Origin of the sequence: Streptomyces sp. NPDC052101, assembly GCF_040680235.1 — a bacterium.
GTDB lineage: Bacteria > Actinomycetota > Actinomycetes > Streptomycetales > Streptomycetaceae > Streptomyces.
The window spans coordinates 178,920-233,796 of record NZ_JBFAWH010000008.1; the positions used below are offsets into that span (position 1 = coordinate 178,920).

The following is a 54,877-nucleotide window of genomic DNA, read 5'->3' on the forward strand; positions in this document are numbered from 1 at the left end:
CGGCGGCACCGGCCGCGCCCGGCAGTCCGAGGACCGCCCCGCTCGCCGCTCCGAACACCGCCGCGCCGAGGATCGCCCGCCGTGCGGTGCCCTGCGTCTTCTCGTTCACCTGGTCGCTGCCCATCAGCGCCTCCTGCCCATTCGTACTTCAGTCCGGGCCGATCGTAGGGGCGTTGACGTGTCCGGAGAGAGTCCTGGGCCGGAACGTGTGGGTGCTGCCGGCTGTCCTGTGGGGGCCGGAGTGATGTTGCGCGCGATCTTCGTCACATCGCCGCAGGACGGTCACAGCCCGTCTCCGGGGCGTCACCGCAGGTAAACCCGTGTCAACTCTTCGTAAGACCTCGGTGAACCGGCCCTCCCCGATGTGCGTCTTCCCAGGAGCCCCGAGTAATGTCCTCACCTGCACAGACTCATATCGCCCCCCTGACATCGGAGGACCCGTTGTCCCGCTTCGCGCTCATCAAGGCAGTGCTCGGACCGATCATGCGCCTGATGTTCCGCCCACAGGTGGAGGGCGTGGAGCACATCCCGGGGGACGGCCCGGTCATCCTGGCGGGCAATCACCTCACCTTCATCGACTCGATCGTGCTGCCGGTCGTCACCAAGCGGCAGGTGTTCTTCATCGGCAAGGACGAGTACGTCACCGGCAAGGGCTTCAAGGGCCGCCTGATGGCCTGGTTCTTCACCGGCGTCGGCATGATCCCGGTGGACCGGGACGGCGCGAGCGGTGGTGTGGCGGCGCTGATGACCGGCCGGCGGATCCTGGAGGAGGGGAAGATCTTCGGGATCTACCCCGAGGGCACGCGATCGCCCGACGGACGGCTGTACCGGGGGCGCACCGGTATCGCGCGGCTGACGCTGATGACCGGTGCGCCGGTTGTCCCCTTCGCCATGATCGGCACGGACAAGCTGCAGCCGGGGGGCAGCGGTATCCCGCGGCCCGGTCGGGTGACCGTTCGGTTCGGCGAGGCCATGGAGTTCTCGCGGTACGACGGGATGGACCGGGACCGGTATGTGCTGCGCGCCGTCACCGACTCGGTGATGGCCGAGGTCATGCGGCTGTCCGGGCAGGAGTACGTGGACATGTATGCGACCAAGGCAAAAGCAGCCTAGCGCCGCTGGCAGTTCGGCCGGTTTTCGGGTGCGGGTGCGTAGGGGCTGGTCGCGCAGTTCCCCGCGCCCCTAGGAAGTTTCACTCCCCTGCGCTTTCCAGTTTCTGGCCCCTCAGCAGGAACCACGCCGCCACCGCCGTTGCCAGCAGGACCGCTGCTCCCGCGCCGGAGGCCAGGTGGAGGCCGTGGACGAAGGATTCCCGGGCCGCGTCGAGCATCTGCTGGGCCGTGTGCGGGGGCAGGTGGGTGGAGGCCTCGACGGCCGCGCCCAGTGATTCGTGGGCCTGGGGCGGGGTGCCCGCCGGACCCGTGAAGTCACGGTAGACGCCCGTCACGATCGAGCCCAGCAGGGCGATGCCGAGGGCCGCGCCCAGTTCGTACGCCGTCTCGGAGACCGCCGAGGCGGCGCCCGCCTGTTCCTTGGGCACGCTGGAGAGGATGACGTCGGCCGTCACCGTGAAGGAGAAGCCGGCGCCGATGCCGACGACCAGCAGTGCCGCGCCGAGGGCCGGGTAGCCCGTGGACGCGCCCAACGTGGTCAGCACGGCCAGGGCGAGGCCCACCGCGGCGAGGCCGCCGGAGACCACGGCCCGTACCGAGAAGCGGCGGGCGGCGCGGCCCGCCATCAGGCCGGACACCACCGCGCCGACAGCGGCGGGCAGTTCGGCAAGGCCCGCCTCGAACGGGCGCCTGCCCTGGACGAGTTGCAGGTACTGGGAGAGGAAGAACACCAGGCCGGACAGGCCGAGCACGGTCAGCAGGTCGGCGAGGACCGCTCCGCTGAAGCCGCGGCGCCTGAACAGCCGCATGTCCAGCAGCGGGGTCGGCATGGTGAGCTGACGGTGGACGAAGCCGTAGAGCGCGGCGGCGCCCAGCAGGCCGGCGGCGAGCGTGGGACCGGTGACGCCGTGCGTGGCCGCCTCCTTGACCGCGTATACGACGCCGATCATGCCGACCAGCGACAGGACGACGCTGATCAGGTCCCAGGGGCCGGGGTTCGGGTTGCGGGACTCGGGCAGCGTGCGGATGCCGACGAGGACCAGGACCGCCATCACCGGCAGGTTGATGAGGAAGACCGAGCCCCACCAGAAGTGTTCGAGGAGGAAGCCGCCCGCGATCGGGCCGACGGCCGTACCGGCGGAGGCCGTCGCGCCCCAGATGCCGACGGCGAGGCTGCGCTCGCGCGGGTCGTGGAAGAGGTTGCGGATCAGGGCGAGGGTGGCGGGCATCAGGGTCGCGCCCGCGACACCGAGCAGCGCCCGCGCCAGGATCATCAGTTCGGGAGTCGTCGCATAGGCGTTGAGCACGGATATCGCGCCGAACGCCGTGGCACCTCCGAGCAGGATCCGCTTGCGGCCGATGCGGTCGCCGAGGCTGCCCATGGAGACCAGCAGACCGGCGATGACGAACGAGTAGACGTCGCCGATCCACAGGAGCTGGGTGCCGGAGGGGTTCAGGTCTTCGCTGATGTAGGGGGTCGCCAGGCCGAGGACGGTGGCGTCGACGGCCACCAGCAGCACGGCCAGGACGAGGACGGAGAGCGCGAGCCAGCGGCCCGGGCGCGTCACCGCCTCCGTCGTCGCGGCCGGCCGCAGGGTGCTGGTCATGATTCCTCTCTTCGTACAGCGCCGCCGAGCAGCAGCTCGGCGACCATCGTCGGGAAGTCCCGGCCGGCCACACGGCCGTCCAGGGTGGCCCAGGCGCACGAGGCGATCAGGCCGTACAGCGCCTCGGTGAGCCAGACCGGTGTGAGGTCGATACGGAACTCGCCCGCCTGCTGGCCGCGTTGGAACACGGCGCCGATCCGGGTGTCCAGGCGCAGCCATCCGTCGTTCTGCCGCTCGCCCTCCCACAGCTGGCTCTCGCCGTACAGGAAGGCGAGCAGGCCCGCCGCGGACTGGATCTCGCGCACCAGCCTGCGTACCGCCTCGCTCGCGGGCCCTTCGTCCAGCCGGGCCCGGTCCACGGCTGCTTCGCACTCCTCGATGCCGAGCGCCTCCAGCGCCCGTACGAGCGCGTCGCGCCCGGCGAAGTGGCGGTGCAGCGTGGCCCGGCTGATCCCTGCGGCCTTGGCGACCTCGTCCATGGTCGCGGTGGATTTACGGGTCAGCAGGGCGGCCGCGCTGCGCAGCACCTGGTCACGGTCGAGAGCCATGAGACAAGGATAGGGCACGTGAGACACTATTGTCTCATTACAGGCATGCGTGAGTCATCAGTGCTGGTCAGCGTGGGTGCGACGTCAGTGCCAGGGCAGCCGGCCGCGCCGCTCCCAGTAGGCGCGGGGATCCTCGGCGAGCGTGGCGAGGCGGGTCAGCTGGTCCGCGTCGAGATCGACGGCCGGGGCGTGGAGGTTGGAGGCGAGCTGGCTGACGGTCGCGGCGCCGGAGAGGACGACACCGGCCCAGGGCTGGCGCAGGATCCAGGCGAGGGCCACGGCGTCGCAACCGAGGGAGGTCTCCTCGGCGACGGCCTTCAGCGCCGGTGGGGCGTGCGGCGCGGCGAGGCCGCCGTTGGCCATGCCCTCCTTGACGATCACGGTCAGGCCGGCGTCGTGCGCCTCGGCGAGGGCGGGGCCTGCCGAGGTCTCCAGCACGTTGTACGTCGACTGGACGGTACGGAAGAGGGGCTCGCCGTCGACCGTGATCGCGAGGGCGGCGCGGACGGCGTCGGCCTGGGCGGGGCCGCTGGTGGAGAAGCCGAGGGTCAGGCCCTGGGCGGCGGCCTCGGCGAGCCGGGCGTGCAGGTCCTTGTCGGTGAGGGCCGGGCTGTCCGGGGTCACCGAGTGGATCTGGTAGAGGTCGAGCCGGTCGCCGAGCAGCGCGTCCGTCTCGGCGCGCTGCCGCTCGTACGCGGCGAGGCTGTGGTCCTTGACCTCGTGCGTCTCGGCGTCCGCCGACCAGTCGGCGGTGTAGGTGTAGCCCCATTTGCTGCCGATGACCACGTCGTCGATGTCGGGGCGGGTGTTCAACCAGTCCGCGAGAAACTCCTCGGACCGGCCGTAGGAGCGGGCTGCGTCGAAGTAGCGGACGCCCTGGGCGTAGGCGGCGTCGAGGAGCTCGTGGGTACGGCTGCGGAGGGTGTCGACGCTGCGGTTCTCTCCGAGGTCTTCCTCGCGGCCGAGGTTGATGTAGCCGGGGCGGCCGACGGCGGCCAGGCCGAGGCCGATGTGGCAGGTCGGGGTGGTTGCTGAGGCCAGTCGGGCGAAGGGCATCGCGGGTTCCGTTCGGTCGGCTCCGGTACGGCTTCCGACCAACGTAACCCGCGACGACACTCCGTTCGGGGAGCCGGGGCGCCTGAGAACTCGAGACTTGCCGTGGTTCGGCGAGTGCCGGTTGTCTGTGGCTTGTCGCGCAGTTCCCCGCGCCCCTTTCGGGGCGCTGCCCCTCAGCTCTTCTTCTTTGCGGCCGCCCATTCGTGCTGGGTCACCACGTCCGCCTTCACCTCTGCCAGCTGTACGGCGACCGCGCTCGGCGCCGTGCCGCCACGGCCGTCGCGGGAGGCCAGGGCGCCGGGCACGTGGAGAACGCCGCGCACCTCCGGAGTGAGATGCGCCGAGATCTTCGCGAACTGCTCGTCCGTGAGGTCGTCCAGCTCCTTGCCCTCGGCCTCGGCGACCTTCACGCACTCCCCCGCGACCTCGTGCGCCACGCGGAACGGCACGCCCTGCTTGACCAGCCACTCGGCGATGTCGGTGGCGAGCGAGAAGCCGGCCGGGGCCAGCTCCTCCATGCGCTCGCGGTGGACGGTGAGGGTGGCGATCATGCCGGTGAAGGCGGGCAGCAGCACCTCCAGCTGGTCGCAGGAGTCGAAGACCGGCTCCTTGTCCTCCTGGAGGTCGCGGTTGTAGGCCAGGGGCAGGGCCTTGAGGGTGGCGAGGAGACCCGTCAGATTGCCGATCAGACGGCCCGACTTGCCTCGTGCCAGCTCCGCGATGTCGGGGTTCTTCTTCTGCGGCATGATCGACGAGCCGGTGGAGAACGCGTCGTGCAGGGTCACGAAGGAGAACTCCTTCGTGTTCCAGATGATGATCTCCTCGGCGATCCGGGAGAGGTTCACACCGATCATCGCCGTGATGAAGGCGAACTCCGCCACGAAGTCACGGGAGGCCGTGCCGTCGATGGAGTTGCCGACGCTGCCGTGCTCGAAGCCGAGGTCCTGCGCGACGGCCTCCGGGTCCAGGCCCAGGGAGGAGCCGGCGAGGGCACCGGAGCCGTACGGCGACACCGCCGTCCGCTCGTCCCACTGGCGCAGCCGCTCGGCGTCCCGGGACAGGGGCTGGACATGGGCGAGGACATGGTGGGCGAAGAGCACCGGCTGGGCGTGCTGGAGGTGGGTACGGCCGGGCATCGCCACGTCCGGGTGGGCCTCGGCGAGACCGATCAGGGCGTCCTGGAGGTCGGCGATCAGGCCGCCGATCGTACGGGCGTGATCCCTGAGGTACATCCGGAAGAGGGTCGCCACCTGGTCGTTCCTCGACCGGCCCGCGCGCAGCTTGCCGCCGAGGTCGGGGCCGAGGCGCTCCAGCAGGCCGCGTTCCAGGGCGGTGTGCACGTCCTCGTCGGCGATGGTGCCCACGAAGGCGCCGGACGCGACGTCGGCCTCCAGCTGGTCGAGCCCGGCGAGCATGCGGGTCAGCTCGTCCTCGGTGAGCAGCCCCGCCTTGTGCAGGACGCGCGCGTGGGCACGCGAGCCGGCGATGTCGTACGGCGCGAGGCGCCAGTCGAAGTGGACGGACGCGGACAGCTTCGCCAGGGCTTCGGCGGGACCGTCGGCGAAACGGCCGCCCCAGAGCCGAACGTCACCGCTGTTGCTGCTCACTTGCACTGCTCCTAGAGAAGTGGGTCGGTCGAGGTGTGCGTCAGGCTATGCCTGCAGATCGCGCCGTGCCGCGATCTTCGACGACAGGCTGTAGATGTCGATGAAGCCCTTGGCGGCGGACTGGTCGAAGGTGTCGCCGGTGTCATAGGTGGCGAGGTCGAAGTCGTACAGGGACGACTCGGAGCGCCGGCCGGTGACGACCGCGCGGCCGCCGTGCAGGGTCATCCGGATGTCGCCGGTCACGTGCCGGCTGGCCTCGTCGATGAAGCCGTCCAGGGCGCGCTTGAGCGGGGAGAACCACTGGCCGTCGTAGACCAGTTCGCCCCAGCGCTGCTCGACCTGCCGCTTGTAGCGGGCGAGTTCGCGCTCGACGGTGACGTTCTCCAGCTCCTGGTGGGCGGTGATCAGGGCGATGGCGCCCGGAGCCTCGTACACCTCGCGGGACTTGATGCCGACGAGCCGGTCCTCGACCATGTCGATCCGGCCGATGCCCTGGGCGCCGGCGCGCTCGTTGAGCTGCTGGATCGCCTGCAGGACGGTGACGGGCCTGCCGTCGATCGCGACCGGGACGCCCTCCTTGAAGGTGATGATCACCTCGTCGGGCTCGCGCGGGACGGCCGGGTCGGCGGTGTAGTCGTAGACGTCCTCGATCGGGGCGTTCCAGATGTCCTCCAGGAAGCCCGTCTCGACGGCGCGTCCGAAGACGTTCTGGTCGATGGAGTACGGGGACTTCTTGGTGGTGGCGATCGGGAGCTGCTTCTCCTCGCAGAAGGCGATCGCCTTGTCCCGGGTCATCGCGTAGTCGCGGACCGGGGCGATGCACTTCAGGCCGGGGGCGAGGGCGACGATGCCGGCCTCGAAGCGGACCTGGTCGTTGCCCTTGCCGGTGCAGCCGTGGGCGACCGTGGTGGCGCCGTGCTTCTGGGCGGCGGCGACGAGGTGCTTGACGATCGTCGGCCGGGACAGGGCCGAGACCAGCGGGTAGCGGTCCATGTAGAGGGCGTTGGCCTTGATCGCCGGGAGGCAGTACTCGTCGGCGAACTCGTCCTTGGCGTCGGCGACCTCGGCCTCGACGGCACCGCAGGCGAGGGCGCGCTTGCGGATGACGTCCAGGTCCTCGCCGCCCTGGCCGACGTCCACCGCGACGGCGATGACCTCGGCGCCCGTCTCCTCGGCGATCCAGCCGATGGCGACGGAGGTGTCCAGACCGCCCGAATAGGCGAGTACGACGCGCTCGGTCACGGGTTTCTCCTCACACTGCACTTGCTGGCATGCATGAGTATGCAGAACTCTGCATGATTCGTCAATCGAGGTGTGCGATGAACGGATGAAACCGCTTTCCCGTACTTCTCCCCGAACGCAGGCGCCGCGTTGCTCAGACGTCGATCCGACCCAAGTGAGGCATCCGTATGTCCAGGGCTCTCCCGAAGTACAACAAGCGCCGTGTGGCGGTCGTCGGCGGCGCTGCCGCCGTGGTGCTGTCCGGAGCGGTGATCGCCGGCTCGGCCCTCGCCGGAACCCCCGCCGGGAGCGGCGGTGCCGCGCAGGCCCGCACGCTGGCGAGCCCCGGCACGATCTCCTGCCCGGACGTGGCCTCCAGGCTCCCCGCCGTCCCGGCCTCCGCCAAGGCCGAGGTCGACCGCAACCTCACCCTCCTGCAGACCCAGATCCAGGAAGCCAACAAACGCTTGCAGAACACCGTCGGCCAAGGCGGACCCAACTTCGTCAACAACGCCATCCTCGGACCCCTCATGGACAAGCGGATCTCCACCATCGACCGCATCGCCATCGCCATCGGCCGCACCTCCACCAAGCCACAAGGCCTGGACGCCCTGGCCGCCTGCGCCCTGAACGCGGGCGGGAGCGCGGCGGGCGGTGCCGCCACACCGAGCGCGGCCGCGACCGGGCGGTCGGGCGCAGGCGGTGCGACGGCCGGCGGGAGCACCGGCAGGAAGACCGGAGGGAACGCCGGCGGCAACACCGGGGCGGGCACGATCTCCTGCCCGGACGTGGCCTCCAGGCTCCCCGCCGTCCCGGCCTCCGCCAAGGCCGAGGTCGACCGCAACCTCACCCTCCTGCAGACCCAGATCCAGGAAGCCGACAAACGCTTGCAGAACACCGTCGGCCAAGGCGGACCCAACTTCGTCAACAACGCCATCCTCGGACCCCTCAAGGACAAGCGGATCTCCACCATCGACCGCATCGCCATCGCCATCGGCCGCACCTCCACCAGGCCACAAGGCCTGGACGCCCTGGCCGCCTGCACGCTCACCAAGTGAGATAGCCGGCAACCGTGGCCGCCCCGACGGGTGCCGACCGGGGCGGCCACGGCAATTCGTTAGACAAGCGAAGGAGTTTCGTCGATAATCGTTAGACATGGGAAAGACTTATGAACGCATCGACGGCAGGCTCCGGACGTTCATCGAGGAGCAGCCCCTCTTCTTCACCGCGACCGCGCCGCTGTCCGGCGACGGCACGGTCAACCTCTCCCCCAAGGGCCTCACGGGCTCCTTCGCCGTACTCGACGAACGGACCGTGGCCTACCTCGACTTCGCCGGGTCCAACGCCGAGACCATCGCCCACCTCAGGGAGAACGGGCGGATCACCCTGATGTGGTGCGCCTTCCAGGGCCCGCCGAACATCGTGCGCGTGCACGGCCGGGGCGAGCCCGTCTTCCGGGACGACCCGCGCTTCGAGGAGCTGCTCGTCCACTTCCCGGAGATCGACCCGAGCCTGCACGGACTGCGAGCGATCATCGTCGTGCACGCGGAACTGGTCCGGGACAGCTGCGGGTACGCCGTCCCCTACATGGCGTACGAAGACGACCGTGAGCTGCACGGCAAGCGTTTCGCGCGGGAGGACGACGCCTCGCTGAGCGCGTACTTCGAGAAGAAGGAGCACATCGCGACGAGCCTGGACGGACTACCCGGGCTGCCGTTGCCGCTCCCGCCGTCTACCGTCTGAGCCATGCGCCCCGGTGTCGTGCTCACCCTCGTGTCCGCGTCCTCGCTCGCCCTGCTCGGGCTCACACCGGGCCGTGCGTGCGCGCCGCCGCCCGCGTACCTGGCGGACACCGGCGGCGGCACCCAGCTGATCCTCGCTCAGGCGCCGCGCACCGACTCGACGTCGGGGACCCTCACCTGGTGGGACCTGCGGCACGGACAGTGGGTGCGGGCCGGTTCCGCCCCGGCGCGGTTCGGGGCGAACGGTCTGGTGGAGGGGGTGAAGCGGAAGCAGGGGACGAACACGACACCGACCGGGCTGTACGGCCTTCCCTTCGGCTTCGGGATCAAGGCGGCGCCGGACGGGACGAGCGTCAAGTACCGTCCGGTGAAGGGGAGTTCATGGTGGTGCGAGGACAATGAGGCACGGTCGTACAACCGCTGGGCCGAACCGCTGCCGGGCGACTGCCGGGCGTCCGAGTCGGAGCATCTGATCTCCTACACGGCTCAGTACGCCTACGCGCTTGTCATCGGGTTCAACTACGACCGGCCGGTCCGGGGGCGCGGCGCCGGGATCTTTCTGCATGTCAACGGGCGCGGGGCCACGGCCGGGTGTGTGTCGGTGCCGGAGCGTGCGATGCGGCGGATTCTTCAGTGGGCCGAGCCGGGGAAGCGGCCGCACATGGCCATCGGGACGGTTGACGGACCTACGGCTCTTGCCCGGTACTGAAGTACTGCGCGCCCACGCGGCGGAGCCGCACATCGACACGGCCTCGCGCCCCTTCAGGTAGGCAGCCGGACCGTGAACGTCGTGGAGCCCGGTCTGCTCTCCAGCCCCACGCTCCCCCCGTGTGCCTCCGCCACCGCCGCCACGATCGACAGGCCCAGGCCCGCTCCGCCGCCGGAGGCGTCCGGGCGGCGGCGGTGGTCGGCCCGCGTGAAGCGTTCGAAGACGCCCGGCTGGACGTCCTCCGGGACGCCCGGGCCGTCGTCGTGGACCGAGAGGATCGCCGCGCCGGGCTCCGGCTCCAGGGTCACCGTCACCTTGGTGCCGACGGGCGTGTGCAAACGCGCGTTGGCCAACAGGTTGGCCAACACCTGTTGGAGGCGGTGGGCGTCGCCCGGCACCGTCACCGGGTCCTCGGGCAGGTCCAGGGTCCAGCGGTGGTCGGGGCCGGTGGCCCGGGCGTCGGTGACCGCGTCCAGCACCAGATGGGTCAGGTCGACCGGGTGCCGCTCCAAGGGGCGGCCGGCGTCGAGGCGGGCCAGCAGGAGGAGGTCGTCCACCATCTCGCCCATGCGGACGGACTCGGCCTTGATGCGCTCCAGAGCCCGGGTGACCTCCGGCGGCACCGGGCCGGGGTGGAGCAGGGCCAGTTCGGCGTGGCCGCGGACCGAGGCGACCGGGGTGCGCAGTTCGTGGCTGGCGTCGGCGGCGAAGCGGCGCAGCCGCTCCTCGCTGGCGTGGCGCTTGGTCAGGGCGTCCTCGACATGCCGCAGCATGCGGTTGAACGCCGCCGCCACCCGGCCGACCTCGCTGCGCGGATCGCTGTCCGGGGCACGCGGCGGCAGAGCCACCTCGCCGCTGGCCAGGGGCAGCTCGCTGACCCGGGTGGCGGTGGCGGCGACTCTGCTCAGCGGGCGCAGCGACCAGCGGACCCACACCGCCCCGGCCACGCCGGCGACGGTCAGGGCCAGCCCGAAGACGATCACGGCGACCAGTTCGAGGCGCGTCACGGCGGACCGCACCGGCTCCGTCGGCAGCCCCGTGACCAGCACGTCGCCGTCCCTGCCGCGCCACGCCATCAGGCGGTAGTCCCGCACGTGCGACAGGCACACGCTGTGGCCCGCGCCGTCCGCCGGAAGCCCGGCCAGGGCCGCGCGGTCCGCGGCGGTCAGGGTGACGGCGGGATCCTGCCGGTCGCTGGCGGGCACCACGGCCGCGCTGGTGACCTGGCCGTTCAGCAGGCGGGCGCCGAACGTCCCGGCGGCCTGGCGGCGGGTGTCGCCGTGCTCGTCGCCATCGTGGTCCGACGGTTTGTAGGTGCCGTGCTCCAAGCTCTGCGGGAAGGCCGGGCCGGCCTGCTGGAGCTGCTGGTCGAGCCGACGGGTGAGAAAGCCGTTCAGCTCGACGACGGCCGCCACGCCGACCGCGGCACAGCTGATCGCGAGCAGCACGACCAGACCGGCGATGAGCCGGGCGCGCAGCGTGCGGGGGCGGGGCAGCCGCCCAAGGAGCGTCACCTGCTCACCGGTTTCAGCACATAGCCCGACCCGCGCACCGTGTGGATCATGGGCTCGCGGCCCGCGTCGATCTTCTTGCGCAGGTAGGAGATGTACAGCTCCACGACATGGGCGCGGCCACCGAAGTCGTAGGACCACACCCGGTCGAGGATCTGCGCCTTGCTGAGGACGCGGCGCGGGTTGCGCATGAGGAAGCGGAGCAGCTCGAACTCGGTGGGTGAGAGTTCGATCAGCTCACCGGCCCGGGTGACCTCGCGGGCCTCCTCGTCCATCGCCAGGTCGCCCACGGTCAGCCGCGGCCCCTCCTCCAGCTGCCGGGCCATGCCCGCCCGGCGCAGCAGACCGCGCAGCCGGGCCACGACCTCCTCCAGGCTGAAGGGCTTGGTGACATAGTCGTCGCCGCCCGCCGTGATGCCCGCGATCCGGTCCTCGACGGCGTCCCGGGCCGTGAGGAAGAGCACACAGACGTCCGGCTTCACCTCGTGCAGCCGGCGCAGTACGGCGAAGCCGTCGGTGTCCGGGAGCATCACGTCCAGGACGACGGCGTCGGGCAGCAGCTCGCGCGCGCCGGCCACGGCCGCGGCGCCGTCGCCGGCCGCGCGCACCTCCCAGCCCTCGTAGCGCAGGGCGCCGGTGAGCACCTCCGCGAGGTCGGGGTCGTCGTCCACGACGAGGACGCGCAGCGGGGTGCCGTCGGGTCGGGTGAGGGCCGGGCGGCCGGAGCGGGTGGTGTTCATCGCGCCTACCAGCATCACCCCTGCGGACGGGTGGGACGTGCCGCCTGCGCTCTGAGTTTTCTGTGAGTGCGCTCACCGGCCTGCTGAACGCCGGATGAGGACCGCCTCTGAGTCCGCTCTCAAAGCGCCTGGTCAGCGGGTCGTTCAGAGGTGGCTGAGAACTTCGGCCCGCACAGTGGCCTGGCACGACGGACGAAGGGACGGCGACTGATGACGACCGTGGACGCACGGCGGGCGGCCCCGCCCGTGCCCGTGACCGCACGGCGCTCCCCTGCGGGGCCGGTGCTGGCCGTGCTGTGGGCCGGGGCGGCGGCCGTGCTCGCGCTGTGGTGGGCGGACACCGGGTCCGTGGTCGGTACGGCCGGCCGGCTGACCGGCGCCGGGCGGATCGCCGGGCTGCTGTGCGGGTACGCCTGCGCGGTGCTCGTCGGCCTGATGGCGCGGGTGCCGCTGCTGGAGCGGCGGATCGGTTCGGACCGGGTGGCGCGCTGGCACGCGATGGCCGGCCGGTACACGGTGTGCCTGCTCATCGCGCACATCGTGCTGATCCTCGCCGGGTACGCCGCCCAGGACCAGGCCTCGCTCCGGCACGAGGCGGTGACCGTCGTGCTGGACTACCCGGACATGCTCAAGGCCACCGCCGGCACACTGATCCTCTTCGCGGTCGGCATCACCTCGGCCCGGGCCGTGCGCCGCCGCACGAGCCACGAGTTCTGGTACTACGTCCACCTGCTGACGTACGCGGCCGTCTTCCTGGCCTTCTTCCACCAGCTGACGCTCGGGAACGAGTTCAACGGCAAGCCGGTCGCGACCGCCCTCTGGTATGCGCTGTACCTGGGCGTCGCGGCCCTGGTGCTGTGGTTCCGGATCCTCGCCCCGGTCCGGCTCAACCGGCGCCACCGGCTGCGCGTGGAGTCGGTGCACCGGGAGGCGCCGGGGGTGTACTCGGTCGTCGTGCGCGGGCGGTACCTGGACGAACTCGGGGCGCGTCCGGGGCAGTTCTTCCGCTGGCGGTTCCTCGGCGAGGGCATGGGCTGGACGTCCACGCCGTACTCCCTGTCGGCGCCGGCACGCCCGGACGCCCTGCGGATCACGGTCAAGGCGCTCGGCGACCACAGCGCGGCCGTGGCGCTGCTCAGGCCCGGTACCCGGGTGTGGGCGGAGGGCCCGTACGGCGCGCTGACCGCCGACCGGGCCACCGCGCACCGCACCCTGCTCATCGCGGCCGGTGTCGGCGTCACCCCGCTGCGGGCGCTGTTCGAGACGCTGCCCGGGGAGGTGACCCTCCTGTACCGAGCGCGGCGTTCCGAGGACCTGGCGCTCGGCCAGGAGCTGGAGGCGATCGCCCGGTGGCGCGGCGCGCAGGTGCTGTACGCGCTGAACGGACCGGGCGGGGAGCGCCCGGACATCTCGGCGCGGGCGCTGCGCGCGACCTTCCCCGGGCTGCCCGGCCACGACGTCTACATCTGCGGGCCGCACGGCTTCGCGCGGGACGTGTACGAGGCGCTGCGGTCGGCCGGGGTGCCGGACCGCCGGATCCACCACGAGTCGTTCGAGCTGTGAGGCCCCTGAAGTGCACGCGTTGAAGAAGAACCGCCCGCTGCGCCGGATCGTGCTGGCGAGCGCCGCCACCGTCTCCGGGATGGTGCTGCTGCTGTCGCTGAAGCCGCACACGACTCCCGCACTGGCCACCGCCGACACCAAGTCACCTTCCGCGTCGAGCAGTTCGGCTCCGTCCAGCGGCTCCACGGCGGGTACGAAGACCGTCAGCAGGACCGTCACCGGGGACACCGTGCAGACCCGCTGGGGCCCGGTCCAGGTGCGGGTGACGGTCAGGAGCGGCAAGCTCACGGACGTCACGGCCGTGCGGTATCCGCAGGACAACCCGCGCGACCAGGAGATCAACAGCTATGCGCTGCCCCAGCTGCGGCGCGAGGCGCTGGCGGCGCAGAGCGCGCGGATAGACATGGTGTCGGGCGCCACGTACACCAGCACCGGCTACCGGCAGTCCCTCCAGTCCGCGCTGGACTCGGCGGGGCTCTGAACACTCAGCGCATGCGGCACGTATCTCTGGGCCAAGGGCCGAGTCCCGACGGAGGAACCGTGACCACCACGCTCGCAGGCGGACGTGCCGCCCGCCGACAGACGATGCGCCGCATCCGCCCGCGCCGCAGCCCGGCCGTACCGCTGCTGCTCGCCGTCTGGGCGGGCGCGGCGGCCGTGCTGTGGCTCTGGTGGCACAACACACCATCCATCGCCGACAACACCGGCAGGATCCTCAACGCGGGCCGGATCACGGGCCTGCTGGCCGGCTATCTGATGGCGCTGGTCGTGCTGCAGATGGCGCGGGTGCCGGCGCTGGAGCGGCGGGTCGGCTCGGACCGGGTGGCCCGCTGGCACGCGATGAGCGGCCGGTACACGCTCTGCCTGATCGTGGCGCATGTCTTCCTCACCATGTGGGGGTACGCGCTGCAGGCGGGCAAGTCGCTCGGCGACATCGTGCAGCAGACCATCGACTCCGTCGACCAGCTGCCCGATGTGGGCAAGGCGGCGATCGGCACGGGTCTGTTCGTGCTGATCGGGCTGACGTCGATCGGCGGGATCCGCCGCCGGATGCCGTACGACACCTGGTACCACGTGCATCTGATGACGTACGCGGCGGTGTTCCTGACGTTCTGGCACCAGATCACCACCGGCAACGACTTCGCGGTCGAGCCGGCCGCCAAGACCTTCTGGTACGGCCTGTACGGCGTGGTCACCGCGCTGGTGATCTGGTACCGGATCCTCACCCCGATCCGGCTGAACCTCAAGCACCGGATGCGGGTGGAGGCGGTGATCGAGGAGACGCCGGGCATCGTGTCGGTGCTGATCGGCGGGCGGCGGCTGCACCGGATGGGCGCGGAGGCGGGCCAGTTCTTCCGCTGGCGGTTCCTCGCGCCCGGGATGCGGTTCAGCTCGCATCCGTACTCGCTGTCGGCGGCGCCCCGCCCGGACATGCTGCGGATCACGGTGAAGGCGATCGGCGACCACAGCGCCCGGCTGCGGGAGCTGACGCCCGGCACCCGGGTGTGGGCGGAGGGCCCGTACGGGGCGATGACCGCGCAGCGCCGCAGCCGGGGCAAGGTGCTGCTGGTCGCGGGCGGGGTAGGCATCACGCCGATGCGGGCGCTGTTCGAGACGCTGCCCGGCGCGGCCGGTGACATCACGCTGCTGTACCGGGCCAACAGCACCCAGGACCTGGCGCTGTGGGACGAGCTGGCGAAGATCGCCGACGAGCGGGGCGCCCGGCTGATGTACGCGGTGAACAGCCCGGAGGGCGAGCGGCCGGACATCTCCGCCGAGAACCTCCAGCGGAAGATCCCGGACATCGACCGGCACGACGTCTTCATGTGCGGCCCGGCCGGGTTCGCCCAGTCGGTGTACGAGGCACTGCGCGGCGCGGGAGTGCCCGCCCGCCGTATCCATCACGAGTCGTTCGAGATGTGAGCGGGAGCAACGAAGAGATGCGGAAGAGCCATCCCATTCGACGGGTCGTGCTGGCCACGGCCGCGACCGTGTCCGGTGTCGTGCTGCTGCTGTCGCTGAAGCCGGCGTCCGATCCGGCCGCGGCGTCGGCGGCGGGCGCCGCGCCGCAGGCGACGGCGGCGCAGCAGTCACCGCAGGGCGGCGCGCAGGCGGCCGGTGCGGCGGGCGGCACGGTGACCGGTGACGCGACGCAGACGCAGTACGGGACCGTGCAGGTACGGCTGACCGTGGCGGGCGGCAGGATCACCAAGTCGGAGGCGGTCCAGGCGCCCAAGGGCGGACTCAGCGACCAGAAGACGGCGCTGGCCGTCCCCAAGCTCAACCAGGAGGCCGTGGCCGCGCAGAGCGCGCGGATCGACGCGGTGTCCGGGGCGACGTACACGAGCACCGGCTACAAGAAGTCGCTGCAGTCGGCCCTGGACAAGGTCAAGGCGTCGGCCGGCTCCTCCGGCGGGTCCTCCCGCGGCTCCTCGTCGCCGGGTGCGGCGCAGGCCCGTACGGTGACCGGGAAGGTCGCGCAGACCCAGTACGGTCCGGTCCAGGTGCGGATCACGGTCGCCGGCGGCAGGATCACCAAGTCGGAGGCGGTCCAGGCGCCCAAGGGCGGACTCAGCGACCAGAAGACGGCACTGGCCGTCCCCAAGCTCAACCAGGAGGCGGTCGCGGCCGGCAGCGCGGGCATCGACGCCGTCTCCGGTGCCACCTACACCAGCACCGGCTACAAGCAGTCCCTCCAGTCGGCGCTGGACCAGGCCGGTGGCTGACGCGGTGACGGAGTCGGCGAAAGCTCCCGCCGCGGTACGTCATGCGGAGGAGGTCATGGGGACCGTCTTCTCCTTCGACGTCCGCGGCGGGGAACCCCGTGCGGTACGAGAGGCCCTGGCCGAGGCGGTCGCCGCACTGCACGAGGCGGACGCGGTGTTCAGCACCTACCGCGAGGACAGCGAGGTCGCGCGGCTGGCGCGGGGCGAGCTGACCGTGTCCGGGTGTTCGCCCGAGGTGGCCGAGGTGCTGGATCTCGCGGCGGAGGCGGAACGGGTCAGCGAGGGCTGGTTCAGCAGCCGCTATCGGGGCTCGCTGGATCCCACCGGCATCGTCAAGGGCTGGGCCGCCGAGCGGGCGGCGCGGCGGCTGGCGGAGGTGGCCGGGGTGCGTGGGGTGAGCGTCAACGGGGGCGGGGACGTCCAGTTGCTCGGCTCGCCGGAGCCGCAGCGGCCGTGGCGGGTGGGGGTGGCCGATCCGCTGCGGCCGGGCGGGCTGGCGGCGGTGATCTCGGCGGCTGGGGTGGCCGAACTGTCGGTGGCGACCTCGGGCACGGCCGAGCGGGGTGCGCACATCGTGGATCCGCGGACGGGGAAGTCGGCGGTGACGGATCTGGTCGCCGTGACGGTGGTGGGGCCACGGCTGACGTGGGTGGACTGCTGGGCCACGGCGGCGTTCGCGATGGGGTCGCGGGCCGGGCTGGCGTGGCTGGAGTCACTGCCGGACGTGGAGGGCCTGCTGATCACGGCGGGCGACGAGGTGCGGTGCACCGGGGGGTTGGCGGCGAGGCTGGGCTGACGGCGACCTGTGCGCCCGTCCTTCTCGGGCGACTTTTTTCGCAGGACAGCCATCCGTTTCCCGCCCCGGGACGTATCCCGTGTACAGCGAGTCCAGGGAGGAACCCCATGGCCATCTTCAGCAGTCTCCTGCCCGCCATGCGCCGTGACCATGAGAGGGACACCTCGCGTCACGACCACGGCCACCGGCACGACCACCACAGTCACCGCCACGACCACCGTCACGGCCACAGCCACCGCCACGACCACGGCGACCGCCACGACCACGACGACCACTGAGATCGCACACCAGGCCGAGCGGACCGGTGACCGCAGGACCCGGTCCGCCCCGCCGCTCCCCGAGGAACGCGTCCCATGGTCTTCGTCCTGCGGCGTCTGCTGTCGGTGGGCGACGCCTCCGACGGTGTCGTCGCGGCCGCGCCCGCCGTCTCGCCACGTGAGGTGTTCCGGCGGTTCTGGCCGTACACGCGCGGCGGCCGCCGCTGGCTCATCCCTGTTCTCCTCCTCAGCCTGACCGGACCGGCGGTCGACGCCACGGAGATCTGGCTCCTCAAGATCGTCGTGGATGGTGTGCTCGTCCCCCGCGACCTGCGGCCGCTGCTGTGGATCGCACCGACCTATCTGGGCCTCATCGTCTGCTCCGGGGTGCTGGGCTTCGCCGACGAGGTGACGTCCACCTGGGTCGGCGAGCGCTTCCTGCTCTCGCTGCGCTCCGACGTCTTCCGGCACGTCCAGGGGCTGTCACTCGGCTTCTTCGAACGCAGGCGGCTCGGGGACGTGCTGTCCCGGATCACCGGGGACGTCGACGCGGTCGAGACGTTTCTGCTCTCGGGCGTGGCGGATGTCCTCTACTACGTCGTCCAACTGGGCGTCTTCCTCGGCCTGTTGCTCTTCCTGCGCTGGGACCTGACCCTGCTCGCCCTCGTCATCGTGCCACCGTTCTGGGCCGCCGCACGGCACTTCGCGCGACTGACCAAGGAGGCTTCGCGGGAGCGCAGGCGGCGCAGCGGCTCGCTCACCGCGATCGCCGAGGAGGCGCTCGGGAACGTCGCCCTGGTGCAGGCGTACAACCGGCAGGGGTGGGAGGAGGCCCGGTTCGAGCGGGAGAACGTAGGCAGGTTCCGGGCGGCGATGACCTCGGTGCGGATCCGGGCCGTCTACCGGCCCGTCGTCGAGATCATCGAGGTGACCGGCGGGCTCGCGGTCCTGGGCCTCGGCACCTGGAAGCTGGCCCAGGGGCAGCTCACGCTGGGCGGGCTGCTGGTCTTCCTGGCGCTGATCGGCAAGCTCTACGGCCCGGTCCACGGCCTGTCCGGGCTGGGCACCACCTTCTACGCGGCCGCCGCCTCGGCCGAGCGCATCATCGAGTTGCTGGACCAGCGCCCGCAGGTCGTCGAGGTCCCGGGCGCCCGGCGCAGCGGCCGCATACGGGGCGAGGTGGAGTTCGACGGCGTCTGGTTCCGCTATCCGGGCGCCTCCTCCTGGGCGCTGTCGGACGTGTCCTTCCACGTCGACCCGGGCGAGACGCTGGCGCTGGTCGGTGCCAGCGGGGCCGGCAAGTCCACGGTCGCCAAGCTCCAGCTGCGCTTCTACGACCCCGGCCGGGGAGCGGTCCGGCTCGACGGCACCGATCTGCGGCGGCTACGGCTGGCCGACGTACGGGAGAGCGTCGCGGTGGTGCTGCAGGAGACACTCGTCTTCCGCGGCACCGTGCGGGAGAACATCGCCTACGGCCGGCCGGGGGCGAGCGAGGCGGACATCGTCGCGGCGGCGCGGGCCGCGGACGCCGATGAGTTCATCGAGCGGCTCCCGGAGGGCTACGACACCCTGGTCGGCCAGCGCGGCCGCACCCTGTCCGGCGGGCAGTGCCAGCGCCTGGCGATCGCCCGCGCGATGATCAGGGACGCGCCCGTGCTCCTGCTGGACGAGCCGACCACCGGGCTCGATGTGCGCTCGGGCCGGCGGATCATGGATCCGCTGCGCCGGCTCATGGCCGGGCGGACGACCGTCGTCATCTCCCACCATCTGCTGACCGTCCGCGACGCCACCCGGATCGTGGTGCTCGACCACGGCCGGGTCGTGGAACACGGCGCCCACGACGACCTGGTGCGCGGTCAGGGGGCGTACGCCCGGCTGCACCGGCTGAGCGCGGGCACGGTGCTGTCATGACCGGTCCCGTGCCGGGGAGCAGCGGTCCCGAGCCCCTCGCGCCGGGCACGCGGCCGGCGCCCGGGTACGCGATCCTCGGGCATCTGGCCCGCACCGGCTGGCTCGACGTGTACGACGCGTGGAGCGAGGAGCGGGCCTGCCGGTGTGTGATCAAGGTGGTGCGATCGGATCTGCGGGGCGACACGGGGCTCGGCGCGCGGCTGCTGCGGGAGGGCCGGTGGCTGCGGGAGTTCAGCCATCCGCACCTGGTCCGCGGGTACGAGACCGTGGAGTCGCCCGAGCCGCTCGTCGTCCTGGAGACGCTGACCGGGGAGACGCTGTCCCACCTCGTGCAGCGGCTGCGGCGCCGGCCGGCCGCCGCCGATGTGGCGCTGCTCGGCGTGCAGTTGTGTTCCGCGGCGCACTATCTGCACGGCCGCGGTCTGCTGCACCTGGACCTGAAGCCGTCCAACGTGGTGGTGGAGCGCGGTCATGCCAAGGTGCTGGATCTGAGCTTGGCGCGGCCGCCCGGACCGGCGCCCGCCGGGGTGGGCACATGCTGCTACCTCGCTCCGGAACAGGCCCGTGGCGGTCCGCTCACGGCCGCCGCCGACGTGTGGGGCATCGGCATCACGCTGTACGAGGTCGCATGCGGTGACCTCCCGTTCGAATGCGGGGAGACCACGGACCGGACAGGCGACGGCAGCAGCGGCACCGGCGACCACTGTCCGCAGACCGAGGAGACGGCCCCGCCCATCGCATCCCGCAGGCGGCTGCCACCCGCACTCGCCGCCGCCGTCGACACCTGCCTGCACCCCGACCCGGCTTCACGCCCCACGGTCACCGCACTGGCCGCGGCCCTGCAGGCGACCCTGCCACCGCACCCCTGAGAAGCCCTGCCGCGGCGCCCGCAGGGCCGGTCCGGTCGCGGATCACTCTCTCGGCTCGACGACGTGGCCCTTCTGCAGATGGGCGGTGGCGAGGACGGTGCCGTCGGGTGTGGTCAGCCGGGCACCGGAGAGGGTGGAGAGGTCGCCGGGGGCGGCAACGCCCCACTCGCCGTGTCCGCCGGTCAGGGGGAAGTCGCCGACGCGCACGGTCGTGCCGTCGGCGTGCTCCAGGAGGCAGGTGACCTTGCCGGTGTACGAGGCATGGGAGCCCGAGAGATCGACGGACACGAAGATCCAGCCGGGGGTTCCGGGGTGGGCGTAGACCTCGCCGACGGTAGCGCCGCCGTTCGCGGTCGAGGTCATGTCCCCGATCAGCATGGGCTCGGACCCCGCGGCGGGCGCGGACGCGGCGAGGATCTCCTCGACGGCGGTGCCGATCCCCCAGCCGGCGAACCCGACGGCGACGGTGAGCGCGGTGGCGACGGCCGCGAGCCGCAGCCGGGCCCGCCGGGCACGTCCGCGCAGGCGCTGGGAGGCGCGGCCGGCCGCGCCAGCGGGAGCCTCCGCCGCCTCCGCCTGCTGGGCCAGACTGCGGGCCACGCGGGTCTCGAACCCGAGCGGTGGCTCGCGGTCCGGCAGCAGGCCGATCAGCCGGTCGCCGACCAGGGTGAGCTGACGGACGTACTCCCGGCAGTCCGCGCACCGGTCCAGATGGGCGACCGCCTCGGCGCGCTCCCGGCCGGGCAGCACGCCCAGCGCCAGCTCGGCGCCGATCTCCCGCAGCTTGTCGCAGTTCGCTTCACCGGACATGGTCGCCTCGCTTCGGAGACGCGAGTGTGGTGCGCAGTTTCGCCATGGCGGCCCTGATCCGGGTCTTGGCGGTGCCCAGCGGAATCCGCTCCGCGTCGGCGATCTGCTGGGCCGTCATCCCGTAGATACCCGCCATGACCAGGGCCCGGGCCTGTTCCCGGGGCAGCCGGGCCACGGCGGCCCGCAGCTGGGAGGAGGCCTCGTCGGCCAGGGCCCACTGCTCGGGGGTCTCGGTGACGACGCCGATGACGGCGTCGAGGTCCTCGGGTGCCATCGGCTCGGTCCGCCGTGCGCGGACGGCGTCGACGGCGAGATTGTGCGCGATGGTGGTCAGCCAGGTGGTGACCGAGCCGCGGCGCGAGTCGTAGATCTGGGCATGGCGCCATGCCCGCTCGAACGTCAACTGGGCGACGTCCTCGGCGAGTTGCTCGTCTCCGGTGACGGCCATGGCGACCCCGAAGACCCGGTGCTGGAACCTGCGCACGAAGACGGCGGCGAGTTCCGGATCGCCGGTGGCCAGCCCGGACAGCAGAGCCTCGTCCGGGAGGCGGCCCACGGGGAACCGGAAACCCGACACACCCCTGTATACGGTCGACGGCCGCCAGGGGATTGCCCGCCCGCCTGCCCGCCCGCCGCGGAAGATCACATTCCTATTCTCCGCCGGCGGGTGGGGCACCGCATGCGGGCTCAGTGCCCGTTCTGCGCCAGCCTCAGCAGGTGGTCCGCCAGTGCCTGGCCGCCGGTCGGGTTCCGGCTGATCAGCATCAGGGTGTCGTCACCGGCGATGGTGCCCAGGATGTCGTGCAGTTCGGCCTGGTCGATGGCCGAGGCCAGGAACTGGGCCGCCCCCGGCGGGGTGCGCAGGACCACGAGGTTGGCGGAGGCCTCGGCGGAGATCAGCAGCTCCTGGGAGAGGCGCCGCATGCGCTCCTCCTTGGCGGACTCCCCGAGCGGGGCGCGGGGGGTGCGGAAGCCGCCCTCGCTCGGCACCGCGTAGATCAGCTCGCCGTCGGTGTTGCGGATCTTCACCGCGTTCAGTTCGTCGAGGTCCCGGGAGAGCGTCGCCTGGGTGACGCTCAGCCCGTCGTCGGCGAGCAGCTTCGCCAGCTGGCTCTGTGACCGCACTGCCTGCCGGTTGAGGATGTCCACGATCCGGCGGTGCCGCGCGGTACGGGTCTGCGGCACGGCGGGTCCGGCACCCGCCGCCTGCTCGTGGTCCTGCTGCTCGCTCATCGTCGTCTCATTCTCCGGATCGTCCGTCCCCATCCACTGGGCCCGCTGCGTCGAGGATGCCGGGCAGCGCCTGGAGGAAGGCACCCACCTCGTCGTCGCGGAGGTTCAGCGGCGGCATCAGCCGTACGACGTCCGGGGCGGGCGCGTTCACCAGGAACCCGGCCTCCTGGGCCGCCTGCTGCACCTGCGGTGCGCGCGGCCCGGTGAGCACGATACCCAGGAGCAGGCCGGCACCCCGCACATAATCGATCAACGGGTGCTCGAGGCCCTCGATTCCCTTGCGGAGCTTCTCGCTCTGCCGCTTGACGTTCTCCAGCAGTCCCTCGCCCTCGATGGTGTCGAGGACGGCGAGTCCGGCGGCGCAGGCGACCGGGTTGCCGCCGAAGGTGGTGCCGTGGTGGCCGGGGTGGAGCAGTTCGGCGGCCCGGCCGAAGGCGACGGTGGCGCCGAGCGGCAGTCCGCCGCCGAGCTGCTTGGCGAGCGTGACGACATCGGGGAGCACCCCCTCGTGGGCCTGGTACTCGAACCAGGTCCCGGTGCGGCCGATGCCGGTCTGCACCTCGTCCAGGACCAGCAGGGCGCCGGTGGCGGCGGTGATCGCGCGGGCCGCCTTGAGATAGCCGGCCGGGGGCACCACCACCCCGTTCTCGCCCTGCACCGGCTCGATGATCACCAGGGCGGTCTCCTCGGTGACCGCCGCCGCCAGCGCCTGTGCGTCGCCGTAGGGCACGTGGGTGACGTCGCCGGGCAGCGGCCGGAACGGGTCCTGCTTGGCGGGCTGGCCGGTGAGCGCGAGGGCGCCCATCGTACGGCCGTGGAAGCCGCCGTCGGTGGCGACCATATGGGTGCGCCCGGTGAGCCGGCCGATCTTGAAGGCGGCCTCGTTGGCCTCGGCGCCGGAGTTGCAGAAGAAGACCCTGCCCTCCCGGCCGAAGAGGTGGAGCAGCCGTTCGGCGAGGGCGACGGTGGGCTCGGCCATGAAGAAGTTGGAGATGTGGCCGAGCTGCCCGATCTGCTTGCTGACGGCCTCGACGATCGCCGGGTGGGCGTGCCCGAGGGCGTTGGTGGCGATACCGCCGACGAAGTCGTGGTACTCGCGGCCCTCGGCGTCCCACACCTTCACGCCCTCGCCGCGCACGAGGGGCAGCCGCGGGGTGCCGTAGTTGTTCATGAGCGCGCCCTGCCATCGCTGGGTCAGCTCCTGGTTGCTCATGACTCCCCCTGTTCGTCGGGCACGACCATCGTGCCGATGCCTTCGTCGGTGAAGATCTCCAGCAGGATCGAGTGCTGGACCCGGCCGTCGATGACGCGGGCGGTCGTCACGCCGCCGCGTACGGCGTGCAGGCAGCCCTCCATCTTCGGCACCATGCCGGAGCTGAGGTCCGGCAGCAGCTTCTCCAGCTGGGAAGCGGTGAGGCGGCTGATCACCTCGTCGGAGTTCGGCCAGTCCTCGTAGAGGCCCTCGACGTCGGTGAGGACCATGAGGGTCTCGGCGCCCAGTGCCGCAGCGAGTGCCGCAGCCGCCGTATCAGCATTGACGTTGTAGACATGTCCGTCGTCCTCGGAGCGGGCGATCGACGACACGACCGGGATACGGCCGTCGGCCAGCAGTGCCTCGATCGCGCCCGTGTCGATCCCGGTGATCTCGCCGACCCGCCCGATGTCGACCAGCTCGCCGTCGATCTCGGGCCGGTGCTTGGTCGCGGTGATGGTGTGCGCGTCCTCGCCCGTCAGCCCGACGGCCAGCGGCCCGTGCTGGTTGAGCAGGTTCACCAGCTCGCGCTGCACCTGTCCGGCCAGCACCATCCGTACGACGTCCATGGCGTCCTCGGTGGTGACCCTGAGGCCGGCCTTGAACTCGCTGACGATGCCGTGCTTGTCGAGGGCGGCGCTGATCTGCGGGCCGCCGCCGTGCACGACGACGGGCTTGAGGCCGGCGTGGTGGAGGAACACGACGTCCTGGGCGAACGCGGCCTTCAGACCCTCGTCGATCATGGCGTTGCCGCCGAACTTGATGACGACCGTCTTGCCGTGGTGCCGGGTCAGCCAGGGCAGCGCCTCTATGAGGATCTGGGCCTTGGGCAGCGCGGTGTGCTTACGCGTAGTGCTCATGACGAATAGGCGCTGTTCTCGTGGACGTAGTCGGCGGTCAGGTCGTTGGTCCAGATCGTCGCGGTCTCGGTGCCGGCGGCCAGGTCGGCGACGATGTGCACCTCGCGGTAGCGCATGTCGACCAGCTCGCGGTCCTCGCCGACACCGCCGTTCTTGCACACCCAGACGCCGTTGATGGCGACGTTCAGCTGGTCCGGCTCGAAGGCGGCCCGTGTGGTGCCGATCGCGGAGAGCACCCGGCCCCAGTTGGGGTCCTCGCCGTGGATCGCGCACTTGAGGAGGTTGTTGCGGGCGATGGAGCGACCCACCTCCACGGCGTCCTCCTCGCTCGCCGCGTTGACCACCTCGACCTTGATGTCCTTGCTGGCGCCCTCGGCATCGCCGATGAGCTGCCGGCCGAGGTCGTCGCAGACCCGGGTCACGGCCTCGGCGAACGCGGCGTACTCCGGGGTGAGGCCCGAGGCGCCGGAGGCGAGCAGCAGCACGGTGTCGTTGGTGGACATGCAGCCGTCGGAGTCGACCCGGTCGAAGGTGACCTTGGTGGCGGCGCGCAGGGCCTTGTCCAGGGTGGCGCTGTCGAGGTCGGCGTCGGTGGTGAGGACGACCAGCATGGTGGCGAGGCCCGGGGCGAGCATGCCCGCGCCCTTGGCCATGCCGCCGACGGTCCAGCCGTCCTTCGTCACGACGGACGTCTTGTGCACGGTGTCGGTGGTCTTGATGGCGATGGCGGCCTTCTCGCCGCCGTGCGGGCTGAGCTGGGCCACCGCCTTGTCCACGCCGGGCAGCAGCTTGTCCATCGGCAGCAGCACGCCGATCAGGCCGGTGGAGCAGACGGCGACATGGCCCGGGGCATGGCCGCCCGTCCCGTCATGGCCCGCGGTGTTGAGGGACTCGGCCACCTTCTCGGCGGTGGCGTGGGTGTCCTGGAAGCCCTTGGGGCCCGTACAGGCGTTGGCGCCACCGGAGTTCAGGACGACGGCGGACAGCTCGCCGCCCTTGAGGACCTGCTCGGACCACAGCACCGGCGCGGCCTTCACACGGTTGGAGGTGAAGACGCCCGCGGCGGCACGGCGGGGCCCGTTGTTGACCACGAGGGCCAGGTCGGGGTTGCCGTTCTCCTTGATCCCGGCGGCGATGCCCGCCGCCGTGAATCCCTTGGCTGCCGTGACACTCACGGTGCGACTCCGATCGTGGAAAGCCCGGTGGTCTCGTCGAGTCCCAGGGCGATGTTCATGCTCTGGACAGCACCGCCGGCGGTGCCCTTGGTCAGGTTGTCGATGGCGCTGATCGCGATGATGCGGCCCACAGCCGCGTCGTACGCGACCTGCACCTGAACGGCGTTCGAACCGTGGACGGACGCCGTGGCGGGCCACTGGCCCTCGGGGAGCAGATGGACGAAGGGCTCGTCGGCGTAGGCCTTCTCGTAGGCGGCGCGGACGGACTCCGCCGTCACCCCCGGGGCGGCCTTGGCGCTGCACGTGGCGAGGATCCCGCGCGGCATCGGCGCGAGGGTCGGCGTGAAGGAGACCGCGACCCGCTCCCCCGCCACCCCGCTGAGGTTCTGGATCATCTCGGGGGTGTGCCGGTGGCCGCCGCCCACGCCGTACGGCGACATGGAGCCCATGACCTCGCTGCCGAGCAGATGCGGCTTGGGCGCCTTGCCCGCGCCGGAGGTGCCGGACGCGGCGACGATCACCGCCTCGGGCCCGGCGATCCCGGCGGCATAGGCCGGGTACAGGGCGAGGGTGACGGCGGTGGGGTAGCAACCGGGTACCGCGATGCGCTTGGACCCCTCCAGTGCGGCGCGGGCACCCGGAAGTTCCGGGAGGCCGTAGGGCCAGGTGCCGGCGTGCTCGGAGCCGTAGAACCGCTCCCAGTCGGCCGGGTCCCGCAGCCGGAAGTCGGCGCCCATGTCGACCACGAGGACGTCCGGGCCGAGCTGCTCGGCGACGGCGGCGGACTGCCCGTGCGGCAGCGCGAGGAAGACCACGTCGTGCCCGGCGAGCGCCTCGGCCGTGGTCTCGTCGAGCACGCGGTCGGCCAGCGGCAGCAGATGCGGCTGCAGCGCGCCGAGCCGCTGACCGGCGTTGGAGTTTCCGGTCAGGGCACCGATCTCGACCTCGGGGTGCGCGAGGAGCAGGCGCAGGACCTCTCCGCCCGCGTATCCGCTCGCTCCGGCCACCGCCGCACGTACCGCCATGTGCATCCTCCTCTAGATGGCATGACTATACGCAGCACCGCAGTTTTATGCAATTACTTATGCGGCCGGCCGGGGAGCCCAAGGATCCGGCCATGCCGAGCGCAAAGGCAAGAACATGCGTCGCTCCCGGCATGACCGTGATCGTGCCGCACCGTCCGGTCGACATGACGGACCCGGCCGCGTCACGGTCGGCCTGGAGTGCGCTCGAACTCCCGGCGCGCCTTCGATCACCTCTGCTTGATCCTCAGGAAGGTGACGGAGTTCGCCGGGAAGGTGTACGTGAACCGGTCGGACACTCCCGTGACGGTGGACGTCTGCGGTGTGACCACTGTGGACGTCTCCGTGTTCACCGCGTCCGGAGCCGCGGCGAGCGTGGTCGCCCTCGCCCTGGAGGCGACCTTGGCGCCACCGAGGTCGAGCGTCGTACGGGCCGCCGACGACTGGTCGTTGACGACCTTGACGATCAGCTCACCGGTCTTCGTGTCCCGCGTGACGACCTGGCGGAAGGGCTCGGCCGGCTTGTCGTCGGTGAAGCTGCCCCACTGCTGTCCGTCGAGGAAGAGGGTGACCTGGCGGCCGCGCACCTTGATGTCGATGTCGTAGGCGCGGCCGGTGTCGACCGAGCCCGGCTTGGAGAGCAGCGTGGACTTGCCGCCGTCCACGGCCTGTTCGACCGCGCTCTGGGTGTTGTTCCAGCCGCCGATGTTCCACCAGTAGTAGTCGCCGGTGTCCTTGACGCCGAAGGCGACGAGGAAGCCCTCCTGGCCCGCTTTCTTGGTGGCCTTCACATGCAGGTCGTAGTCGTGCCAGGACGGGTCGCCGGCGGAGACCATGGTGTTCTGGGCGGTGGTGTCGGTCTGGACGTACTGCCCGTCCTGGACGCCCCAGCTGCCGGTGCCGGTGTGGGTCCACTTCGAGGCGTCACCAGAGAAGTCGTCGCTGAGCAGGGTCGAGCCGTCGGCGGCGGTGACCGACACGTCGTCGTAGGCGGCGCTGGTGTTCCAGGTGGACAGGCCGACGGCGCCGGTGATGGGGCCGCTGACCTCGGGTGTCGTGGTGGCCGTGCTCGGCACCACCCGGTCACCCACGTTGTTCATGAACAGTTTCTGGACCTGGTAGTTGGCCGAGCCCCAGGAAGCGTGGTTGTTGAACCACACGAGGTCCGGACGCCACTGCACGGCGTCCTCGTCGGCGAACAGCGGGGCGTAGGAGGCGAGTCTGACGACGTCGGCGTTGCGCTCCAGACCGGTCATGTAGGCCGCCTCGGCGAGGCCGTTCTTGAAGGCGTTGCCCTGGGAGGCGTACTCGCCGACGAAGACCTTGGGGCCGGAGCGGTCGTAGGAGTCGTAGCGGTCGTTGTTCTGCAGGAACCAGGTCGGGCTCTTGTAGTAGTGCTCGTCGACCAGGTCGACCTTGGCGTCCCGGTTGAGCTTCCAGGCCGTGTCGAAGGTCGTGCCGCTCGCGTCCGGGCCGGCGTTGGAGATGACCCGCATGTACGGGTACTTCGCCTGGATGGCCGCGCGGAACCGGGTGAAGCGGGCGAAGAACTCGTCGGGCAGGTTCTCCTCGTTGCCGACCTCGATGTGGGTGAGATGGAAGGGCTTGGGGTGGCCCATCCCGGCCCGCACCTTGCCCCACTTCGAGGTCGCCGGGCCGTTGGCGAACTCGATGAGGTCCAGGGTGTCCTGGATGTGCCGCTTGAGCAGCGCGGGGTCGTCGACGGCCTTGTTCTGGCCGCAGCCGGTGACCAGGGCGGGTACGACGGGCAGGGGCATGGCGCCGATGTCCTCGGCGAGGCGGAAGTACTCGTAGTAGCCGAGGCCGTAACTCTGGTTGTAGCCCCAGAAGTTGGCGTTGGTCGCACGCCGCTCGACCGGGCCTACGGTGTCCTTCCACTGGTAGGCGCGCTTGCGCTGCCAGCCGGAGGCCTCGCTGTAGTCCTGCATGGAGCCGGTGTTGACCAGGCAGCCGCCGGGGAAGCGGACGAAGCCCGGGTGCAGGGCGGCGATCTTCTCGGCGAGGTCCTTGCGCAGGCCGTTGGGCTCGTGCTTGTAGGTGTCGCGGGGGAAGAGGGACACCATGTCGAGGGCGGCCGCGGCGTCGGAGGCGACGCCGAGCCGGCCGGTGGTGCTGGTGCGGGAGGCGGTGAAGGCGGCCTCGTACCGGGCCCAGCCGCTCTTCTTCACGGCGATCCGGTGGGCGCTCGCCAGGGTGCCTCCGGCGTCCTGGAGGCTGACGGTGAGCGTGGTGCCGGCGTCGGCGCGGGCCCACACCGAGAAGTCGTACTTCCGGCCGTCCTGGACGGCGATTCCGGTGCCGTAACCGGAGTTGGTGACCGAGGAACCGGCGCCCAGGGACAGGTAGTCGCGGTTGCGGTCGTCGAGGCGGCCGGAGTCGTTCACGACCTGCGCGGCGCCGGAGACCGTCCAGGCGGTCAGCGGCGTGTACGCCTTGTTGTCGTCGGTGGAGTACTCGAAGGAGCGGTTCTGGACCAGCTCGGCGTACAGGCCGCCGTCGGCGGCGCGGTTGATGTCCTCGAAGAAGACGCCGTACATGGTCCGGTCGATCGCGGGCCCCTGCGCCGAGGGGTCGACGGTGATCGCGTAGTCCCGGACGTCCTCGGCGTGGGCGGGGGCGGGAAGAGCGGCCGTGGCGAGCAGTATGGCGCTCGCTCCCAGGCCGAATCTCCGGCGGGCGGTGCGTGACATGGATACTCCGCGGCTCTGAGTGCCCTGAGGGCAAAGTTGTTCGAAATGTCACGTTCGAAATATCGGTCATCGGTCAGCACTTCGAACGGCAAGATAGGGAAGAGGCAGGTGCGCGTCAACGGGGCGGGCGAGCCGGGGCGAGCCGGGGAAGGAGTGGCGATGGGCGAGTTCTGGCCTGTGTCCGACGTGCTGGCTCATCTGGCGGGGCGCTGGCGCGTCGAGCGGTCTGTACGGGACCTGGCGAGCGGGACGGAGGGGCACTTCTCGGGAGTGACCGTCTTCGGCGGGCTGGAGGGCGGCGGGCTGCTGCACGAGGAGTCCGGCACGTTCACCTGGCAGGGCGTGGCACGGCCGGCGACGCGGACGCTGCGGTTTCTGCCGGGGCCCGCTCCGGGCACCGCGGACGTGCGCTTCGCGGACGGGCGGCCCTTCCATGCGCTGGACCTCACCTCGGGGCGGTACCTCGCCGGCCACCCCTGCGCGGCCGACCTCTACCGCGGCGAGTTCACCGTCCGGGACGCCGATCGCTGGCGGACGGTGTGGCGGGTCGGCGGCCCGGCGAAGGATCTGGTGCTGACCACGGACTACGAGCGCGAGGGCTGAGCCGGGGCACCGTCGAAGCGGAGGTTCCAGCGGCCCGCGCGGCCGGTGACCGTGCACATCGACAGCGGGCGCACATCGATGTTCCAGTAGGTCGAGGGCGGCGCCTTCAGGGCGTAGACCAGGGCCGCGCGGATCACGGAGGGCTCGGCGACGGCGACGATCCGGCCGCCGTCCTCGGCCGGCCGGGTGTCCAGCCAGCCGCCGACCCGGGTGATGAAGTCCAGCAGGGACTCGCCGCCGTGCGGGGTGGCGCGCGGGTCGGCGAGCCAGGCGTCCACCGCGTCCGGCTCGCGGGCCATCGCCTCGCCCAGGGTCAGTCCGCTCCAGCGGCCCATGCCGCAGTCCCGCAGGGCCAGCTGGACCAGCGGGGCATACCCCAGCGCGTCGCCGGTGGCCCGGCTGCGCGGGGTCGGTGAGCAGTAGCGCAGCTCGGCGGCCGCCAGCGGCACCAGCTCCCCGGCGACACGCTGCACCTCGTCCCAGCCGGCCCGGTCCAGCGGCCGGTCGTCCTCGAAGCGCTCGGCGAGCAGCGGGGCACTGCGCGCGGCGGCGACGAACGTCACCCTCAGTGGCATGCGGTGATGGTGGGCCGCGAGTGAGTGCAGGTCAAGGGGTGCCTCCTGTGAGCTACGGCGGGTGAGCGGCCGCTTACTCGAAGAGGTGGATCATCCACCGGTCGGGGCGGTCCAGCGGCCGGAAGCCCAGCTTCTCGTAGACCCCGTGCGCGTCGTGGGTGGCGAGCAGAACCCGGCGCAGTCCGTACGGCTTCAGGTGGTCGCGGATGCGGCCGACGAAGGCCGTGCCGACACCCTTGCCGCGCACCGAGGGGTCCACGTACACATCGGCGAGCCAGGCGAACAGCGCCTGGTCGGTGACCACGCGCGCGTAGGCCACCTGCTCGCCCGAGGTGGTGTCGTACACCCCGAAGTTGATCGAGGACGCCATCGCGCGCTCGTGCTTCTCACGGGACCGGCCGATCGCCCAGTAGGCGTCGGACGACAGCCAGCCGTGCACGCGGTCCACATCGACTCGGGCGGTGTCGGCGGAGAACTCGTAGCCGTCGGGGAGGGCGGGTGTCTCGATCATGACGCGATCCTGCCAGGACGCCGCGACCCCGGTCGAACGTCTTTTCCCACCGCGTGGGCCCCAAGGGCCGGCAGCTGGTGCAGGCGTCAGATACCGCGCTCGATCATGTCGATGACGTGCTGACCCGCGTCGTGGGCCTGGGTCGGGTGAAGCCCGCGGAGCGGCCCGTCGATGAGCAGGACGGCGAGCCCGTGGACGGCCGACCAGGCGAGGAACTCGGCGCCCGGACGGCGGTCTTCGGGCAGGACGCCCGTCTCCACGAGACCGTCGAGCGCGGCGCCGAGGAGTTCGAACGGGGTCTGGCCGCTGCTCCCGGCCGCGTCGTCGGCGGCGGCGTGGGTCATGTCGCCGGGGACATGGAAGGCGGTCCGGAACAGGCCCGGCTCCTCCTGGGCGAAGCGGAGGTATCCGGTGCCGACGGCGCGGAAGCGGGCCCGGGCGGCGGCCGTCGCGTCCGCGGCCGGCGGCAGGGCGGCCTGCTCGGCCTCCATGGTGCGGGCGACCTGGGCCATCGCGGCCTGTGAGACGACGTGCAGCAGGGCGGCCCGATCGGCGAAGTGGCGGTAGGCGGCGTTGGGGACGACGCCCGCCTCGCGCGTCACCGCGCGCAGCACCACGGCCTCCGGCCCGCCCGCGCGGGCGAGTTCGAGCCCGGCCCTGATCAGCGCGTTGCGCAGGTCGCCGTGGCGATAGGTGTCCCGCTTCGGCTGCTTGCCGCTCTCCGCCGCCGCCATCATCATCCCAACTCCAATGTGGACAGCATCCACTTGTCTCGTCTAGGCTGATCCAGAGATCGAACCGGGGGCGATTCCTCGCACCCTGCGAATGTGGACATCGTACACAAGGGCACCGCTGTGCCCGCCGTCAAGGGGGAGCGCTCACATGCGCAAGGTCATCGCATCCGTCTACATCACGCTCGACGGCGTCGTGGAGAACCCGGCCTGGACGGCCCCGTTCTTCGACGACGAGGCGGCGAAGTTCGCCCGCACCCAGCTGTTCGCCGCCGACGCCCTGCTGCTGGGCCGCGTCACGTACCAGGGCTTCGCCGCGGCCTGGCCGTCGATGACGGACGAGGACGGCTTCGCGGAGCGGATGAACAGCATGCCCAAGTACGTCGCCACCACCACTCTCGACACCCCCGAATGGAACGCGACCTTCCTGACCGCGGACATCCCGGCGGCGGTGACCGCGCTGAAGCAGCAGGAGGGCGGCGACCTGCTCGTCTACGGCAGCGGCGACCTCGTCAACACGCTCCTGGAGCACGACCTGATCGACGAACTCCGGCTGTGGACGCACCCGGTCGTCGAGAGCACGGGCAAGCGCCTGTTCACGGACGCTTCGCCGAAGAAGACGCTCCGGCCGATCGGCACCACGACGTTCGGCTCGGGTGCGCAGGTGCACGCCTACGCTCCGGCCGGCCGGTGACGGCCCCGGCCCGACACGAAAGGACGAATACCGGATGACCACCCCCGCCAAGGGCCCTGCCAGCTATTTCCCCTCCATCGAGAAGAAGTACGGCCGCCCCGTAGCCGAGTGGAAGGACCTCATCCGCTCCTCGCCGCCGAGCAAGCACATGGAGCTGGTGAGCTGGCTCAAGACCGAACACGGCCTGGGCCACGGCCACGCCAACGCGCTCGTGGCGCACACGCTGGCCGAGGCCGGCGGGAAGTGAACCACCCTGTTCATCGATGAATCGGAGGCCGGACAATGAGCATCACCACCCGCGAACTCTTCGAGCAGTACCACGCCTGCTGGGAGGCGCGCGACCCCGACCGGATCGCCGAACTCCACACGGACGACTCGGTGTTCCACCTGCACTCGGGCGGTCAGGCCCCCGCGCACGGGCGGGCAGCCATCCGCGAGACGGCGGCAGGCATGTTCGGACTCGTCCCCGACTTGGCGTTCGAACGTGTCTCGCTGCGCGTCGGGGAGGACTTCTGGGCTGTCCGGTTCAGGATGACCGGGACGTCTGCGGCCGGTGCCGTGGTCGACGTCGACCTCGCGGACTACGTCCTGATCGAGGACGGGGCGGTGAAGGAGAAGCACTCCTACGTCGACGGAGTGGCGATGCAGGCCGCGTTGGCGCCCGCCGAGGTCGCCCCCTAGGGGTCACGCCGCCCTCCCGCGACAACCGCCGCCTGCCCTGCCGCGGCGCTGTCAAAGGCGAACGCCGGATCCACCACCTTCACTGAACGCCTCGTCACAGGCTGCCCGCAGCCGCCGTACCCCCTCCGTGATCTCGCCGGTGCCGGCGACCGCGGCGAAGCTCAGGCGGAGGTGGGCGGCGGGGGGTTCGGCGCTGAAGTAGGGGCGGCCGGGGGTGAGGGCGACTCCGGCGCGCAGGGCGGCCGCGGTGAGGGCGGACTCCTCGGCTCCGTCGGGCAGGCGCAGCCAGAGGTGGTAGCCGCCGGACGGGATGTGCGGCAGGGCGAGTTCGGGCAGGTGCGTCGCGAGCGCGGCCGTCATGGCGTCACGGCGGACCTTCAACTCGGCCGACAGGGCCCGCAGATGGCGGGGCCAGGCCGGGGAGCCGACCAGTTCCAGGGCGGCCTCCTGTAGCGGCCGGGGCACGAAGAAGCTGTCCACGACCTGGATGGCGCGCAGGCGTTCCAGCACCGGACCGCGCGCGGCCAGCGCGCTGACCCGGAAGCTGGGCGAGGTCGCCTTGGTCAGCGAGCCGACGTGCACGACCACGCCGTCGGGGTCGTCGGCGGCCAGGGTGGGGGGCAGCGGGCCCGCGTCGGCGTGCGCCAGGCGCCGGACGAAGTCGTCCTCGATGACGAACGCGCCGGCCTCGCGGGCGATGCGCAGCACCTCGGCGCGCCGGGCGGGCGCCAGCACGGCGCCGGTCGGGTTCTGGAAGAGGGGCTGGCAGACGAACACGCGGGCGTCGGTGGCCTTGAAGGCGTCGGCGAGCAGGTCGGGTCGTACGCCGTCGGGGTCGACGGGCACCGGGACCGGGCGCAGTCCGGCGGCCCGGGCGAGGGCCAGCATGCCGGGGTAGGTCGGGGACTCGACGAGGACCGGGGCGCCGGGCGGGGCGAGCGCCCGCAGGGCGGTGGCGAGCGCCGCCTGGCCGCCGGCCGCGATCAGCACCTCGGCCGCCGTGACGGCCCCGCCGATGCCGCGCGCGAACCACTCCCGCAGTTCCAGCAGTCCCTCCAGCGGCGGCCTGCCCCAGGCGCCCGGCCGCCGCCCGGCCCGGGCCAGGGCCGCCGCCATGGCGCGCTCGGGCTGCAGGGAGGGGTGCGGATAGCCGCCGTTGAACTCCAGCACGCCGGGCGGCGGCGCGGCCAGCGAGACGGTGACCCCGGAGGCGTCCACCGTGCGCGGCACCAGCTCGGCGGCGCCGTCGGCGCTCAGCGCGACCTCCTGCCAGGAGGTGTCCCCGGCCGCGGGCTCCGCCGTGTGCGGCCGGGCCCGGAAGGCACCGGCGCCGGGCCGGGTGACCACGAGTCCCTCGGCGGCCAGCTGGGCGAGGGCCCGCGAGACGGTCACCGGGCTCACATGGAACCGTTCGACCAGCGCCCGGCTCGACGGCAGCTTTCCACCAGGAGAGTAGCGGTCGAGGTCCCGACGAAGCGCTTCTGCCAGGTCACTGACACTGCTACGCTGATTCATGAGGACACAGAGTAGCGCTACTACCCCGACTTCGATAGCAGTCCCCGCTCCCCGGGATCACCGGGCCCTGGGCACCGCCCAGGCGGCCCTCGGTGTCACCGCCTTCTCCCTGACCTTTCCCTCGACCGCCTGGGGGCTGGAGAGCTTCGGCCCCTGGTCACTGGTCGCCGTGCGCAGCGTGCTGGCCGCGCTCGTCGCGGGCGGCTGCCTCCTTGTGGCGGGGGTACGACTGCCCGAGCGGCGGCATCTGCCGGGGCTGGCCGTGGTCGCGGCCGGCGTGGTGCTGGGCTTCCCGATGCTGACCACGCTCGCCCTGCGGACCTCGACCACCGCCCACGCCGCCGTCGTGGTCGGTCTGCTGCCGCTGACCACCGCCGTGTTCTCGGCGCTGCGCACGGGCACCCGTCCCGCGCGCCGGTTCTGGCTCGCGGCCGTCGCGGGCGCGGCGGCCGTGCTGGCCTTCACCATCGGGCAGAGCGGCGGCGCGCTCACGGCCGCCGACGGCTATCTCTTCGCGGCCCTGCTGGTGTGTGCGGCCGGGTACACCGAGGGCGGCCGACTGGCCCGTGTGATGCCGGGCTGGCAGGTCATCGGCTGGGCCCTGGCACTGTGTCTGCCGCTGACCGTGCCGGCCGCCGCGCTGGCGCTGTCGTACGAGCCCGTGCATCTCACCGCCCGTGGTGTGGCGGGTGTGGTGTGGGTCGCGGTGGGCTCGACCTTCCTCGGACTGCTCGCCTGGTACCGGGGCATGGCGGCCATCGGCATCCCGAGGGCCAGCCAGTTGCAGTTGGCTCAGCCGCTGCTCACACTGGTGTGGTCGGCACTGCTGCTGGGTGAGCACTTCACGGCGGCCGCTCCGGTGACCGCCGTCGCCGTGCTCGTGTGCATCGCCGTCACACAACGGTCGTGATCACGAGGAGGGCCTGCGAGATGCGTGCATCCAAGGGCGACCATCTTGTCCAGCATGGCAGGGTGGTCGGCCAACACGACCAGGAATCGGTCGTCGTCGAGGTACTGGGCTCCGAGGGCAGTCCGCCCTACCGCGTCCGGTTCAAGGACGGACACGAGGCGATCATGTCTCCCGGACCCGACTGCCAGGTCAAGCACCGCGAGGAGCGGGCGACGGATCAGCGTGGGGGCTTCGCCGACCGGCCGTAGTGATCGGCGATCACCCGTGACATCGCCCCGATCGGATCGGCCGCCACGTCCTTGGCGGCGAAGAACACATGCCCGCGCACCTGCGGGTGCCGGGCGGCGAGGGTGAGGTGCCGGGACAGCTCGACCGGGTCGTGCCAGGCCGAGGGCTGCCCGGCGGCCCCGGCCTTGTACAGGGCCTCGCCGATGTACAGGTGCGTGCCGGTGCCCTCGGCGACCGCCGCCCACCAGTCGACGAGTTTCGCGTAGTCGGCAGCGGCGTAGCCGATGTTCCAGTACAGCTGCGGGACGATGTAGTCGATCCAGTGGCCGCGCACCCAGGAGCGGGTGTCCGCGTGCAGGTCGTCGTAGGTCTGCACGCCCGCCGTGGTGTCCGAGCCGCGCGGGTCGCGTGAAGCGTTGCGCCACACCCCGAAGGGGCTGACCCCGAACCGGGTGCCGGGCCGGACCTTCTTGATCCCGGCGGCCATCTCCTTCACCAGCCGGTCGATGTTGTCCCGCCGCCAGGCGGCCCGGCTGCCGAAGTCGCCGCCGTAGCGGTCGTAGGCCTCGTCGTCGTCGAAGGTCTGCCCGGCGACCGGGTACGGGTAGAAGTAGTCGTCGAAGTGGACGGCGTCCACGGGGTACTTGGCGACCGCGTCGAGCATCGCGCGCTGGACGAAGGCGCGGACCTCGGGCAGGCCGGGGTTGTAGTAGAGCTTCCCGCCGTACGGCACCACCCAGTCGCGGTGCTTGCGGGCCGGGTGGGAGGCGGCGAGCCGGCCGAGGTCGGTGTGGGTGGCGACCCGGTACGGATTGAACCAGGCGTGCAGACGCAGCCCCCGGGCGTGGGCCTCCTTGACGGCGGTGCCCAGCGGGTCCCAGCCGGGGCTGCGGCCCTGGGTTCCGGTGAGATACGCGGACCACGGTTCGTACGGCGACGGCCACAGGGCGTCGGCGGCGGGCCGCACCTGGAAGATCACCGTGTTCAACCGGTCGCGGTGGGCCTTGTCGAGATGGGTGAGGAGTTCCCTGCGCTGTGCGGCGGCGGTGAGACCGGGCCTGGACGGCCAGTCCCGGTTGGACACGGTGGAGAGCCACACGCCCCGCATCTCCGCGGCCGCGCGCGGCCGGTGTTCCGCTGCCGCCGCCGCGCCCGGCGCCGTGGCCAGCGTCGACAGCGCCGCCAAGGTGAACGCCCGCCGTGACAGTCGTCCCATCCGTACACGCCCCATACGCTCCGGATCCGTTCCGTCACGGATCGTTCCGGGCCTCAGGATGCCCCACCCGGACGATCGATCATCGATACTTGGCGGTAACGTGCACGATCGGAGCAGGCGCCGAACCCGGAGGTCTGCCGAGAGCCGACAGAACCAGCGAAGGGGTCGATGTGACAGGCTTCCCATCGGGAGATATCACGCGCGTCGGAGTCGTGGGCTGCGGCCAGATGGGCGCGGGCATCGCCGAGGTGTGCGCCCGCGCGGGACTGGACGTGAAGGTCGCCGAGACCACCGGCGAGGCCCTGGAGATCGGCCGTACCCGGCTGTTCGGCTCCCTCACCAGGGCCGCCGAACGCGGGAAGATCACCGAGGAGGAGCGGGACGGCACGCAGGCGCGGCTGAGCTTCACCACGGACCTCGGCGAGTTCGCCGACCGTGACCTCGTGATCGAGGCCGTGGTGGAGAGCGAGGCGGTGAAGACGGAGATCTTCCAGGTGCTCGACCAGGTGGTGACCCGCCCCGACGCGATCCTCGCCTCCAACACCTCCTCGATCCCGCTGGTGAAGCTGGCGGTCGCCACCTCCCGCCCGGACCACGTCGTCGGCATCCACTTCTTCAACCCGGCCCCGGTGCAGCAGCTGATCGAGCTGATCCCGGCGCTGACCACTTCCGAGGGCACCCTCAGCCGCGCCCAGGTGTTCGCCGAGAAGGTGCTCGGCAAGCACGCCATCCGCGCCCAGGACCGCTCCGGCTTCGTGGTCAACGCGCTGCTCGTGCCGTATCTGCTGTCCGCGATCCGGATGTTCGAGTCGGGCATCGCGAGCCGCGAGGACATCGACAACGGCATGGAGATGGGCTGCGCCCACCCGATGGGCCCGCTGAAGCTGTCCGACCTGATCGGCCTGGACACCATCGTCTCCATCGCCAACTCGATGTACGCCGAGTACAAGGAGCCCCTGTACGCCGCTCCCCCGCTGCTCCAGCGCATGGTCGAGGCGGGCCGGCTGGGCCGGAAGACCGGTTCGGGCTTCTACACCTACGGCTGACCACACAGAGCTACGGCTTACGGGCCCGGCACCGCGTTCGGTGCCGGGCCCGTCCGTTTCACACACCGTGTGCGCGCCGGGCACGCATATGCCCCTCGCACACGCTCCCCACGCGCCCACCAGGCGAGTTCACTCTTCATGCGCATGCAAGGGATGCGGAACCATCCATGCCGACTACGGAAAGGAGTGGACTCGTGACCGCCGAACCGGAGCATCCCGTGGTCCACGGAGAACTCGCAGAGTTACGGCGCCGCCTCGACGTGGCCTACGCGCGCGTCGAGGGAGGGCTGGCGCTGCTCAGTCATCGCACCGAGGAGACCGCCAAGGAGCTGGACGAGCTGAACTCCCGTATGGTCTCGCTGGAACACGCGCGCTGGCCACTGCCCTCGCTCGCCGTGCTGACAGCCCTGGGCGCGCTGGTGGTGACGGTCTGGCAGGCGCTGGCCGCCCGCTAGCCCACCGGGCTGCTCGGGCGGCAGCCCCCGGCTAGCCGTCGGCGAGCCTGAGGTGGTGCAGCAGGAGTAACGCGGCCGCCATGTTGGCGGCCGGGACCTCCCCACGGGTGATCATGTCGGGGACGAGTTTGAGGGAGACCCATTCCCGGCGGTCCGACTCGAAGTCGTCCACGGGATGCCCGATGTACTCGCCCCGGTCGGACCAGTAGATGTGGTGCCGGGCGTCGGTGAGGCCGTTGGACGGCTCCACGCTCATGAGGTGGTGCAGGGGCCCCGGCCGCCAGCCGGTCTCCTCCTCCAGTTCTCTGGCGGCCGCGCTCGCGATGTCCTCGCCGTCCTCCACGACGCCCGCGGCCAGTTCCCATCCCCAGCTGTCGGTGATGAAGCGGTGCCGCCACAGCAGCAGCACCTCGTTGGCGTCGTTGACCACGGTGGCCACGGCCACGGGCCGCAGCCGGATCAGGAAGTGGTCGAGGTGCCGGCCGTCCGGCAGCTCGACATCAGCGAGATTGACGCTGAACCAGCGGTTCCCATACACAGTTTGTTCGCTCTGTTTCGTCCACTGCACGGTTCTGCCACCTTCCGCCGAGTAAGTGGCAATATCGCAGCAGGGACTGTGCACCTACAGTGGGCCTACAGCGGTACGCGCAGTGCCCCGTCGATGAGTTCGGCGGCCTCGGCGGTCCCGGCCGAGCCACAGCGCACCAGGTGTTCGCGCACCGCGCGAAGTCTGTCGCGCAGCCGCTGCGACTCCATCCCGCGGGCCTGCTCGGCCATCTGCACGGCGGTCACGACCGCCTTGTCGGCGTTGCCCTGGCGTATTTCGATGGTGCTGAGCATGGCGAGCCGGTGCACCCGCCCCCGGTCGTGGGCGGGGTTGTCGACCGCGGCCGCGGCATGCTCCCGGGCGGCGGCCAGCTCGCCCAGGCTGAGCAGCGCCTCGGCCACCTGCACATTGACCAGGCCCGGCTGGACATAGCCGGTCTCGTCGGGCTCGTAGCCGCGCCGGATCCGTTCGGCGGCCGTCTCCGCGCGCCGGATGCAGGACAGGGCGGCGGCGGAGTCGCCGAGGTGGGCGTACGCCTTGGCCTGCATCGCGTACAGGTCCGAGGCGAGCGCCGGGGTGATGTGCTTGCCGGCGGCCCGCAGCGCGGCCTCGGCGAAGGCGACGGCCTGCCGGTACTCCCGCATGAACAGCGACTGGTTGACCAGCAGTGCTATCACATACGCACCGAGTCCCCGGTCCCCGCTGGCCTTTGCCAGCCTCAGCGCCTGGTGGAAGTAGCGCTGGGCGAGACCGTGGGCGTCGGAGTCGTACGCGCAGATCCCGGCGATCGCGACCAACCCGCCCGTGGCCCGGTGCAGTTGGCGTCCGGTGGCATCGGTGTAGCTGCCGCGCAGCAGCGGCGCCGCCTCGGCGTTGAGGAAGCCGACGATCCGGGTGCGGGTCGCTATGCCGCCGGCCTTGCGGTACATCTGCTCGTAGTGCGTCCGCGCGGCCCGCAGCATCTCGATGTCGGCCGCGGTGACCCGGTGCCGGCCGCCGCGCGAGACGTCGACGTCCTCCGGCGGGTTCTCCCACTCCCACACCGGCATGACGGCCGGGGTCCCGGTCACGGCGGGCGCGCCCAGCACATGCGGTCGCTGCTGTTCGTCGGAGCGCCACAGTGCGGTCGCCCGCTCCACGAAGCCGCCCAGCGAGCCGACGTGCGGAGTGCTGGGCTCGCCGGGTACGCCCAGGCCGATGTCATCGAGGGTGACGGGACGGTGGAGCCGGGCGGCGAGCACTTCACAGATCAGGTCGGGGACCTGGCCGCGCGGCCGCTGGCCCTTCAACCACCGTGCCACGGCGGTGTGTTCGTACCGGAGCGCGAGGCCCCGTCTCCGGCCCGCCTGGTTCACATGGGCGGCTAGACCGGCGTGCGAGATCCCCGCCTCGTCCAGGATCGCGTCGAGCAGAGTGTTGGGCTGCATGGGATGCCCCCCGGGTGGCCTGGTGCGCCTCAGCGTAGTGTGTTCGCTTTCACACGGGGTGTGAACGGAGTGCCCGAATCCGCAGCGTACGCACACTGTCGCGCAGAGTGGCGATCCCGGTTCACTGGGAGTCCTCGCGAGAGACTGGCCAAGCCGCCGGCTCCCCCTCGAAAAGCGGTGGCTTGGCCGGGCGAGGGCGACCACACGCCCCTGCCATGTGCAGCGCCTTTCGATCGTTCCGCAGGACCAGGAGCGCTATGTCGTCCGTGGGCTTGCCGCCCGTGTGGTGCAAGAGGGCCGTGAAGAGGGTGCGCAGGACCGTCTGGGGAGACACGGGGTCGTCCCGAACGGCTTCGCACAGCGTCCTCGGCAGCGAGAAGAACCGGCCCCGGCTGTCCCGCGCGTCCTCCACCCCGTCCGTGAAGAGGACCAGGGAGTCACCCGGAGCCAGCTGACCGCAGGGCTCCGCCTCCAGCTCCGCCGGAAGCGGAAACGGACCCAGCGGAGGCAGCGGGTCGACGCGCGTCAACGGTTCGACGCTTGCGTCGCTGAGCCGGTACGGCCAGGGATGGCCGCAGTTGAGGGCGTGCAGCCGGCCGTCCCGGCCGATCTCCAGGAGCAGGACGGTGACGAACTCCTCGGCCACCGGATGGTCGGGCTCCAGGCCACCGCCCGCCGGGTGCTCCGCGCGGGCCCGCTCGCGCAGGTGCCGGGCGAGGGCACGCTCCAGCCGGCGCAGGACGCCGCCGAGTTCGGGCTCGTCGTGGGCCGCCTCACGGAAGCTGCCGAGGACGGCGGCGACGGTACCGAGGGCGGCCAGACCGTGCCCGCGCACATCGCCCATCACCACCCGCACCCCGTGCTCGGTGGCGATCGCCTCGTACAGGTCGCCGCCGACGCTCGCCCCCCGATCGGCGGACAGCTGGGCCGCCGCGACGTTCAGCCCGTCGAGGCGCGGTGGCAGTGGACGCAGTACGACGCTCTGCGCGGCCCGTGCCACCCGGCGGGCCTGGCGCAGCTCCCGCACCAGCGCGCGGCGGACATGGCAGACGAGCCCGGTGCCGACGGCGAAGAACACGGCGCTGGTGACGATGCGCGCCCCGAGCCCGTTCTGCTGGGCGAGCGGGCAGCCGAACTTGTAGGCCATCGCCACGGCTCCCCAGACCATGGGCAGTACGGCTCCCCCCGCGGTGGGTGCCCGTGCCTTGATGCGGATCATGCCTCTGGTCCCCCAAGTGGGCCCTGACAGAGCTGACGGACCGACCCCGAAAGGCCGGTCCGATTCTGTCGAGGCAATGGCCCGAGGAGACCAGATCGCCGTGAGTTCCCACCCGATCGAGTGAGCCCGAGTCGGTCAACTCGCATTTATGCAGTCGACCGAAGGAGTTCGCGGGGGGGACCGGCCGCGGAAGACCCGCGGCCGGTCGATTGCAGAACCCGAAAGCGCCGATCAGCCCCGCAGGACCGCGCCGGTCCGCTCGCCCGCAAGGGCGACCGCCGCATCCCGCGCGGCCGACGCCTCGTCCACGGTCAGCGTGCGGTCCCCGGCCCGGAAGCGGAGCGCGTACGCCAGCGACTTCCTGCCCTCGCCCAGCTGCTCGGCGTTCTCGTAGACGTCGAACAGCCGGATGGACTCGAGGAGTTCACCCGCGCCCTCGCGCAGCGCGGACTCGACCTCCGCGGCCGGCACGGGCCGGTCCACGACGAGGGCGACATCCTGCGTGGCGACCGGGAACGTGGAGATCCGCGGCGCCTGCGGGGCACCGTCACCCACCGCCTCCAGGGCGTCCAGGTTCAGCTCCGTCGCACAGGTGCGCTCGGGCAGCCCCAGAGCCTTCAGCACACGCGGGTGCAGTTCTCCCGCGTGGCCCACGATCTGCTCCGCACCGTCGGCGACGATCACCAGCTCGGCGCAGCGGCCCGGGTGCCAGGGCCCGTACTGGCCCTTGCGCACGGCCAGTTCCGCACCGGCCTCACGGGCCACGGCCCGCGCGGCGTCGATCGCCTCGGCCCACCCGGCCTGACGGCCCTCGCCCCACCAGCCGGCCTGCTCGCGGGCGCCGCTGAGCACGACGGCCACGTGTCGCGGCTGCTCGGGCAGCGCGGCGTCGAGCGCGGCGATCTCCTCGTCGGTGGGACGCCGGTCTACGGGCAGATGCGTGGCGGCCGGCCGCTCCTCGCGCGGGTGGAAGACCAGACCCGTCTCGAACAGCGCCAGGTCGTGCGAGCCCCGGCCGTCGTTGCGCCGCAGCGCGCCGAGCAGCCCCGGCAGCAGCGTCGTACGGAGCGCGGGCTCCTCGTCGCTGAGCGGGTTGACCAGCTTGACGACACGGCGAGCCGGGTCGCCTGCGTCCAGGCCGAGCTGGTCGAAGACCTGCTCGCCGACGAAGGGGTAGTTCGGCGCCTCGACATAGCCCGCGCCGGCCAGCGCCCGGCCGACCCGGCGGTGCAGCCGCTGCCGGTGGGTCAGACCGCGGCCCGAGGGCAGCTTGGGCAGCGTGGAGGGCAGGTTCTCGTAGCCCTCCAGGCGGATGACCTCCTCGGCGAGGTCGTTCGGGTCGGTCAGGTCGGGCCGCCAGGACGGGACCGTGACGATCAGCTCGTCCTGCCCGTAGACGTCGCAGCCGACCTGCTGGAGACGGCGTACGACCGTCTCACGGCCGTAGTCGACGCCCGCCACCCTGTCCGGGTGGTCGGCCGGGACGGTGATGGTGTGCGGGGCCGAGGGCGCGATGACCTCGGTGACACCGGCCTCCGCCGTACCGCCCGCGAGCAGCACCAGCAGGTCTACGGTGCGCTGGGCGGCGGCCGCGGCGGCCTGCGGGTCGACACCGCGCTCGAAGCGGCGGGACGCCTCGGACAGCAGCTTGTGGCGGCGGGACGTACGGGCGATCGCGACGGCGTCGAAGTGGGCCGCCTCGATGACCACGTCGGTGGTCCCGTTGACGCCGTCCTCGGTGACCTCGTGGTCGGCGATCTCGGTGTTGGCGCCGCCCATCACACCGGCCAGGCCGATCGGGCCACGGTCGTCGGTGATGACCAGGTCCTCGGCGTGCAGCCCCCGCTCGACGCTGTCGAGGGTGACGAGCTTCTCGCCCTCCTGGGCGCGGCGCACGCCGATGGTGCCCTGGACCAGGGTCCGGTCGTAGGCGTGCAGCGGCTGGCCCAGCTCCATCATCACGTAGTTCGTGACGTCGACGGCGAGCGAGATCGGGCGCATGCCGACCTTCTGCAGCCGGCGCTGCAGCCAGATCGGGGAGCGGGCCTCGGGGCGCAGGCCGGTGACCGTGCGCGCGGTGAAGCGGTCGCAGCCCGCGGGCGCGGAGACCCGCACCGGGTAGCCGTAGGCGTTCGGGGCCGGGACGTCGATCAGGGCCGGGTCGCGCAGCGGCAGGCCGTAGGCGATGGCGGTCTCGCGGGCGACGCCGCGGATGGACAGGCAGTCGCCGCGGTTGGCGGTGACGGCGATGTCCAGGACCTCGTCGACCAGCTCCAGCAGCTCGATGGCGTCCTTGCCGACCTCGGTCTCCGGCGGCAGCACGATGATGCCGTGGCTGCCGTCGTCGCCCATGCCCAGCTCGTCGCCGGAGCAGATCATGCCGTGGGACGTCTTGCCGTAGGTCTTGCGGGCGGCGATGGAGAAACCGCCGGGGAGCGTGGCGCCCGGGAGGACCACGACGACCTTGTCGCCGACGACGAAGTTACGGGCGCCGCAGACGATCTCCTGGGGCTCACCGGTGCCGTTGGCCTGGCCGACGTCGACCGTGCAGAAGCGGATCGGCTTCTTGAAGCCCTCCAGCTCCTCGATGGTCAGGACCTGGCCGACGACCAGCGGACCCTTGAGGTCGGCGCCGAGCTGCTCGACGGTCTCGACCTCCAGGCCTGCCGAAATGAGCTTGGCCTGGACGTCGCGCCCGGTCTGAGTCGCCGGCAGGTCGACGTACTCCCGCAGCCAAGAAAGCGGGACCCGCATCAGATCTCCATCCCGAACGGCCGGGTGAACCGGACGTCACCCTCGACCATGTCTCGCATGTCCTCGACGTTGTGGCGGAACATCAGCATCCGCTCGATGCCGAACCCGAAGGCGAATCCGCTGTACTTCTCGGGGTCGACGCCGCAGGCGGTGAGCACCCGCGGGTTGACCATGCCGCAGCCGCCCAGCTCGATCCAGCCCTCGCTGGAGCAGGTACGGCAGGGCCGGTCGGGGTTGCCGACGGACTCGCCCTTGCAGACGTAGCAGAGCATGTCCATCTCGGCGCTCGGCTCGGTGAAGGGGAAGAAGTTCGGCCGCAGCCGGGTCTTCATGCCCTCGCCGAACAGGGACTGGACCATGTGGTCCAGGGTGCCCTTGAGGTCGGCCATGGTCAGGCCCTCGTCCACGGCGAGCAGCTCGACCTGGTGGAAGACGGGGGTGTGGGTGGCGTCCAGCTCGTCGGTGCGGTAGACGCGGCCCGGGCAGATCACGTAGACCGGCAGCTCGCGGTCGAGCAGGGAGCGGATCTGGACCGGCGAGGTGTGGGTGCGCAGCACGACACCGGACTCGGTGCCGCCGCCCTGGCCCTGCACGAAGAAGGTGTCGGCCTCACCGCGGGCCGGGTGGTCCGGGCCGATGTTCAGGGCGTCGAAGTTGAACCACTCGGCCTCGACCTGCGGGCCCTCGGCGACCTCGTAGCCCATGGCCACAAAGACGTCCTCGATCCGCTCGGAGAGCGTGGTCAGGGGGTGCCGGGCGCCGGCCGGGACGCGGTCGTACGGCAGCGTGACGTCGACGTCCTCCTCGACAAGGACGCGGGTGTCACGCTCCGCCTCCAGCTCGGCCTGGCGGGCGGCGAGGGCCTTGTTCACCGCGCCGCGGGCCATGCCGACGCGCTTGCCGGCCTCGGCCTTGGCGTGCGGCGGCAGGGCGCCGATCTCGCGGTTGGCGAGGGCCAGCGGGGAGGCGGGGCCGGTGTGGGCGACCTTGGCCTCGTGGAGCGCGTCGAGGGAGCCCGCGGCGGCGAAGGCGGCGAGCGCCTCGTCCCGCATGCGCTCGATCTCTTCCGGTTTCAACGCCTCGACCTCGACAGGGTCGTACGACTTATTGGGTGCCGACATCTCTTCCCGTGCTTCCGATTAGCTGGCGGATGGTCCCCGTCACCGACTCGCGAGGGCCGCGTGAAGGACACAAAGGTGCCAAAGGCCGAGTCTAACGGGGTGGAGGTAGACGCATGCGCCCGCGGGCCGCTCCGGCTCTCGTCAGGCGAGATACGCCGGGGCTCCCACGGGCAACGTAAATCGGAATTCGGCACCGCCGCCGGGGGCGCGGCCGACCGTGATGGTGCCGCCATGGGCCTCGACGATGCCCTTGACGATGTACAGCCCGAGGCCGGTGCCGCCGCGCTTGCTGCCCCGCCAGAAGCGGGTGAAGACGCGGTTCATGGACTCCTCCGGGATGCCGGGCCCCTCGTCGCTCACCGTGACCGATGTGCCGGTTTCCTCGCCCTCGCGCGGGGATGCGCAGGGTGTGACGTCTATGGTGACGGTTCCCTCGCCGTGCCGCACCGCATTTTCGATGAGGTTGCTGAGGACCTGGTCGACCTTGTCGGGGTCGGCCCACAGGTCGGGCAGCGGCTGTTCGATGCGGAGCAGGAAGCGGTCGGCGGGCTGGCCCGCTGCGACATAGGCCTGGATGTGCCGGGAGACGGCGGCGCCGATGTCGACGGGCTGCCGGCGCACCTCCAGCCGTCCGCTGTCGATCCTGGAGATGTCCAGCAGCTCGGCGATCAGGCGGGTGACCCGGTCGGCGTCGGCGTCGACGGTCTCCAGCATGAGCCGCTTCTGGTCGTCGGTGAAGCGTTCCCACTTGGCGAGGAGCGTGGCCGTGAAGCCCTTCACGGAGGTGAGGGGCGAGCGCAGTTCATGGGCGACCGTCGCTATCAGCTCGGCGTGGCTGCGCTCGGTACGGCGGCGGGCCTCGGTGTCCCGCAGGCAGACCACGACCCGCTGGACGGGGCCGAGCGGTTCGGCACGGATGTACCGGGCGGAGACGAGGACCTCCCGGCCGCCGGGCAGCAGCAGATTGCGCTCGGGCTGCCGCACCCGGATGGCGAGCCCGCCGTAGGGATCGGTGAGCTGCCACCAGCGCCGGCCCTCCAGGTCTTCTAACGGCAGCGCCTTCTCCAGCGGCTGCCCGAGGGCGCCGGCGGCGCGTACGGCCGTGATCCGGGCGGCGGCGGCGTTGAAGCGGACGACCCGGCCGTGCTCGTCGGCGACGACGAGGCCGTCGGGCAGCTGATCGGGGTCGAGGTCCGCATGGTCGTCGCACCGGGGCACGGGTGTGCTCCGCGCGTCCCGTCCCTCCGGCGCGGTGCTCGTGCCGGCCACACTCATCCCCGTACCCCACCTCTCAGACGGCGCAGGGCCCCGCGCCCGTCACCCTACTAGCTCTCGGTGACGGAACGGCACCCTCCGGAGGCGCGCTGTGCACGGGCCGACGCGTAGAGACATACGGCGGCGGCGGTGGCGAGGTTCAGGCTCTCGGCCTTCCCGTGGATCGGGACGCGCACCACGGCGTCCGCCAGTGCGCGGGTCTCCTCCGGCAGTCCCCAGGCCTCGTTGCCGAACACCCAGGCTGTCGGCCCGCCCATGGTCCCCTTGTCCAGCTCCTCGTCGAGGTCCCGGTCCCCCGCCCCGTCGGCGGCGAGGATGCGCACACCGGCGTCCTGCAGCCCCTGGACGGCCCGCTCCACGGGGACGCCGACGGCGACCGGAAGATGGAAGTGGGAGCCGACGGAGGCGCGTACGGCCTTGGGGTTGTACAGGTCGACGGAGGCGTCGGTGAGGATCACGGCCTCGGCGCCGGCGGCGTCGGCGCAGCGCAGCACGGTGCCGGCGTTGCCGGGGTCGCGCACATGGGCGAGGACGGCGACGAGCTTCGGCCGGGCGGCGAGGATCTCCTCGAAGGGCGTGTCCAGGAACCTGCACACGCCGACCAGCCCCTGCGGGGTCACGGTCGTGGAGATATCGGCGATGACCTCTTCGGAGGCCAGGTGCACCCGGGCGCCGACACTGCGTGCGGCGCCGATGATGTCGGCGTACCGCTCCGCGGCCTCGATGGTGGCGAACAGCTCGACGAGGGTGGGGCTGCCGTCGACCCGATGCCCGGCCGCCTCCCTGACGGCCTGCGGCCCCTCCGCGAGAAACAGCCGGTCCTTGCCCCGGAAATTCCGCTTGGCGAGCCGCCGGGCGGCGCTCACACGGGCGGACCGGGGGGAGATCAGCTCGGGGACGGGCATCCTCTACTTCACCTTCAGGAGAGTCTTCTTTTTTCGGGGCTGGGGGTACAGCGCCCGAAGCCGACAGCACTGCAGCTCCCCAGGGGCGCGGGGCTGTATCGATATGCGGCTCCGCCGCGCGGGCGCGACAAGCCACGACGCACCCGCAGTCGAACGACGGCGCAGGCGCCCCAACAACAGGACCCGCAAGCCATGACAGCCTGCGGGTCCTACAGTCACGTCGGCCTAGAGCCAGCGCGGCGTCACGCGGCCTTGGGCGCGTTGACGTCCGACGGCAGCGCCTTCTGCGCGACCTCGACGAGCGCCGCGAAGGCACCCGCGTCGTTGACGGCCAGCTCGGCCAGGATCTTGCGGTCGACCTCGACGTTCGCGGCCTTCAGACCCTGGATGAAGCGGTTGTAGGTGATGCCGTTGGCGCGGGCAGCGGCGTTGATGCGCTGGATCCACAGCTGACGGAAGTCGCCCTTGCGCTTCTTGCGGTCGTTGTAGTTGTAGACCAGCGAGTGGGTGACCTGCTCCTTGGCCTTGCGGTACAGGCGCGAACGCTGACCGCGGTAGCCGGAGGCCTGCTCGAGGATCGCCCGGCGCTTCTTGTGGGCGTTGACTGCCCGCTTGACGCGTGCCACTTGTTAACTCCTTGTAGCGGGGTCGTGGGGGTGCTCACACGACCCGGAAACGACTGGGTCCCGGTCCTGACGTACGGCGCTCAGTGGGTGGCGAGCGCCGGGTACGTCACTTGCCGAGAAGCTTCTTGATCTTCGCGGCGTCGCCCGGGGCCATCTCGGCGTTGCCGGTGAGGCGACGCGTGACGCGGGACGACTTGTGCTCGAGCAGGTGGCGCTTGCCGGCGCGCTCGCGGAGCACCTTGCCGGAGCCGGTGATCTTGAAGCGCTTGCTGGCACCGCTGTGCGACTTGTTCTTCGGCATAGCGCCGTTCTCTCCTCGTCGGTGGCACTCCGGTGCCCGGTCCTGAAACCGGGCACGGTGGAGCGTCGCTCTTGTTTCGATTACATCCTTGGGGACCTCGGTCCCCCGGGATCACGCCTCGGCGGAAGCCTCGGCAGGCGCCTCGGTGTCCACGACGTTCTCGGTGTCCGCGGCGTTCTGCGACTTACCGGGGTTCGCCTTCGCCTCGGCCTTGCGGGCCTCCTGCGCCTGACGGGCCTCGGCCATCGCCTCGGTCTTCTTCTTGTGCGGACCGAGGACCATGATCATGTTGCGGCCGTCCTGCTTCGGGTTCGACTCGACGAAACCGAGGTCCTGGACGTCCTCCGCGAGGCGCTGCAGCAGTCGGTAGCCCAGCTCGGGCCGGGACTGCTCGCGACCACGGAACATGATCGTGATCTTGACCTTGTCGCCCTGCTTGAGGAACCGGACGACGTGACCCTTCTTGGTGTCATAGTCGTGCGGGTCGATCTTCGGCCGGAGCTTCATCTCCTTGATGACCGTGTGCGCCTGGTTCTTGCGCGCCTCACGGGCCTTCATGGCCGACTCGTACTTGAACTTCCCGTAGTCCATGAGCTTGCACACGGGCGGACGGGCGTTCGCCGCGACCTCGACCAGGTCCAGGTCGTACTCCTGCGCAAGCTCCAGTGCCTTCGCGAGCGGCACGATGCCGACCTGCTCGCCACTGGGACCGACAAGTCGCACCTCGGGAACGCGAATCCGGTCGTTGATGCGGGGCTCGGCGCTGATGGATCCTCCTCGGTAGCACCACACGGCGGTCTGGCGGACAGCCGCGTAACGTCTTTGTTCGTAAGACCTAACCGCGCCGACGCACAAAAAATGCCCCGGCCGATCACAGGCGGGGCTCCAATGACTACCGGAGCACCGCCGCGATGAACGCGGGGCGCGATTCGGGCGGCTCCATCGTCCGTACGGAACGATGGTGGCCGCCTGACCGGATGACCTGCCATCCCGGAGGACGGTCAGGTGGGAGATCGGAGCCTCCACTTGTGGGCTGGGCGCAGTGCTGCCCAGCCGGTCGTTACACAAGGTTAGCAGCACCGCCGGGGAAGGGCTAATCGAAGGGCTTGACCGCGCACCGCTTATCGTGTGGGGCATGAGTCAGACCCCTCCTGAGAATCCCGACTTCGACGCGATGACCCGGGACATCGCCGAGGTCCCCGCCGTCGAGGTGATCGTGACGGTCGCCGTCAACCTGATGAGCGCCGCCGCCGTGAAGCTCGGACTGAGCGAGGAGGGCGAGAAGTACAAGGACCTGGACGAGGCCCGCAAACTGATCACGGGGCTCGCCGGCCTGCTCGACGCGAGCGCGACCGAGATCAGCTCCTTCCACGCGGCCCCGCTGCGCGACGGCCTGAAGTCGCTGCAGCTGGCGTTCCGCGAGGCGTCGATCGTCCCGGACGAGCCGGGCCAGGGGCCTGGCGAGAAGTACACCGGCCCGATCTACGGCTGAGCTAACCCTTCACGTAGCTGAGCTAACCCTTCACATACAGGGGCTCGCCCGGAGGCGTGGTCCCGGCCGGCAGCAGTGCCAGGTCGAGGCCGCGCACCAGGCGGGCCCTCAGTGTTTCGTCGGCGGCGAGCCGCTCGGCGACCGCGCGGGCGGCCTCGGCGGGCGGCGTGGCCGGGTCGAGGACGAGGGCGAGGGTGCCGTCGGCCTGGCCGGGCCCGAGATGGGCGCGCAGCACGGCGGGCTCCGCCGCCACGGCCGTACGGACGGCCTCGACGACGGCCGGGTCGGTGAGCGGGTCGGTGCTGGTGCGGCCCTCGGCGAGGGCGAGCAGCGCCGGGCCGGTCAGCTCGAACGGCACCGGTCCGGCGAGGTCCAGCACGACCGTGTCGGCCTTCTCGTGGGCGGCGGCCTGCAGCGCCTGGTGCAGCGGTACGGCGACCGGGCGGGCCGCGGGGTCCCAGCGGGCGAGGGAGTCGGTGGAGGTGAAGGCGGGCAGGGCGGTGCGCTGGCCGGCCTTCAGGGTGGGTACGGCCATGTCGCTGGTCTTCTCGCGGCGCAGCCCCCTCTCGTCCTCCTCGACCTCGCCGAGCACGGCGACGACGGGCACGAGCAGGCGGGCGCCCTTCAGCGCCTGAAGGACAGGCCCGAGGGCACTGCGGTCCTCGGCCCAGGCGGCGAGCGCGGCGCTCAGCCGGGGATCGGCGGAGCCGTCGTCGTCGGAGAAGCCGGGGTCGGGAATGTTCTTGTTCGCCACGGTCACCGAGCCTATCGGCACGTCACCGGCCCTCCGCACGGGAGTCTTCACCGGAATCTCAGCGTTCCCTGATTCCCGTCTCACGTCCGTCCGACGCGGCGCACAGTCCCCGCCCCGAGCATCCCGCCCATGGAGTCCCCCGGAGCCCGCCGTGGCCGTCGTGCGCGCCCGTCCCGGCGCCGTCCGCTGCTGTCCGCCGCGCTCGCCGTGGTCGCCGCGGCAGGGGTCACGGCGGGCGACACGGCGTATGTGCGGGCGCGGGCGGACCCGGGGACCGCGGCCGTATCGTCGGCGGCGGCGCCCTCGGCCTCCGCCTCGGCCGGGGCGGGTGAGGAGGGGTCCGTGACGGAGCCGGCGGTGGACCGGGACGCGCGCCTGCGTACGGCGATGACGGCGGTGAGCGTGCCCTCGGGCGCGCGGGTGTCGGCGGCGGTGCTGGCGGTGGACTCCGGGGAGAGCGCCGTACACGGGGACGCGGCGTTCGACACGGCGAGCATCGTCAAGGTCGACATCCTGGCCGCGCTGCTGCTCCAGGCGCAGGACGCGGGCCGGCAGCTGTCGCAGGCGGAGCGGGCGTACGCCACGAAGATGATCGAGAACAGCGACAACGCGTCCGCGACCGCGCTGTGGCACACCATCGGGCGGGCGGACGGCCTGGACGCGGCGAACAGGCGCTTCGGGCTGACCGCGACCTTTGGTGGCGACGGCGAGCTGTGGGGGCTGACGCAGACCACGGCCGCCGACCAACTCGTCCTGCTGCAGCAGGTGTTCGGCGCGGACTCCCGGCTGAGCCCGGCGTCCCGGACGTATGTGCAGGGGTTGATGAAGGCGGTCGAGCCGGACCAGCAGTGGGGCGTTTCGGTGGCCGCGGAGGGCAACTCCTGGGCGCTGAAGAACGGTTGGCTGCCGCGCAGTACGACGGGGCTGTGGGACGTGAACAGCATCGGCCGGGTGACGGTGGACGGCAGCGACTACCTGGTGGCGGTGCTGTCCATGGGCACCGAGAGCCAGGCGAAGGGCATCGCGCTGGTGGAGGCGGCGGCACGGGCGGCGGTGTCCGCGTTCGCCGGCAAGTGATCGGTGTGGACCGGTAGATGATCCGGCCATGTCGTGGTCGCGGGCGACCATCCCCACCACGCGGGCGAGGTGCGGCTCCCCGACGGCCGCGTGGAGATCGAGGGCGTCGCCGGACAGCGGCCTTCGCCGGACGCCCTCAGGCCGTTTCCCTGCGGCTCCGCCACAGCACCACGCCCGCCACCAGCAGGACCCCGCCGGTGCCGCCGGCCAGCGGGCCCGCCCAGCCGGCGGGCGAGGGCGTGGCCCTGGGGGCGTCCGGGCCGGCGCCGAAGTACTTCTCGCCGTACGACGACACGCGCAGGCTCTCCGGCTGGATACGGTCGGCCGCCTTCAGCGCCGCCGCCGGGTCGATCATGCCGAAGCCACGGGAGTCGTCCCGGCCTCCCGCCGGCGGATCCTCGGCGGTGTCCTCCAGCAGCTTCTTGACCTGGGCCGGGGTCAGTCCGGGGTGGGCGGCCTTGATCAGGGCCGCCGCGCCGGAGACGAAGGCGGAGGCGGCCGAGGTGCCCCAGCCCTCGTAGTACTTGTGGTCGGGGTCGGCGATGACCACGCTGACGCCGGGCGCACTGACCGCCGAGTACCAGCGGCGGGTCGAGAAGGAGGCGCGGGTGCCGTAGCGGTCGACGGCGGTCGCGGCGATGACGCCGGGGTAGGCGGCCGGGTAGGAGATGTGGTCGCCCTTGTCGCCGCCGTTGCCCGCGGAGGCGACGACCACCACGCCCTTCTTCAGGGCGTACTGCACGGCCTCATCCTCGCTCGGTTCGGGGTGCGCGGAGTTCGAGTCGTCGCCGAGGGAGAGGTTGATGACGTCGGCGCCGTGGTCGGCGGCCCAGCGGATGCCGTCGGCGAGCGCGTTGCCGCGGGTGGTGCGGGCCTTGGCGCGGGCGGGGTCGCTGTCCTCCAGGATCACGCGCACGGGCAGGATCTTCGCCTCGGGGGCGACGCCCATGACACCGGCCGAGTCGCCGGGGCCATGGCCATGCCCGGCGATGATGCCGGCCATGGCGGTGCCGTGCCGGGCCCAGGTGCGGTCGCCGGGCCCCGAACCGAAGCCGATCATGTCCTGGTCGGGCAGGACGTTGCCGACGAGGTCGGGGTGGTCGGCCTCGACGCCGGTGTCCAGGACGGCGACGGTGACGCCCCGGCCCTTGGTGGTGCGCCAGGCCTCGTCCAGGTGCAGCGCGGACAGGGCCCACTGCTGGCCGCGGATCCCGTCGGCGTGGGCCGCGGTGGACGGCAGCAGGGCGAGGGCGCCGGCGACCAGCAGGCTCACCGTGGCTCCGGCCGGTTCCAGGCGGCGCCGGCCGCATATCGATCGCCTCATGAGGGGCTCTCCGTGGCCGTGCCGATGTGCTGGCGCAGCCGCCGTTCGATGCGGTCGGCCAGGCCCTGCGCCTCGTTGCCGAGCCCGGCCTGGGCCGGTGCGCTGGTGGCGCCGGCGCTGACGGCGTCGGCGGCGGGCTGGGGTTCGTCGACGGTGCGGCCGTCGGCCCAGCCGGAGACGGCGTAGGCGACGACGGGGGCGTCGGTGAGGACGGAGAGGGTCCAGGAGGCACGCTGGCTGTCGCCGAAGCCGGCCGCGACGGTGCCCCCCGCCGCGTACGGACGGGGCATCAGATCGGCGCGCCGGTCCAGGTGCTCGGCGCGGAAGCGGTGGGCGAGCGCGGCCATGGCGGCGGGGTCGGCCTTGGTGAACAGCAGGCCGACGGTGGTGACATAGCTCTGGGTGGAGTCGGTGTAGGTGGCGCGCAGCAGGCGCTGGCAGCCGACGGGGGCGAGGACCTTGGCCAGCAGCGGGTCGAAGGCCCGGGCGCAGCCGCTGTCGGGGGCCACGGCGATCCGGGTCCAGGTGCGGTCGGCGCCGCCGGGTCCGGCGCCCGTCCCCTGGACGGTGGGCGGGAACAGCTGGTCGACGGGCACGTTGTGCCAGAGCGTGCCGGCGGTGGCGAAGTGGTCGCCGGAGGCGTCGTCCCCGCCGTCGCCGGTGAGCCAGCTCCCTGCCACGGCACCGCCGACGAGCCCGATGCCGAGCACGAAGCAGGCGGCCGCGGCGAGCGTGCGCGGCCTCACCCGGTGCCGCGGACGCTCCTCGCCCGGAATGCCCTGCATGGCGGCGCTCCAGGACAGCGCCGGGTCCGGCACAAGCAAGGGCGGTGGCGGCCCGACGGGACGGGACGGCGCCAGGGGACTCCAGGCACGCGTCTCCGTACGCCCGGCGGAGGCTGAGGCGGCGGTGGTACGACGCTCATCGCTCGGCGCGACGGACGCGGCGGACGAAGTGGACGCAGCGGACGAACGGCCGTTCGGGGCGCCGGAGTGCTGTGCCTTCGGGGAGTCGGTGATCGGGCGGAGCCGGGTCGTGGTCTCCGCGGCGGTCTCCCCCGGCACTGCGGCTCCCGGTCGCCTGAACTCCCGTCCCGGGCGGCGCGGCTCACCTCCCGTGCTCGGCGGCGCGTCGGGGAACCGGGCGGAGGCAGGCGGCGGAGGCGGGCCGACGGGTTCACCGGCCTCGGGTACGGCGGGGCGCGGCACACCGGCTCGCGGCGCCTGCCCGGCACGGGCGCCGGAGCCCCTGCGGGAGGGCCGACCGTCCGGTGCGGGGGCCTCGGCGGGCGACGGATTCCTGCCGCCCGCGGGCCGCCCGGCAGAGGGCGAGCCGCTGCTCGTCGGCGCCGCGGTGGAAGGCGTGCCGCGGCCCGCGAAGCCCCCGCCTCCGGCCGACCCGGTCGACGACCGGCCCTCGCGGGCGGCGCGCGGGGTGAAGACCGACGGCTCGTCGTCGGAGTCGTCGGGCGGGGTGGCCGGGCGCGGCGGAACGGAGGGGCGGGGCGGGGCCGAGGGCCGCGGCGGGATGGGAGCGTGGCGCGCTTCCGTGCTCATGCACCCCCCGTTTCCTCGTGCCCGGGCCGCCTTCGTGTACGCGGGCCGCTGCGCTGCTCGGCCGCGCCCGGTGCGGAAGCTCCGTCCGGGCACGCATACCCGTACGGCCGGACCGGCATCCCGGTTCAGATCAAGCGGCCGGGCGCGTTCCGCCGTATGTGCGCGTCACTCTACGGGTTGTCCGGGGCAGAGACAGAACCAGTCCGGGGCGCCGGGGCATCTGCCCGGTACGTCCCCCTACCCTGCGGTAATCCTGTCTGGCAGGCTTCCGTCATGACTGCGCGTGCCGCTGATCG

General features: G+C 71.8%; 57 protein-coding genes (2 of these 57 only partly in view). 23 read left to right on the top strand and 34 right to left on the bottom strand.

Going from position 1 to position 54,877, the window contains the following annotated elements; translation table 11 throughout:
- Positions 1-124, bottom strand: partial view of a glycerophosphodiester phosphodiesterase gene (locus AB0L75_RS17105; protein ID WP_365181521.1) — the start only. The gene continues 1,055 nt to the left of window position 1, outside the view; the window shows 124 of its 1,179 coding nt (coding positions 1-124); it begins with the start codon at positions 122-124; its stop codon lies beyond the left edge, outside the window.
- Positions 125-441: 317 nt separating this feature from the next.
- On the opposite strand from AB0L75_RS17105, the gene AB0L75_RS17110 reads away from it, so the two are divergent.
- Complete coding sequence (locus AB0L75_RS17110; RefSeq protein ID WP_365181523.1) at positions 442-1,113, top strand: lysophospholipid acyltransferase family protein; 672 nt, start codon at positions 442-444, stop codon at positions 1,111-1,113.
- Between the two features lie 79 nt (positions 1,114-1,192).
- Here AB0L75_RS17110 and AB0L75_RS17115 read toward each other — a convergent pair whose 3' ends face one another.
- The 5 genes from AB0L75_RS17115 to AB0L75_RS17135 form a co-directional block, all read right to left on the bottom strand.
- The gene (locus AB0L75_RS17115; protein ID WP_365181525.1) at positions 1,193-2,719 is read right to left on the bottom strand and encodes an MFS transporter; all 1,527 of its coding nucleotides are present in this window, start codon (positions 2,717-2,719) and stop codon (positions 1,193-1,195) included.
- Positions 2,716-3,267, bottom strand: coding sequence for a helix-turn-helix domain-containing protein (locus tag AB0L75_RS17120; RefSeq protein ID WP_365181527.1), 552 nt, complete (start codon positions 3,265-3,267; stop codon positions 2,716-2,718). The genes AB0L75_RS17115 and AB0L75_RS17120 overlap by 4 nt, the downstream gene beginning before the upstream one ends.
- Before the next feature lie 84 nt (positions 3,268-3,351).
- Complete coding sequence (locus tag AB0L75_RS17125) at positions 3,352-4,323, bottom strand: aldo/keto reductase (RefSeq protein WP_365181529.1); 972 nt, start codon at positions 4,321-4,323, stop codon at positions 3,352-3,354.
- A gap of 173 nt (positions 4,324-4,496) precedes the next feature.
- The gene (gene argH / locus AB0L75_RS17130; RefSeq protein ID WP_365181531.1) at positions 4,497-5,930 is read right to left on the bottom strand and encodes an argininosuccinate lyase; all 1,434 of its coding nucleotides are present in this window, start codon (positions 5,928-5,930) and stop codon (positions 4,497-4,499) included.
- 45 nt (positions 5,931-5,975) lie between these two features.
- Entirely contained in the window at positions 5,976-7,172 is a 1,197-nt protein-coding gene (locus AB0L75_RS17135) for an argininosuccinate synthase (RefSeq protein ID WP_365181533.1), read from the bottom strand.
- A gap of 167 nt (positions 7,173-7,339) precedes the next feature.
- On the opposite strand from AB0L75_RS17135, the gene AB0L75_RS17140 reads away from it, so the two are divergent.
- From AB0L75_RS17140 to AB0L75_RS17150, 3 genes are all read left to right on the top strand, one after another.
- Positions 7,340-8,209: a hypothetical protein gene (locus AB0L75_RS17140; RefSeq protein WP_365181535.1), complete on the top strand. Its 870-nt coding sequence runs from the start codon at positions 7,340-7,342 to the stop codon at positions 8,207-8,209.
- Between the two features lie 97 nt (positions 8,210-8,306).
- A complete protein-coding gene (locus AB0L75_RS17145; RefSeq protein WP_365181537.1) occupies positions 8,307-8,894 on the top strand; it encodes a pyridoxamine 5'-phosphate oxidase family protein in 588 nt (195 codons plus the stop codon).
- A gap of 3 nt (positions 8,895-8,897) precedes the next feature.
- Positions 8,898-9,602 (top strand): L,D-transpeptidase family protein, encoded by a 705-nt coding sequence (locus tag AB0L75_RS17150; RefSeq protein WP_365181539.1) that lies wholly within the window; start codon positions 8,898-8,900, stop codon positions 9,600-9,602.
- 53 nt (positions 9,603-9,655) lie between these two features.
- Here AB0L75_RS17150 and AB0L75_RS17155 read toward each other — a convergent pair whose 3' ends face one another.
- Together AB0L75_RS17155 and AB0L75_RS17160 are read right to left on the bottom strand one after the other, a co-directional pair.
- Complete coding sequence (locus tag AB0L75_RS17155; RefSeq protein ID WP_365181541.1) at positions 9,656-11,116, bottom strand: HAMP domain-containing sensor histidine kinase; 1,461 nt, start codon at positions 11,114-11,116, stop codon at positions 9,656-9,658.
- Positions 11,113-11,853 (bottom strand): response regulator transcription factor, encoded by a 741-nt coding sequence (locus AB0L75_RS17160; protein ID WP_365181543.1) that lies wholly within the window; start codon positions 11,851-11,853, stop codon positions 11,113-11,115. The genes AB0L75_RS17155 and AB0L75_RS17160 overlap by 4 nt, the downstream gene beginning before the upstream one ends.
- 210 nt (positions 11,854-12,063) lie before the next feature.
- Here AB0L75_RS17160 and AB0L75_RS17165 point away from each other — a divergent pair, with 210 nt between their 5' ends.
- The 8 genes from AB0L75_RS17165 to AB0L75_RS17200 all read left to right on the top strand — a co-directional run bounded on the left by AB0L75_RS17165 (position 12,064) and on the right by AB0L75_RS17200 (position 19,975).
- Complete coding sequence (locus tag AB0L75_RS17165; RefSeq protein WP_365181545.1) at positions 12,064-13,416, top strand: ferric reductase-like transmembrane domain-containing protein; 1,353 nt, start codon at positions 12,064-12,066, stop codon at positions 13,414-13,416.
- A 10-nt stretch (positions 13,417-13,426) separates the two neighbouring features.
- On the top strand, positions 13,427-13,897 hold the full coding sequence (locus AB0L75_RS17170; protein ID WP_365181547.1) for an FMN-binding protein: 471 nt from the start codon (positions 13,427-13,429) through the stop codon (positions 13,895-13,897).
- 59 nt (positions 13,898-13,956) lie between these two features.
- Positions 13,957-15,339, top strand: a complete 1,383-nt coding sequence (locus AB0L75_RS17175; RefSeq protein ID WP_365181549.1) for a ferredoxin reductase family protein — start codon at positions 13,957-13,959, stop codon at positions 15,337-15,339.
- Positions 15,340-15,356: 17 nt separating this feature from the next.
- Positions 15,357-16,142 (top strand): FMN-binding protein, encoded by a 786-nt coding sequence (locus tag AB0L75_RS17180; protein WP_365181551.1) that lies wholly within the window; start codon positions 15,357-15,359, stop codon positions 16,140-16,142.
- Positions 16,143-16,197: 55 nt separating this feature from the next.
- Positions 16,198-16,938, top strand: coding sequence for an FAD:protein FMN transferase (locus tag AB0L75_RS17185; protein ID WP_365181553.1), 741 nt, complete (start codon positions 16,198-16,200; stop codon positions 16,936-16,938).
- A 107-nt stretch (positions 16,939-17,045) separates the two neighbouring features.
- Positions 17,046-17,216, top strand: coding sequence for a hypothetical protein (locus AB0L75_RS17190; RefSeq protein ID WP_365181555.1), 171 nt, complete (start codon positions 17,046-17,048; stop codon positions 17,214-17,216).
- A 75-nt stretch (positions 17,217-17,291) separates the two neighbouring features.
- Positions 17,292-19,106, top strand: a complete 1,815-nt coding sequence (locus AB0L75_RS17195) for an ABC transporter ATP-binding protein (RefSeq protein ID WP_365181557.1) — start codon at positions 17,292-17,294, stop codon at positions 19,104-19,106.
- Complete coding sequence (locus tag AB0L75_RS17200) at positions 19,103-19,975, top strand: serine/threonine-protein kinase (RefSeq protein ID WP_365181559.1); 873 nt, start codon at positions 19,103-19,105, stop codon at positions 19,973-19,975. Before AB0L75_RS17195 ends, AB0L75_RS17200 begins: the two co-directional genes overlap by 4 nt.
- Positions 19,976-20,017: 42 nt before the next feature.
- On the opposite strand, the gene AB0L75_RS17205 is transcribed toward AB0L75_RS17200, so the two are convergent.
- From AB0L75_RS17205 to AB0L75_RS17240, 8 genes are all read right to left on the bottom strand, one after another.
- Positions 20,018-20,785, bottom strand: a complete 768-nt coding sequence (locus AB0L75_RS17205) for a zf-HC2 domain-containing protein (protein WP_365181561.1) — start codon at positions 20,783-20,785, stop codon at positions 20,018-20,020.
- Entirely contained in the window at positions 20,775-21,362 is a 588-nt protein-coding gene (locus AB0L75_RS17210; protein WP_365181563.1) for a sigma-70 family RNA polymerase sigma factor, read from the bottom strand. The genes AB0L75_RS17205 and AB0L75_RS17210 overlap by 11 nt, the downstream gene beginning before the upstream one ends.
- 110 nt (positions 21,363-21,472) lie before the next feature.
- Positions 21,473-22,018, bottom strand: a complete 546-nt coding sequence (locus AB0L75_RS17215) for an arginine repressor (RefSeq protein ID WP_365181565.1) — start codon at positions 22,016-22,018, stop codon at positions 21,473-21,475.
- Positions 22,019-22,025: 7 nt separating this feature from the next.
- Positions 22,026-23,231 carry an acetylornithine transaminase gene (locus tag AB0L75_RS17220; protein WP_365181566.1) on the bottom strand — a complete coding sequence of 402 codons (1,206 nt, stop codon included), beginning with the start codon at positions 23,229-23,231 and terminating at the stop codon, positions 22,026-22,028.
- A complete protein-coding gene (gene argB, locus AB0L75_RS17225; protein WP_365181568.1) occupies positions 23,228-24,130 on the bottom strand; it encodes an acetylglutamate kinase in 903 nt (300 codons plus the stop codon). Before argB ends, AB0L75_RS17220 begins: the two co-directional genes overlap by 4 nt.
- Positions 24,127-25,305 (bottom strand): bifunctional glutamate N-acetyltransferase/amino-acid acetyltransferase ArgJ, encoded by a 1,179-nt coding sequence (argJ, locus tag AB0L75_RS17230; protein WP_365181570.1) that lies wholly within the window; start codon positions 25,303-25,305, stop codon positions 24,127-24,129. The genes argB and argJ overlap by 4 nt, the downstream gene beginning before the upstream one ends.
- Positions 25,302-26,330, bottom strand: a complete 1,029-nt coding sequence (argC, locus tag AB0L75_RS17235; protein WP_365181572.1) for an N-acetyl-gamma-glutamyl-phosphate reductase — start codon at positions 26,328-26,330, stop codon at positions 25,302-25,304. The genes argJ and argC overlap by 4 nt, the downstream gene beginning before the upstream one ends.
- Before the next feature lie 227 nt (positions 26,331-26,557).
- Entirely contained in the window at positions 26,558-29,038 is a 2,481-nt protein-coding gene (locus tag AB0L75_RS17240) for an alpha-L-arabinofuranosidase C-terminal domain-containing protein (RefSeq protein WP_365181573.1), read from the bottom strand.
- A 159-nt stretch (positions 29,039-29,197) separates the two neighbouring features.
- On the opposite strand from AB0L75_RS17240, the gene AB0L75_RS17245 reads away from it, so the two are divergent.
- Positions 29,198-29,641, top strand: coding sequence for a DUF6314 family protein (locus tag AB0L75_RS17245; RefSeq protein ID WP_365181575.1), 444 nt, complete (start codon positions 29,198-29,200; stop codon positions 29,639-29,641).
- Here the strand turns inward: AB0L75_RS17245 and AB0L75_RS17250 are convergent.
- From AB0L75_RS17250 to AB0L75_RS17260, 3 genes are all read right to left on the bottom strand, one after another.
- A complete protein-coding gene (locus AB0L75_RS17250) occupies positions 29,623-30,216 on the bottom strand; it encodes a histidine phosphatase family protein (protein WP_365181577.1) in 594 nt (197 codons plus the stop codon). The two genes, AB0L75_RS17245 and AB0L75_RS17250, sit on opposite strands and share 19 nt — an antisense overlap.
- Positions 30,217-30,289: 73 nt before the next feature.
- Positions 30,290-30,727, bottom strand: coding sequence for a GNAT family N-acetyltransferase (locus AB0L75_RS17255; RefSeq protein ID WP_365181579.1), 438 nt, complete (start codon positions 30,725-30,727; stop codon positions 30,290-30,292).
- Positions 30,728-30,813: 86 nt separating this feature from the next.
- Positions 30,814-31,467 carry a TetR/AcrR family transcriptional regulator gene (locus AB0L75_RS17260; protein ID WP_365181581.1) on the bottom strand — a complete coding sequence of 218 codons (654 nt, stop codon included), beginning with the start codon at positions 31,465-31,467 and terminating at the stop codon, positions 30,814-30,816.
- Between the two features lie 142 nt (positions 31,468-31,609).
- On the opposite strand from AB0L75_RS17260, the gene AB0L75_RS17265 reads away from it, so the two are divergent.
- Genes AB0L75_RS17265 through AB0L75_RS17275 form a run of 3 tightly spaced genes read left to right on the top strand, consistent with a single transcriptional unit; the run spans position 31,610 to position 32,833 of the window.
- Positions 31,610-32,152, top strand: a complete 543-nt coding sequence (locus tag AB0L75_RS17265) for a dihydrofolate reductase family protein (RefSeq protein ID WP_365181583.1) — start codon at positions 31,610-31,612, stop codon at positions 32,150-32,152.
- Positions 32,153-32,186: 34 nt separating this feature from the next.
- Entirely contained in the window at positions 32,187-32,399 is a 213-nt protein-coding gene (locus AB0L75_RS17270) for a DUF4287 domain-containing protein (protein WP_365181585.1), read from the top strand.
- A gap of 35 nt (positions 32,400-32,434) precedes the next feature.
- Complete coding sequence (locus AB0L75_RS17275) at positions 32,435-32,833, top strand: nuclear transport factor 2 family protein (RefSeq protein ID WP_365181587.1); 399 nt, start codon at positions 32,435-32,437, stop codon at positions 32,831-32,833.
- 51 nt (positions 32,834-32,884) lie between these two features.
- Here the strand turns inward: AB0L75_RS17275 and AB0L75_RS17280 are convergent, their stop codons facing one another.
- The gene (locus AB0L75_RS17280) at positions 32,885-34,348 is read right to left on the bottom strand and encodes a PLP-dependent aminotransferase family protein (RefSeq protein ID WP_365181588.1); all 1,464 of its coding nucleotides are present in this window, start codon (positions 34,346-34,348) and stop codon (positions 32,885-32,887) included.
- On the opposite strand from AB0L75_RS17280, the gene AB0L75_RS17285 reads away from it, so the two are divergent.
- Both AB0L75_RS17285 and AB0L75_RS17290 read left to right on the top strand, forming a co-directional pair.
- A complete protein-coding gene (locus AB0L75_RS17285) occupies positions 34,347-35,258 on the top strand; it encodes a DMT family transporter (RefSeq protein WP_365181590.1) in 912 nt (303 codons plus the stop codon). The two genes, AB0L75_RS17280 and AB0L75_RS17285, sit on opposite strands and share 2 nt — an antisense overlap.
- A 20-nt stretch (positions 35,259-35,278) precedes the next feature.
- The gene (locus AB0L75_RS17290; protein ID WP_365181591.1) at positions 35,279-35,506 is read left to right on the top strand and encodes a DUF1918 domain-containing protein; all 228 of its coding nucleotides are present in this window, start codon (positions 35,279-35,281) and stop codon (positions 35,504-35,506) included.
- Here AB0L75_RS17290 and AB0L75_RS17295 read toward each other — a convergent pair.
- Positions 35,476-36,702, bottom strand: a complete 1,227-nt coding sequence (locus tag AB0L75_RS17295; protein ID WP_365181593.1) for a family 10 glycosylhydrolase — start codon at positions 36,700-36,702, stop codon at positions 35,476-35,478. The genes AB0L75_RS17290 and AB0L75_RS17295 overlap by 31 nt on opposite strands.
- Before the next feature lie 170 nt (positions 36,703-36,872).
- Here AB0L75_RS17295 and AB0L75_RS17300 point away from each other — a divergent pair, with 170 nt between their 5' ends.
- Positions 36,873-37,748 (top strand): 3-hydroxybutyryl-CoA dehydrogenase, encoded by an 876-nt coding sequence (locus AB0L75_RS17300; protein WP_365181595.1) that lies wholly within the window; start codon positions 36,873-36,875, stop codon positions 37,746-37,748.
- Positions 37,749-37,942: 194 nt separating this feature from the next.
- Positions 37,943-38,203, top strand: a complete 261-nt coding sequence (locus AB0L75_RS17305) for a hypothetical protein (RefSeq protein WP_365181596.1) — start codon at positions 37,943-37,945, stop codon at positions 38,201-38,203.
- Positions 38,204-38,234: 31 nt separating this feature from the next.
- On the opposite strand, the gene AB0L75_RS17310 is transcribed toward AB0L75_RS17305, so the two are convergent.
- The 10 genes from AB0L75_RS17310 to infC all read right to left on the bottom strand — a co-directional run bounded on the left by AB0L75_RS17310 (position 38,235) and on the right by infC (position 49,170).
- On the bottom strand, positions 38,235-38,771 hold the full coding sequence (locus AB0L75_RS17310; protein ID WP_365181598.1) for an NUDIX hydrolase: 537 nt from the start codon (positions 38,769-38,771) through the stop codon (positions 38,235-38,237).
- A 65-nt stretch (positions 38,772-38,836) separates the two neighbouring features.
- A complete protein-coding gene (locus AB0L75_RS17315; RefSeq protein WP_365181600.1) occupies positions 38,837-40,177 on the bottom strand; it encodes a transcriptional regulator in 1,341 nt (446 codons plus the stop codon).
- A gap of 121 nt (positions 40,178-40,298) precedes the next feature.
- A complete protein-coding gene (locus AB0L75_RS17320; protein WP_365181602.1) occupies positions 40,299-41,396 on the bottom strand; it encodes a PP2C family protein-serine/threonine phosphatase in 1,098 nt (365 codons plus the stop codon).
- Positions 41,397-41,627: 231 nt separating this feature from the next.
- On the bottom strand, positions 41,628-44,150 hold the full coding sequence (pheT, locus tag AB0L75_RS17325; protein ID WP_365181604.1) for a phenylalanine--tRNA ligase subunit beta: 2,523 nt from the start codon (positions 44,148-44,150) through the stop codon (positions 41,628-41,630).
- Positions 44,150-45,271, bottom strand: coding sequence for a phenylalanine--tRNA ligase subunit alpha (gene pheS, locus AB0L75_RS17330; RefSeq protein WP_365181605.1), 1,122 nt, complete (start codon positions 45,269-45,271; stop codon positions 44,150-44,152). Before pheS ends, pheT begins: the two co-directional genes overlap by 1 nt.
- Positions 45,272-45,412: 141 nt before the next feature.
- Positions 45,413-46,546, bottom strand: a complete 1,134-nt coding sequence (locus tag AB0L75_RS17335) for an ATP-binding protein (RefSeq protein ID WP_365181607.1) — start codon at positions 46,544-46,546, stop codon at positions 45,413-45,415.
- Between the two features lie 50 nt (positions 46,547-46,596).
- On the bottom strand, positions 46,597-47,451 hold the full coding sequence (locus AB0L75_RS17340) for an RNA methyltransferase (RefSeq protein WP_365181609.1): 855 nt from the start codon (positions 47,449-47,451) through the stop codon (positions 46,597-46,599).
- Positions 47,452-47,693: 242 nt separating this feature from the next.
- On the bottom strand, positions 47,694-48,077 hold the full coding sequence (gene rplT, locus AB0L75_RS17345; protein ID WP_004002577.1) for a 50S ribosomal protein L20: 384 nt from the start codon (positions 48,075-48,077) through the stop codon (positions 47,694-47,696).
- Positions 48,078-48,183: 106 nt separating this feature from the next.
- Complete coding sequence (rpmI, locus tag AB0L75_RS17350) at positions 48,184-48,378, bottom strand: 50S ribosomal protein L35 (protein WP_003977225.1); 195 nt, start codon at positions 48,376-48,378, stop codon at positions 48,184-48,186.
- Between the two features lie 111 nt (positions 48,379-48,489).
- Positions 48,490-49,170 (bottom strand): translation initiation factor IF-3, encoded by a 681-nt coding sequence (gene infC, locus AB0L75_RS17355; protein WP_365181611.1) that lies wholly within the window; start codon positions 49,168-49,170, stop codon positions 48,490-48,492.
- A gap of 343 nt (positions 49,171-49,513) precedes the next feature.
- Here infC and AB0L75_RS17360 point away from each other — a divergent pair, with 343 nt between their 5' ends.
- Positions 49,514-49,870: a DUF1844 domain-containing protein gene (locus AB0L75_RS17360; protein ID WP_365181613.1), complete on the top strand. Its 357-nt coding sequence runs from the start codon at positions 49,514-49,516 to the stop codon at positions 49,868-49,870.
- Positions 49,871-49,892: 22 nt separating this feature from the next.
- On the opposite strand, the gene AB0L75_RS17365 is transcribed toward AB0L75_RS17360, so the two are convergent.
- Complete coding sequence (locus AB0L75_RS17365) at positions 49,893-50,624, bottom strand: SseB family protein (protein ID WP_365181615.1); 732 nt, start codon at positions 50,622-50,624, stop codon at positions 49,893-49,895.
- A gap of 129 nt (positions 50,625-50,753) precedes the next feature.
- Between AB0L75_RS17365 and AB0L75_RS17370 the strand changes: the two genes are divergently transcribed.
- Positions 50,754-51,701, top strand: a complete 948-nt coding sequence (locus AB0L75_RS17370) for a serine hydrolase (RefSeq protein ID WP_365181617.1) — start codon at positions 50,754-50,756, stop codon at positions 51,699-51,701.
- A gap of 136 nt (positions 51,702-51,837) precedes the next feature.
- Here the strand turns inward: AB0L75_RS17370 and mycP are convergent, their stop codons facing one another.
- Positions 51,838-53,025 carry a type VII secretion-associated serine protease mycosin gene (gene mycP / locus AB0L75_RS17375; protein WP_365181619.1) on the bottom strand — a complete coding sequence of 396 codons (1,188 nt, stop codon included), beginning with the start codon at positions 53,023-53,025 and terminating at the stop codon, positions 51,838-51,840.
- Positions 53,022-54,581: a hypothetical protein gene (locus AB0L75_RS17380; RefSeq protein ID WP_365181620.1), complete on the bottom strand. Its 1,560-nt coding sequence runs from the start codon at positions 54,579-54,581 to the stop codon at positions 53,022-53,024. The genes mycP and AB0L75_RS17380 overlap by 4 nt, the downstream gene beginning before the upstream one ends.
- Before the next feature lie 273 nt (positions 54,582-54,854).
- Between AB0L75_RS17380 and AB0L75_RS17385 the strand changes: the two genes are divergently transcribed.
- A protein-coding gene (locus tag AB0L75_RS17385) for an amino acid deaminase/aldolase (protein WP_365181622.1) crosses the window boundary here: on the top strand, positions 54,855-54,877 show its 5' end (the start). It continues 1,180 nt past the right edge of the window; 23 of the gene's 1,203 nt are visible here — the first part of the coding sequence; its start codon is at positions 54,855-54,857; the stop codon falls past the right edge of the window.

What these genes read in the sequence shown, in the direction of transcription:
- AB0L75_RS17380 (WP_365181620.1), bottom strand. Translation starts at nt 54,581, where the DNA reads ATGAGCACGGAAGCGCGCCACGCTCCCATCCCGCCGCGGCCCTCGGCC.
- pheT (WP_365181604.1), bottom strand. Translation starts at nt 44,150, where the DNA reads ATGCGGGTCCCGCTTTCTTGGCTGCGGGAGTACGTCGACCTGCCGGCG.
- AB0L75_RS17360 (WP_365181613.1), top strand. Translation starts at nt 49,514, where the DNA reads ATGAGTCAGACCCCTCCTGAGAATCCCGACTTCGACGCGATGACCCGG.
- AB0L75_RS17315 (WP_365181600.1), bottom strand. Translation starts at nt 40,177, where the DNA reads ATGCAGCCCAACACTCTGCTCGACGCGATCCTGGACGAGGCGGGGATC.
- rpmI (WP_003977225.1), bottom strand. Translation starts at nt 48,378, where the DNA reads ATGCCGAAGAACAAGTCGCACAGCGGTGCCAGCAAGCGCTTCAAGATC.
- AB0L75_RS17275 (WP_365181587.1), top strand. Translation starts at nt 32,435, where the DNA reads ATGAGCATCACCACCCGCGAACTCTTCGAGCAGTACCACGCCTGCTGG.
- AB0L75_RS17260 (WP_365181581.1), bottom strand. Translation starts at nt 31,467, where the DNA reads ATGATGATGGCGGCGGCGGAGAGCGGCAAGCAGCCGAAGCGGGACACC.
- AB0L75_RS17145 (WP_365181537.1), top strand. Translation starts at nt 8,307, where the DNA reads ATGGGAAAGACTTATGAACGCATCGACGGCAGGCTCCGGACGTTCATC.
- AB0L75_RS17195 (WP_365181557.1), top strand. Translation starts at nt 17,292, where the DNA reads ATGGTCTTCGTCCTGCGGCGTCTGCTGTCGGTGGGCGACGCCTCCGAC.
- AB0L75_RS17160 (WP_365181543.1), bottom strand. Translation starts at nt 11,853, where the DNA reads ATGAACACCACCCGCTCCGGCCGCCCGGCCCTCACCCGACCCGACGGC.
- AB0L75_RS17270 (WP_365181585.1), top strand. Translation starts at nt 32,187, where the DNA reads ATGACCACCCCCGCCAAGGGCCCTGCCAGCTATTTCCCCTCCATCGAG.
- AB0L75_RS17335 (WP_365181607.1), bottom strand. Translation starts at nt 46,546, where the DNA reads ATGAGTGTGGCCGGCACGAGCACCGCGCCGGAGGGACGGGACGCGCGG.
- AB0L75_RS17120 (WP_365181527.1), bottom strand. Translation starts at nt 3,267, where the DNA reads ATGGCTCTCGACCGTGACCAGGTGCTGCGCAGCGCGGCCGCCCTGCTG.
- AB0L75_RS17290 (WP_365181591.1), top strand. Translation starts at nt 35,279, where the DNA reads ATGCGTGCATCCAAGGGCGACCATCTTGTCCAGCATGGCAGGGTGGTC.
- AB0L75_RS17280 (WP_365181588.1), bottom strand. Translation starts at nt 34,348, where the DNA reads ATGAATCAGCGTAGCAGTGTCAGTGACCTGGCAGAAGCGCTTCGTCGG.
- AB0L75_RS17185 (WP_365181553.1), top strand. Translation starts at nt 16,198, where the DNA reads ATGGGGACCGTCTTCTCCTTCGACGTCCGCGGCGGGGAACCCCGTGCG.
- AB0L75_RS17240 (WP_365181573.1), bottom strand. Translation starts at nt 29,038, where the DNA reads ATGTCACGCACCGCCCGCCGGAGATTCGGCCTGGGAGCGAGCGCCATA.
- AB0L75_RS17215 (WP_365181565.1), bottom strand. Translation starts at nt 22,018, where the DNA reads ATGAGCGAGCAGCAGGACCACGAGCAGGCGGCGGGTGCCGGACCCGCC.
- AB0L75_RS17165 (WP_365181545.1), top strand. Translation starts at nt 12,064, where the DNA reads ATGACGACCGTGGACGCACGGCGGGCGGCCCCGCCCGTGCCCGTGACC.
- AB0L75_RS17255 (WP_365181579.1), bottom strand. Translation starts at nt 30,727, where the DNA reads ATGATCGAGACACCCGCCCTCCCCGACGGCTACGAGTTCTCCGCCGAC.
- AB0L75_RS17150 (WP_365181539.1), top strand. Translation starts at nt 8,898, where the DNA reads ATGCGCCCCGGTGTCGTGCTCACCCTCGTGTCCGCGTCCTCGCTCGCC.
- AB0L75_RS17140 (WP_365181535.1), top strand. Translation starts at nt 7,340, where the DNA reads ATGTCCAGGGCTCTCCCGAAGTACAACAAGCGCCGTGTGGCGGTCGTC.
- AB0L75_RS17220 (WP_365181566.1), bottom strand. Translation starts at nt 23,231, where the DNA reads ATGAGCAACCAGGAGCTGACCCAGCGATGGCAGGGCGCGCTCATGAAC.
- AB0L75_RS17245 (WP_365181575.1), top strand. Translation starts at nt 29,198, where the DNA reads ATGGGCGAGTTCTGGCCTGTGTCCGACGTGCTGGCTCATCTGGCGGGG.
- AB0L75_RS17125 (WP_365181529.1), bottom strand. Translation starts at nt 4,323, where the DNA reads ATGCCCTTCGCCCGACTGGCCTCAGCAACCACCCCGACCTGCCACATC.
- AB0L75_RS17340 (WP_365181609.1), bottom strand. Translation starts at nt 47,451, where the DNA reads ATGCCCGTCCCCGAGCTGATCTCCCCCCGGTCCGCCCGTGTGAGCGCC.
- argB (WP_365181568.1), bottom strand. Translation starts at nt 24,130, where the DNA reads ATGAGCACTACGCGTAAGCACACCGCGCTGCCCAAGGCCCAGATCCTC.
- AB0L75_RS17190 (WP_365181555.1), top strand. Translation starts at nt 17,046, where the DNA reads ATGGCCATCTTCAGCAGTCTCCTGCCCGCCATGCGCCGTGACCATGAG.
- AB0L75_RS17180 (WP_365181551.1), top strand. Translation starts at nt 15,357, where the DNA reads ATGCGGAAGAGCCATCCCATTCGACGGGTCGTGCTGGCCACGGCCGCG.
- pheS (WP_365181605.1), bottom strand. Translation starts at nt 45,271, where the DNA reads ATGTCGGCACCCAATAAGTCGTACGACCCTGTCGAGGTCGAGGCGTTG.
- AB0L75_RS17115 (WP_365181525.1), bottom strand. Translation starts at nt 2,719, where the DNA reads ATGACCAGCACCCTGCGGCCGGCCGCGACGACGGAGGCGGTGACGCGC.
- AB0L75_RS17370 (WP_365181617.1), top strand. Translation starts at nt 50,754, where the DNA reads ATGGAGTCCCCCGGAGCCCGCCGTGGCCGTCGTGCGCGCCCGTCCCGG.
- AB0L75_RS17285 (WP_365181590.1), top strand. Translation starts at nt 34,347, where the DNA reads ATGAGGACACAGAGTAGCGCTACTACCCCGACTTCGATAGCAGTCCCC.
- AB0L75_RS17200 (WP_365181559.1), top strand. Translation starts at nt 19,103, where the DNA reads ATGACCGGTCCCGTGCCGGGGAGCAGCGGTCCCGAGCCCCTCGCGCCG.
- AB0L75_RS17320 (WP_365181602.1), bottom strand. Translation starts at nt 41,396, where the DNA reads ATGATCCGCATCAAGGCACGGGCACCCACCGCGGGGGGAGCCGTACTG.
- AB0L75_RS17205 (WP_365181561.1), bottom strand. Translation starts at nt 20,785, where the DNA reads ATGTCCGGTGAAGCGAACTGCGACAAGCTGCGGGAGATCGGCGCCGAG.
- AB0L75_RS17250 (WP_365181577.1), bottom strand. Translation starts at nt 30,216, where the DNA reads ATGCCACTGAGGGTGACGTTCGTCGCCGCCGCGCGCAGTGCCCCGCTG.
- AB0L75_RS17265 (WP_365181583.1), top strand. Translation starts at nt 31,610, where the DNA reads ATGCGCAAGGTCATCGCATCCGTCTACATCACGCTCGACGGCGTCGTG.
- mycP (WP_365181619.1), bottom strand. Translation starts at nt 53,025, where the DNA reads ATGAGGCGATCGATATGCGGCCGGCGCCGCCTGGAACCGGCCGGAGCC.
- AB0L75_RS17295 (WP_365181593.1), bottom strand. Translation starts at nt 36,702, where the DNA reads ATGGGACGACTGTCACGGCGGGCGTTCACCTTGGCGGCGCTGTCGACG.
- argC (WP_365181572.1), bottom strand. Translation starts at nt 26,330, where the DNA reads ATGGCGGTACGTGCGGCGGTGGCCGGAGCGAGCGGATACGCGGGCGGA.